Annotated in this window: 52 protein-coding genes and 1 tRNA gene (1 of these 53 running past the window's edge); 37 read left to right on the forward strand and 16 right to left on the reverse strand. The window is 29.2% G+C overall.

Annotation, left to right across the window (positions count from 1 at the left end):
• Positions 1-290 precede the first annotated feature (290 nt).
• Positions 291-377 (reverse strand) — tRNA-Leu (locus tag L8V85_RS02980).
• 158 nt (positions 378-535) lie between these two features.
• Between L8V85_RS02980 and flgL the strand changes: the two genes are divergently transcribed.
• Complete coding sequence (gene flgL / locus L8V85_RS02985) at positions 536-2,758, forward strand: flagellar hook-associated protein FlgL (protein ID WP_263737449.1); 2,223 nt, start codon at positions 536-538, stop codon at positions 2,756-2,758.
• Between the two features lie 353 nt (positions 2,759-3,111).
• A complete protein-coding gene (locus L8V85_RS02990; protein WP_412175242.1) occupies positions 3,112-5,640 on the forward strand; it encodes a DNA translocase FtsK in 2,529 nt (842 codons plus the stop codon).
• Here the strand turns inward: L8V85_RS02990 and mltG are convergent, their stop codons facing one another.
• A complete protein-coding gene (gene mltG / locus L8V85_RS02995; RefSeq protein WP_133318850.1) occupies positions 5,641-6,594 on the reverse strand; it encodes an endolytic transglycosylase MltG in 954 nt (317 codons plus the stop codon).
• Between mltG and L8V85_RS03000 the strand changes: the two genes are divergently transcribed.
• From L8V85_RS03000 to L8V85_RS03045, 10 genes are all read left to right on the forward strand, one after another.
• Positions 6,581-9,082, forward strand: a complete 2,502-nt coding sequence (locus L8V85_RS03000; protein ID WP_263737450.1) for an AsmA-like C-terminal domain-containing protein — start codon at positions 6,581-6,583, stop codon at positions 9,080-9,082. The genes mltG and L8V85_RS03000 overlap by 14 nt on opposite strands.
• 18 nt (positions 9,083-9,100) lie before the next feature.
• Positions 9,101-9,997, forward strand: a complete 897-nt coding sequence (locus tag L8V85_RS03005; RefSeq protein WP_263737451.1) for a malate dehydrogenase — start codon at positions 9,101-9,103, stop codon at positions 9,995-9,997.
• A gap of 173 nt (positions 9,998-10,170) precedes the next feature.
• Positions 10,171-10,485, forward strand: coding sequence for a 4Fe-4S binding protein (locus L8V85_RS03010; protein ID WP_133318853.1), 315 nt, complete (start codon positions 10,171-10,173; stop codon positions 10,483-10,485).
• Between the two features lie 9 nt (positions 10,486-10,494).
• Positions 10,495-11,619, forward strand: coding sequence for a 2-oxoglutarate synthase subunit alpha (locus tag L8V85_RS03015; RefSeq protein ID WP_257928731.1), 1,125 nt, complete (start codon positions 10,495-10,497; stop codon positions 11,617-11,619).
• Between the two features lies 1 nt (position 11,620).
• Positions 11,621-12,466 (forward strand): 2-oxoglutarate ferredoxin oxidoreductase subunit beta, encoded by an 846-nt coding sequence (locus tag L8V85_RS03020; RefSeq protein ID WP_220566397.1) that lies wholly within the window; start codon positions 11,621-11,623, stop codon positions 12,464-12,466.
• Complete coding sequence (locus tag L8V85_RS03025; protein ID WP_214118920.1) at positions 12,463-13,020, forward strand: 2-oxoacid:acceptor oxidoreductase family protein; 558 nt, start codon at positions 12,463-12,465, stop codon at positions 13,018-13,020. Before L8V85_RS03020 ends, L8V85_RS03025 begins: the two co-directional genes overlap by 4 nt.
• A gap of 83 nt (positions 13,021-13,103) precedes the next feature.
• A complete protein-coding gene (locus tag L8V85_RS03030) occupies positions 13,104-14,813 on the forward strand; it encodes an acetolactate synthase large subunit (protein WP_263737452.1) in 1,710 nt (569 codons plus the stop codon).
• Complete coding sequence (ilvN, locus tag L8V85_RS03035; protein ID WP_263737453.1) at positions 14,810-15,277, forward strand: acetolactate synthase small subunit; 468 nt, start codon at positions 14,810-14,812, stop codon at positions 15,275-15,277. Before L8V85_RS03030 ends, ilvN begins: the two co-directional genes overlap by 4 nt.
• Complete coding sequence (lpxD, locus tag L8V85_RS03040) at positions 15,274-16,233, forward strand: UDP-3-O-(3-hydroxymyristoyl)glucosamine N-acyltransferase (protein ID WP_263661691.1); 960 nt, start codon at positions 15,274-15,276, stop codon at positions 16,231-16,233. Before ilvN ends, lpxD begins: the two co-directional genes overlap by 4 nt.
• Entirely contained in the window at positions 16,226-16,450 is a 225-nt protein-coding gene (locus tag L8V85_RS03045; RefSeq protein WP_133318859.1) for a hypothetical protein, read from the forward strand. The genes lpxD and L8V85_RS03045 overlap by 8 nt, the downstream gene beginning before the upstream one ends.
• 1 nt (position 16,451) lies before the next feature.
• On the opposite strand, the gene ccsA is transcribed toward L8V85_RS03045, so the two are convergent.
• The 7 genes from ccsA to L8V85_RS03080 all read right to left on the reverse strand — a co-directional run bounded on the left by ccsA (position 16,452) and on the right by L8V85_RS03080 (position 26,379).
• Entirely contained in the window at positions 16,452-19,151 is a 2,700-nt protein-coding gene (gene ccsA, locus L8V85_RS03050) for a cytochrome c biogenesis protein (RefSeq protein ID WP_263737454.1), read from the reverse strand.
• A gap of 9 nt (positions 19,152-19,160) precedes the next feature.
• Complete coding sequence (locus L8V85_RS03055; protein ID WP_263737455.1) at positions 19,161-19,760, reverse strand: SoxW family protein; 600 nt, start codon at positions 19,758-19,760, stop codon at positions 19,161-19,163.
• A 56-nt stretch (positions 19,761-19,816) separates the two neighbouring features.
• Entirely contained in the window at positions 19,817-21,835 is a 2,019-nt protein-coding gene (locus L8V85_RS03060) for a rhodanese-like domain-containing protein (protein WP_412175243.1), read from the reverse strand.
• Positions 21,836-21,930: 95 nt separating this feature from the next.
• Positions 21,931-23,868 carry a multiheme c-type cytochrome gene (locus L8V85_RS03065; protein WP_133318862.1) on the reverse strand — a complete coding sequence of 646 codons (1,938 nt, stop codon included), beginning with the start codon at positions 23,866-23,868 and terminating at the stop codon, positions 21,931-21,933.
• A 182-nt stretch (positions 23,869-24,050) separates the two neighbouring features.
• Positions 24,051-24,686: a helix-turn-helix transcriptional regulator gene (locus tag L8V85_RS03070; protein WP_039668429.1), complete on the reverse strand. Its 636-nt coding sequence runs from the start codon at positions 24,684-24,686 to the stop codon at positions 24,051-24,053.
• Positions 24,687-24,791: 105 nt separating this feature from the next.
• On the reverse strand, positions 24,792-25,286 hold the full coding sequence (gene ftnA / locus L8V85_RS03075; protein ID WP_220566403.1) for a non-heme ferritin: 495 nt from the start codon (positions 25,284-25,286) through the stop codon (positions 24,792-24,794).
• A gap of 67 nt (positions 25,287-25,353) precedes the next feature.
• A complete protein-coding gene (locus L8V85_RS03080) occupies positions 25,354-26,379 on the reverse strand; it encodes an SIR2 family protein (RefSeq protein ID WP_263662006.1) in 1,026 nt (341 codons plus the stop codon).
• A gap of 130 nt (positions 26,380-26,509) precedes the next feature.
• On the opposite strand from L8V85_RS03080, the gene L8V85_RS03085 reads away from it, so the two are divergent.
• Positions 26,510-28,951, forward strand: coding sequence for a hypothetical protein (locus tag L8V85_RS03085; protein ID WP_263662007.1), 2,442 nt, complete (start codon positions 26,510-26,512; stop codon positions 28,949-28,951).
• Here L8V85_RS03085 and L8V85_RS03090 read toward each other — a convergent pair whose 3' ends face one another.
• Both L8V85_RS03090 and L8V85_RS03095 read right to left on the reverse strand, forming a co-directional pair.
• A complete protein-coding gene (locus L8V85_RS03090; RefSeq protein WP_263662008.1) occupies positions 28,952-30,106 on the reverse strand; it encodes a sensor histidine kinase in 1,155 nt (384 codons plus the stop codon).
• Between the two features lie 128 nt (positions 30,107-30,234).
• On the reverse strand, positions 30,235-30,894 hold the full coding sequence (locus L8V85_RS03095) for a response regulator transcription factor (RefSeq protein ID WP_220566406.1): 660 nt from the start codon (positions 30,892-30,894) through the stop codon (positions 30,235-30,237).
• Positions 30,895-30,981: 87 nt separating this feature from the next.
• On the opposite strand from L8V85_RS03095, the gene L8V85_RS03100 reads away from it, so the two are divergent.
• The 15 genes from L8V85_RS03100 (at position 30,982) to msrA (ending at position 45,811) form a co-directional block, all read left to right on the forward strand.
• A complete protein-coding gene (locus L8V85_RS03100; RefSeq protein WP_257928718.1) occupies positions 30,982-31,965 on the forward strand; it encodes a substrate-binding domain-containing protein in 984 nt (327 codons plus the stop codon).
• Positions 31,966-31,981: 16 nt separating this feature from the next.
• Complete coding sequence (gene pstC, locus L8V85_RS03105) at positions 31,982-32,896, forward strand: phosphate ABC transporter permease subunit PstC (protein ID WP_047208303.1); 915 nt, start codon at positions 31,982-31,984, stop codon at positions 32,894-32,896.
• Complete coding sequence (pstA, locus tag L8V85_RS03110; RefSeq protein ID WP_133318866.1) at positions 32,893-33,981, forward strand: phosphate ABC transporter permease PstA; 1,089 nt, start codon at positions 32,893-32,895, stop codon at positions 33,979-33,981. The genes pstC and pstA overlap by 4 nt, the downstream gene beginning before the upstream one ends.
• Entirely contained in the window at positions 33,978-34,718 is a 741-nt protein-coding gene (gene pstB / locus L8V85_RS03115) for a phosphate ABC transporter ATP-binding protein PstB (protein WP_133318867.1), read from the forward strand. Before pstA ends, pstB begins: the two co-directional genes overlap by 4 nt.
• A 59-nt stretch (positions 34,719-34,777) precedes the next feature.
• Entirely contained in the window at positions 34,778-36,019 is a 1,242-nt protein-coding gene (locus tag L8V85_RS03120; RefSeq protein ID WP_263737457.1) for a DUF2920 family protein, read from the forward strand.
• 79 nt (positions 36,020-36,098) lie between these two features.
• The gene (locus L8V85_RS03125; protein WP_263670251.1) at positions 36,099-37,415 is read left to right on the forward strand and encodes an MATE family efflux transporter; all 1,317 of its coding nucleotides are present in this window, start codon (positions 36,099-36,101) and stop codon (positions 37,413-37,415) included.
• The gene (locus L8V85_RS03130) at positions 37,391-38,056 is read left to right on the forward strand and encodes a M48 family metallopeptidase (RefSeq protein WP_263737458.1); all 666 of its coding nucleotides are present in this window, start codon (positions 37,391-37,393) and stop codon (positions 38,054-38,056) included. The genes L8V85_RS03125 and L8V85_RS03130 overlap by 25 nt, the downstream gene beginning before the upstream one ends.
• A 76-nt stretch (positions 38,057-38,132) precedes the next feature.
• Positions 38,133-39,647, forward strand: a complete 1,515-nt coding sequence (locus L8V85_RS03135) for a hypothetical protein (RefSeq protein ID WP_263664666.1) — start codon at positions 38,133-38,135, stop codon at positions 39,645-39,647.
• Positions 39,628-41,826, forward strand: a complete 2,199-nt coding sequence (hypF, locus tag L8V85_RS03140) for a carbamoyltransferase HypF (RefSeq protein WP_263737459.1) — start codon at positions 39,628-39,630, stop codon at positions 41,824-41,826. Before L8V85_RS03135 ends, hypF begins: the two co-directional genes overlap by 20 nt.
• A gap of 63 nt (positions 41,827-41,889) precedes the next feature.
• Positions 41,890-42,624, forward strand: a complete 735-nt coding sequence (hypB, locus tag L8V85_RS03145) for a hydrogenase nickel incorporation protein HypB (RefSeq protein WP_263737460.1) — start codon at positions 41,890-41,892, stop codon at positions 42,622-42,624.
• Positions 42,624-42,905 carry a HypC/HybG/HupF family hydrogenase formation chaperone gene (locus tag L8V85_RS03150; protein ID WP_012661500.1) on the forward strand — a complete coding sequence of 94 codons (282 nt, stop codon included), beginning with the start codon at positions 42,624-42,626 and terminating at the stop codon, positions 42,903-42,905. Before hypB ends, L8V85_RS03150 begins: the two co-directional genes overlap by 1 nt.
• The gene (hypD, locus tag L8V85_RS03155) at positions 42,892-43,983 is read left to right on the forward strand and encodes a hydrogenase formation protein HypD (RefSeq protein WP_220567192.1); all 1,092 of its coding nucleotides are present in this window, start codon (positions 42,892-42,894) and stop codon (positions 43,981-43,983) included. Before L8V85_RS03150 ends, hypD begins: the two co-directional genes overlap by 14 nt.
• Position 43,984: 1 nt before the next feature.
• Positions 43,985-44,956, forward strand: a complete 972-nt coding sequence (gene hypE / locus L8V85_RS03160; protein WP_220567193.1) for a hydrogenase expression/formation protein HypE — start codon at positions 43,985-43,987, stop codon at positions 44,954-44,956.
• Positions 44,956-45,321: a hydrogenase maturation nickel metallochaperone HypA gene (locus L8V85_RS03165; RefSeq protein ID WP_133318875.1), complete on the forward strand. Its 366-nt coding sequence runs from the start codon at positions 44,956-44,958 to the stop codon at positions 45,319-45,321. The genes hypE and L8V85_RS03165 overlap by 1 nt, the downstream gene beginning before the upstream one ends.
• Positions 45,311-45,811 (forward strand): peptide-methionine (S)-S-oxide reductase MsrA, encoded by a 501-nt coding sequence (gene msrA, locus L8V85_RS03170; RefSeq protein ID WP_263709684.1) that lies wholly within the window; start codon positions 45,311-45,313, stop codon positions 45,809-45,811. The genes L8V85_RS03165 and msrA overlap by 11 nt, the downstream gene beginning before the upstream one ends.
• 58 nt (positions 45,812-45,869) lie before the next feature.
• Here msrA and tpx read toward each other — a convergent pair whose 3' ends face one another.
• From tpx to L8V85_RS03195, 5 genes are read right to left on the reverse strand one after another with little or no spacing between them, the layout of a single operon-like run.
• Entirely contained in the window at positions 45,870-46,394 is a 525-nt protein-coding gene (tpx, locus tag L8V85_RS03175; protein ID WP_263659853.1) for a thiol peroxidase, read from the reverse strand.
• A 60-nt stretch (positions 46,395-46,454) separates the two neighbouring features.
• Positions 46,455-48,476 carry an ATP-dependent helicase gene (locus tag L8V85_RS03180; RefSeq protein ID WP_263665711.1) on the reverse strand — a complete coding sequence of 674 codons (2,022 nt, stop codon included), beginning with the start codon at positions 48,474-48,476 and terminating at the stop codon, positions 46,455-46,457.
• 7 nt (positions 48,477-48,483) lie between these two features.
• Positions 48,484-49,725: an ArsS family sensor histidine kinase gene (locus L8V85_RS03185; RefSeq protein WP_133318879.1), complete on the reverse strand. Its 1,242-nt coding sequence runs from the start codon at positions 49,723-49,725 to the stop codon at positions 48,484-48,486.
• Positions 49,722-50,396 carry a response regulator transcription factor gene (locus L8V85_RS03190; RefSeq protein WP_039626094.1) on the reverse strand — a complete coding sequence of 225 codons (675 nt, stop codon included), beginning with the start codon at positions 50,394-50,396 and terminating at the stop codon, positions 49,722-49,724. Before L8V85_RS03190 ends, L8V85_RS03185 begins: the two co-directional genes overlap by 4 nt.
• A 12-nt stretch (positions 50,397-50,408) precedes the next feature.
• Entirely contained in the window at positions 50,409-51,824 is a 1,416-nt protein-coding gene (locus L8V85_RS03195; protein WP_133318880.1) for a DegQ family serine endoprotease, read from the reverse strand.
• Positions 51,825-51,976: 152 nt separating this feature from the next.
• Between L8V85_RS03195 and L8V85_RS03200 the strand changes: the two genes are divergently transcribed.
• The 9 genes in view from L8V85_RS03200 to hemA are tightly spaced (at most 47 nt apart) and all read left to right on the forward strand, a layout consistent with a single transcriptional unit that may run on beyond the window.
• Positions 51,977-52,849 (forward strand): J domain-containing protein, encoded by an 873-nt coding sequence (locus L8V85_RS03200; protein ID WP_263737461.1) that lies wholly within the window; start codon positions 51,977-51,979, stop codon positions 52,847-52,849.
• A 12-nt stretch (positions 52,850-52,861) separates the two neighbouring features.
• Positions 52,862-53,236, forward strand: coding sequence for a heat shock protein transcriptional repressor HspR (locus L8V85_RS03205; RefSeq protein ID WP_039668403.1), 375 nt, complete (start codon positions 52,862-52,864; stop codon positions 53,234-53,236).
• 25 nt (positions 53,237-53,261) lie between these two features.
• Entirely contained in the window at positions 53,262-54,887 is a 1,626-nt protein-coding gene (locus L8V85_RS03210) for a cation:proton antiporter (RefSeq protein ID WP_263737462.1), read from the forward strand.
• Complete coding sequence (locus L8V85_RS03215; RefSeq protein WP_258107332.1) at positions 54,884-55,216, forward strand: hypothetical protein; 333 nt, start codon at positions 54,884-54,886, stop codon at positions 55,214-55,216. The genes L8V85_RS03210 and L8V85_RS03215 overlap by 4 nt, the downstream gene beginning before the upstream one ends.
• Entirely contained in the window at positions 55,213-55,839 is a 627-nt protein-coding gene (locus L8V85_RS03220) for an HAD family hydrolase (RefSeq protein ID WP_133318884.1), read from the forward strand. The genes L8V85_RS03215 and L8V85_RS03220 overlap by 4 nt, the downstream gene beginning before the upstream one ends.
• Positions 55,840-55,841: 2 nt before the next feature.
• The gene (locus L8V85_RS03225; protein ID WP_258107334.1) at positions 55,842-56,105 is read left to right on the forward strand and encodes a DUF2018 family protein; all 264 of its coding nucleotides are present in this window, start codon (positions 55,842-55,844) and stop codon (positions 56,103-56,105) included.
• Positions 56,106-56,134: 29 nt separating this feature from the next.
• A complete protein-coding gene (locus tag L8V85_RS03230; protein WP_133318977.1) occupies positions 56,135-56,542 on the forward strand; it encodes an exporting protein in 408 nt (135 codons plus the stop codon).
• A gap of 47 nt (positions 56,543-56,589) precedes the next feature.
• On the forward strand, positions 56,590-57,483 hold the full coding sequence (locus L8V85_RS03235) for a polyprenyl synthetase family protein (protein ID WP_258107335.1): 894 nt from the start codon (positions 56,590-56,592) through the stop codon (positions 57,481-57,483).
• Positions 57,483-57,671: the 5' end (the start) of a glutamyl-tRNA reductase gene (hemA, locus tag L8V85_RS03240; protein ID WP_263670241.1), read on the forward strand. Its footprint extends 1,119 nt past the window's final position; only the first 189 of its 1,308 coding nucleotides appear in the window; the start codon lies at positions 57,483-57,485; the stop codon falls past the right edge of the window. The genes L8V85_RS03235 and hemA overlap by 1 nt, the downstream gene beginning before the upstream one ends.

The raw sequence follows: 57,671 nt of genomic DNA on the forward strand, positions 1-57,671 counted from the left end.
TAAGTCTTATGAATAAAACAAATAAATTAATGTATTTAGTTTTATACTGTCTTCTTTTAATAAAAAAAGAAATAGAAAATGAATTAGCAATTGAATATAAAAAAGTAAAATGTATTTTTATTTTATTCTTTTTTAAATATTTTTATAAAAGTCAATTTCTTTTTTAGATTATAATGATAAATTATATTATTTTAATATGGAGTATTAAAAATTAATTTTTGAGAAAAAAACCGCTACCAAAACCGCTCCCTGAGTTTTTTAAAAATTTTAGAAAACACTTTGAAAAGTAATGGTGCCCGAGGTCGGACTCGAACCGACACAAGGTTGCCCTTACCAGATTTTGAGTCTGGCGCGTCTACCAGTTTCACCACTCGGGCTTTTTGAAAGTTTTAAAATAATTAAATAGAGTATGAGATTATACTAAAAAAAAATTAAAACAATATAAAATATTTTATATAAAAAATTTAAATATCATTAAAATTTGGAACTTTTTTTGCTTGTAAATAATTAAAAAATTTATTTGCGGAGCAAAATAATGAGAATTAGCAATCAGTATAATTACTACACTTCTATACAAAACTACACAGATGGTCAGTCTTTGCTTAATAAATATAATTTGCAACTACAAACAGGTCAGCTTATTCAGCATTCTTGGGAAAATGCAAATGTTTATATTAATGGCTCAAGATTAGAATATGAGATGGCAAACATAGGTCAAATAGTTCAAGGAACTCAATCTGCTATGGAGCTAGCAAAAAACACAGATACTGCCTTGAAAAATATCACAGAACTTTTAGAAAAATTTAAAACATTACTCACAAAAGCTGCAAGTGATGGTAATTCTCAAGAATCAAGAGAGGCTATAGCAAAAGAACTCAAACTTGTAAGAGATTCTATTGTAAATATTGCTAATACTAGTATCAATGGGCAATATCTCTTTGCAGGATCAAATAGTGCAAATAAACCTTTTGATAATTATGGAAATTATACTGGGAATAAAGATAATATTTTTGTAGTAAGTGGTGCTGGCACCCAAATTCCTTATAATATACCTGGATGGGATTTATTTTTTAAGCCTGATTCAAATATCAATAAAATTATTTCAACAAATGTTTCTTTTACTGATGCTCGTTATCCGGACAAAAAAGAATTTTTAACTGGAGAATCTAAATTTTCACATTTAATAGGCCAAAACTATGTTCAAAATGGAGAACTTAAGCCCGATGAGCATTTTGGTGATAGCTATGATGAAAAACTCTCTTTCCCACATTCGACTATGTATATTCAAGGTGTTAGACCTGATGGAACAAGTTTTAAAGCTACTTTAGATATAGATCCTGATGCAAAAATTGAAGATGTATTAAAAAATATTGGAAGATTATATGGAAATACAGAGGGAAATGAGGTTGTTAAAGTAGCATTAAATGATAGCGGGCAGATAGAAATAAAGAGCTTAAAAGAAGGAAGTAGTTCTTTAGATTTTCATGCGGTTGCTTTAACTCCACAGCTTCAAGATGAGCAACTTATTAAAGATTTAAAACAGGCTGCGGATGCTGAAGGTATTTCTATGGCAGAAGTAACCAATCGTATTATGCAAGCAGCGCATGGTGGAAATCTGAATGATACTAAAAGTCCCGTTACGATTGAATTAGATGGTAAACAATTTACTGTAGACTTGCACAAAACAGATTTTATTAAAAGTAACATCAATGGTGATAAAACTAATGGGGCTAGTTATGATGTGCCTTTTGAAAAAGATGGAAATACTGTTTTTGGCAATGTTTCTCAAGTGATTAAAGGTACAAGTGAATATGCTACTGATAGTACAAAGTTAAGTGAAGTTGTAGCAAATGCCAATGGAAGTATGCAAGGTCAACAACTCCAAATGGAAATTGTTTCCAAAAGTGGACGAACTTATAAGGTAACTATTGATTTGGAGAACTCAAGAGTAAGCTATCCTGATCCAAACGATCCTACTCAAACTATAAGTTTTCCTATTGCTCACTCTCAATATAATGAAAACACAGGTAATGCAGTGGGTATGCAAACAAGACCTGAAGATATTACTTATGGCCAGTTAAATGATATTATCGGTATGTTTGCAAGTGATAATGTTCCTACAGCAACTATAAATGCAAATGCAAATGGTACTATCAACAATGGAGATTTTCAAACCATTCAACAAAATATAAATGATTCTAAAGGTTTTGTTGAAGTTGGTATGGACTATAAAGGTCGTATAAGTATTACTGATAAATTTTCAAGTAACACTAATATAGGTCTTACTATTAAAGATTCAAATTCAAATAGCGGTTTTCCTCCAGCAGGTACTTCTGTAAATGGATCAGGTTTTGTATTTAGTGCAAACAATTCTTTAACTATTGATGATCCAAATGTTGATTTGATTAAAGACTTAGATGAGATGATAGATGCTGTTTTAAATGGCAGTATGAGGGCTGATTCAGAAGGAAGTGATCCTAGAAATACAGGTTTACAAGGGGCTTTAGAAAGAATAGATCATTTGCAAGATCATGTTAGAAAAATGCAAACAACCATAGGAGCTTACACTAATAATATAGAAGAGACAAATAAAAGAATGACTTTTTTAAATATCAATGTAGCTTCTATTAAAAGCGGTGTAACTGATGCTGATTATGGGCAAACTTATATGCAGTTTATGCAAACTATGGTATCTTATCAAGCTATGCTTTCGGCTACTTCTAAAATTTCTCAAATTAGTTTATTAAACTACTTATAATTTTTTGATATAATAGCTTTTTTCTTTATAAAGGATATATTATAAAAAAAGAAGCTATTTTTGTTATTTCTAATATTTTTATTTTTTATTTTTGCTTAAGTGCTTTGATACCCGATCAAGCTTTAGTAAGTATTATAGGGTATTCCTTGGCAAAACTTAGTTATTTTTTATTTGGATCATTGACTAAATTTTACCCTTTTGTCTTTTTTTGGTTTAATTATCTTTTGTATAAAAATAACTATAATTTTGAACTTATAGAGCGTAGATTTAGTGTGGCTGTTTTTGCTTGTATTTTTGCCTCACTTATTTTTGCTTCAGCGTTCTTGCAAGATAAAGGCTATATAGCCTCTGCTATGTTTGTAATCTTAGATGGACTTTTTGGAAAAATAGGAAGTTTAATCTTGGTGATTTTGCTTTTAGCTTTTGCTTTTAGTATTTCTTTTCCGCAAATTATCAAAGAGGTATTTAAAATAGAGCTTGATTTTGATTTTTATTTAAAACTTGAAACTTTAATTAAAAATAAAATTTTTGGCTTTTTTGGTGGCGATAAATATGAAAATGAAACCAAAGAAGAACAAGAAAAGCTCAAACAAGAGCTTTTAATAAAAGATAAAACAGAAGAGCTTATCAAGGAAAAAGAGCTACCAAAAAAAGAAATCCAAGAGAATAAAAAATTTAATCTTGAAGATTTAAAAAATCAAGAATTAGAAGAGGTTGTGATTAGTGAAGAGGATAAAAAGCTAGGTTCAAGTTATATTCATGAGCTTTCAGAGCCTATTGCAAGTTTTGCTCAAAAAGCTAGTCAAATAAATATAAAGGAAGATGAAATGACCCCTGAAGAGTATTTATTAAAATACAAAAATAAAAGTGAAGATATTTATACTCAAACTTTAAAAAGTAAAAATTTAGATGAACCAAGCTATAAAAGACGCAATATGGATTTAAACGAAAACAAAGAAGAGGTGATAGAAGAAAATTCTTTGTTTGCCAAAGAGCTTAAAGAGCGTGAGCAAATGCTACAAAAAGCTAAATTGCTAGAAGAATATAAAGCCTTGCAAAAAGAAAAAATCTTAGAAGAGCTTAATGAGGATTTTAAAAAAATTGAAGAATTAAATGCTATAGAAGCACAAAAAGAAGCTGAGTTTAAAAAAATTCAAAATAAAACTAGCTTTTTAGGGGTAAAAGAATTTAAAGATGAAGATTTTATTCCGCAAAATGAAGTAAAAGAACTTGATTTTAGTGAAGATGATTTTGCTAAGCCTATTAGTATAGAAGAGCTAAGAAGTAAAAGAAACTATGAAAATCCTTTTGTAGTAGAAGAAGCACAAAATGAAGTTAAAGAAGAAAAAATTCCATTTGAGATTACCCAAGAGCCTATAATAGAAGTAATAGAAAATAAAACACACCATTCTATCACTAATGAAGTGAGTGAAAATAAAGCTTTATTAAAAGATCTTGACTTTGGGAATTTTGAAAAACCAAAAGATTTTTCTTTACCACCCTTAGATTTTTTAACTATGCCAAAAGAAGGCAAAAGCGAGATAAATGAAGAAGAAATAGATAGAAAAATTTATGATTTATTGGAAAAATTAAGACGCTTTAAAATAGGTGGAGATGTAGTTAGAACTTACACAGGTCCTGTTGTAACTACTTTTGAATTTCGCCCAGCAGCAGATGTTAAAGTAAGTAAAATTTTATCATTACAAGATGATTTAGCTATGGCTTTAAAAGCTCAAACTATAAGAATTCAAGCTCCAATTCCAGGTAAAGATGTAGTGGGAATTGAAGTTCCAAATGAAAAAATCGATACGATTTACTTAAGAGAAATTTTAGAAAGTGAGGTATTTAAAAATTCTAGCTCACCTTTAACTATAGCTTTAGGTAAAGATATAGTAGGCGATCCTTTCATCACAGATCTTAAAAAGCTTCCTCATCTTTTAATAGCAGGAACTACAGGAAGTGGTAAAAGTGTGGGTATAAATTCTATGCTTTTATCTTTGCTTTATAGAAATTCGCCAAAAACCTTAAGACTTATGATGATAGATCCTAAAATGCTGGAATTTAGTATTTATAATGATATTCCACATTTACTTACACCGGTAATTACTGATCCTAAAAAGGCGGTAAATGCTTTATCAAATATGGTGGCTGAAATGGAACGCAGATATCGTTTGATGGCTGAAGCAAAAACTAAAAATATAGAAAATTACAACGAAAAGATCAAAGAACAAGGTGGAGAAATTTTACCATTTATTGTAGTGATTATTGATGAGTTGGCTGATTTAATGATGACAGCAGGTAAGGATGTAGAGTTTTATATAGGTCGTTTAGCACAAATGGCAAGAGCAAGTGGAATTCACTTGATCGTAGCCACGCAACGCCCTTCAGTAGATGTTGTTACTGGTGTTGTAAAAGCAAATTTACCAAGTAGAATTTCTTATAAAGTAGGGCAAAAGATAGATTCTAAGGTTATTTTAGATTCTATGGGGGCTGAAAGTTTATTAGGGCGTGGAGATTGTTTATTTACTCCTCCTGGTATGAGTGGTTTAGTGCGTTTGCACGCACCTTTTGCAAGTGAAAATGAAATCGAAAATATTGTAGAGTTTTTAAAAGCTCAACAAGTAGTAGAATATGATGAGAGCTTTTTAAAAGATGATAGTCAAGATGGAGCTTATAAAAGAAGTGAATTTGATGATGGAGATTTAGATGAGCTTTATGAAGAAGCAAAGGCTGTAATCTTAGAAGATAGAAAAACTAGTATTTCTTATTTGCAAAGACGCTTAAAAATAGGCTATAACCGCGCAGCAAATATCATAGAACAACTTTCACAAACAGGTGTTTTAAGCGAACCTGATGCAAAAGGCCAAAGAGAAATTTTATAATCAATTTCTTATTGCCTTGTTATGATCTTTTAAAGTAGAGGTGAAAATATGCTTATTGGTTTTTTTATCTCTTACAAAGTATAAATATTCTGTTTTAGCAGGAAAAATAGCTGCCTTAATAGCTTCAAATGAAACATTACATACAGCTTCTTTTGGTATGCCATTAAATTTATAAGTATTGTAAGAACTATTATCTGATCTTATTCTTTGTGGAGTGATTTTTTCATGAGAGTATTTTCCATAATTTAATGTCCCATCCATTTGAAGCTTCATGCCTTTTCTTAAGCGATTTCTAATCACAGATGAAACTATAGGCATTTCTTCATTACTCGCTGCTTCTTTTTGTATAATGGAAGCAATGATGATATATTCATGCCATTTTTTTTCATTGTATTCTCTAAAAATTTTATAAGAAAGTTTTTTAAATTCACTTGCAGAGTAAGCCAAAAGATATTTTACTAAAAGCTCTTCTGTAATGCCTTTTGGAATTTTATAAGTTTCGGGAAAAAGCATACCTTCTTTAAAAGGGCTTTGTTTGTAAAATTCTTGCATTAAGGTTTTGGCATTTAAATTTAACTTTGGTGCTAATTCTTCAAAGAAAATTTCAGTCGTTTCCCCAGGAATTAAAGTAATAGTTTCAAGTGCTGCTTTAGCGACGGTAAGCTTATGTAAAAATTCAGCTCTATTTAGTTCTTTTGTGCCTATATTTATCCAGCCAGATTGTGGATGGCCTAAAAAATATAAAGTATATTTATCAATATTGCTCATTTTATAGTTATTTTTATCTAATTGCGTTATAATCTTACTAACAGAACCTTGTGGTATAAAAACTACAGAGTTTGTTTTTATAGGTAAAAGTAGATAATAAAAAATGGATAAAAGAAAAATTAAAATCAAATCACAACATATTAAAAAAATTCTTAAATTTTTAGCATTACCTATGATACTTTTCATTGTTTTGTTTGTTTACCTCAAAAATGGAATTTACATAGAAAAATTAGAAATTTCTTCTATTAATTTGGAGAAATTATATATTAAATTAGATAAAAAACTCATTTTAAATGCAAAAAAAGTTATAGTAAATTCTCAAAATCAAAACACTCAAAATGAAACTAGTGCGAGTAAAGCTGTACAGCTTATCAAAGATGTAAAATATATTTATTGGTTTTTTCAAGAAATCAATATAGATGAAATTTTTGTTAATAACTATCCCGTGGAATTAATTTATAAAAATAATCTATTTTTTGTAAACAGTAAAAATCTTTTAGTAAAAGTCAATTTAAAAATTAGTGATAAAAATATACAAGCTAATATTGATAATTTTCTTTTAAAAGATCATAACCTTAGTGTAGTTGGCTCTTTAGTTATCAATCCTAAGACAAAATTTTATACTTTTAAAGGAGAAATTGATAGTGATTTTTTAAAAAGTGATGTCAAATTCTCACTTAAAAGAGAAGAAATTGCTTATGAATTAGAAAATACAAGCTCAAATAATATTTCAAAAATTTTTGATATTTTAGTGGAAAATGGAGTGCATTTGCCTTCTAATCTTGCTCTTTGGGTGGGCGGTAAGGTAAAGGCTGATTTTTATTTTATAGAGAAATTAAATGGCTTTGCAGATTTTGGAAAACATAGATATTATTTGAATGATATTAGTGCTAAAGGTTATGTAAATAATTTGAAGGTGGTTTTAGATAAAGGTATAGATCCTATCATTAGTCCTTTTGTAAGGCTTGAATTTAATAAACAAAAATTAGAATTTATCTATGATAAATTATATTTTAACAATTATAATCTCAATCAAAGTCAAATTTATATAGACAATATGCTAAATGAAAAAGCAGGAATTTATATACGCATAAAAAGTGACAATGCTAGAGCTGATTATAGAGTGAATAAAATTTTGCGTTTATATGGTATAAAATTACCATTTTTACAAAACAATGGTATTACAAAGACTGATTTAGTTTTGAAAATTCCTTTTGAACACCCTGAAAGAGTTTCATATAAAGGAAATTTTGATATTGTAAATTCTAATATAAATATAAGTGACTTTAAAATCATACAAGCAAATATTGATTTACAAAAAGATAAATTAGAGATTAAAAATGCAAGTGTACAAAGTGAATTAATCAGCGGTGATTTTAATGCAAGTATTGATTTAAAGCAAAAAAAAGGTGATTTTAAGACCTTTATAACAAATTTAAAATTACCACAAGATAGCTTAAAAATGGAAAATAAATTTCTTGATTTAGATCTTAACTATGATAAAAATATCAGTTTATATAATAAAGAGCTTACTACGACTCTAAATTTTGATCAAGGTATGTCTGTTTATGTTGCTAAGCTTGCAAAGTATAAGACTTATTCTAAATTAATGCAAAAAAATAATGTGCATGATGGAGAGTTGTCATTAGACACTTTAAATTTTAAAGATTTTGATGTAGATATAAATAATACTACTTTTGAATCATTTTTACTTTATAAGGATAATAATCCTTATGAGTATGATAGTTTTAGTATAAAAATAAAAGGAGAAGATTTTAATTTAACTAGCGCAAGTGGTAGTGTTTTTGCACAAAAAGACAATGATGATATTAACATTACTTTAAATAATGTTAATTTATTATTTTCAGAACAAGATACAGAAAACACACTAGATAATCTTGAAAATTCAAATTACAATATCAGTGCTAAAAATATAGATTTGATCTTAAAAGATTTTAACAAAACTTTAGATTTTGATCAATTTAATGCTAAAATCAAAAAAGACTATATAAAAGCTTGGGCTAATAGAAATGAGTCTAAATTTGAGCTTTTGCTTAAAGAAAATCAAATGCAAATTAGAGCTTTAAAAATGGATGATGATTTTCTAAATACTTTTATGCGTCAAAATGTTTTTGAAAAAGGCGAGTTTAATCTTTATGTAGATGGTAATAGTACTGATTTTTTTAAAGGCAAATTTTTATTTAAAGATACTTATTTAAAAGATTTAAAATTTCATCAGCAACTCTTAAGTTTTATTGATACCATACCTAGTTTGATTTTATTTAAAGCCCCAACTTTTAATGAAAAAGGTTTTAGTGTAGAAAATGCTGGTATAAGTTTTAATCGCAAAAAAGATCTTTTTGAAATAGATGCGCTAAATTTTAATGGTGATAGTGCAGATATTTTAGGTCAAGCTAAAATCAATTTAAGAAGTAGTCAAGTGGATGGTTTATTAGAGCTTAGAACGCTAAAATCAGCTAGTTCGGTTATTTCTAAAGTTCCAATTATCAATCAAATTATATTAGGCAAAGACAGGCAAATTAGCACACAAATTAAACTAGGTGGAACAATTGATAATCCCGAGTTTAAAACTCAACTTATCGCACAGAGTTTGCAACTTCCTTATCATTTGATAAAAAATATTTTTGAATTACCGACAAATTTAGTTAAATAATACCACAAAGGAGCTAAGATGAAAATTACCATCATAGGAGCAGGAAATGTCGGTGCAAGCATTGCTTATGCTTTAATTTTAAGAGAATTAATAGATGAGATTATATTGATTGATATTAATAAAGACTTGCTTTTTGCTAGAGAATTAGAACTAAGTCAAAGCATAGCCGCTTTTAATTTTGATATTAAAATAACTTGTACGGATGATTATACATACTCAAAAGATTCTCAAGTGGTTATTTTTAGTGCAGGTGTAGCTAGAAAAGAAGGTCAGAGTAGAGATGAGCTTTTTGCTATTAATTCTAAAATTATGCTTGAGTGTGCAAAAAATATTAAAAAATTTAACAACGATCCTTTGTTTATCATAGTAAGCAATCCTGTAGATTTTTTACTCAACGCTCTTTATGAAAGTAAATTATTTTCATTAAAAAAAATCATTGCTATGGCAGGTGTTTTAGATAATGCTAGATTTAAATACGAAGTGAGCAAAAAATTAGATATAAAAACTTCTTATATAGATACTAAGCTTATAGGTTTTCACAATGATAGTATGGTTTTGGTAAAATCTCAAAGTAAAGTGCAAAATAAAGCTTTAAGTGAAGTCTTAAATAAGCAAGATATTGTTCAAATTGAACAAGAGGTTAAAACCGGTGGTGCTAAAATTATAAAATATTTAAAAACTTCAGCCTATTTAGCTCCTGCTAGTGCTTGCGTGAGAATGATAGAGGCTTTAAAAAGTGGAGAATTTTTACCAGTATGTGTGATTTTAGATGGAGAATATGGCATAAGAAAAAAAGCTTTTGGAGTTATGGCAAGGATTAGCCTTGATGGGGTGCTTGAAACTTTAGAATTAAAATTAGACAATCAAGAACAAATTACATTAGAAAATTCTTTTGTTCAGTATAATTATAAATAATTTTTTAGGAGTTTTTTACTCCTAATGTTACTTTGTGTTATAAAATCTTATTAGTTTTATTTTATCTTTTAAATAATATTTAATCATGCTATAAATTCGCTATAATAAAAAGTTTGTTTTAAAAATAATTTTTAATAAAAAATCATTAGAAAATTACAAAAAACTAGAAAGGAATATTAATGATTGCTCCAGAGAATACACCAGTTTGGGTTGATGAAGCAAGATGTAAGGCTTGTAATATCTGTGTTAGCTATTGTCCAGCCGGAGTTTTAGCAATGAGAGATGAAATCAGTGCAGTTTTAGGACAGATGATAGAAGTGGTTCATCCTGATTCTTGTATAGGCTGTAGTGAATGTGAAAGTCACTGTCCTGATTTTGCGATCTTTGTTGCCAAAAGAGATGAATTTAAATTTGCAAAGCTTACACCAGAAGCTAAAGAAAGAGCACAAGCTGTTAAAGAAAATAAATACAAAAAACTAAATGCATAGGAAAATAAAATGAGAGAAGTTATATCAACAGGTAATGTTTTAGTAGCCAAAGCTGCGATTGATTGTGGCTGTAAATTTTTTGGTGGTTATCCAATTACCCCAAGTTCTGAAATAGCACATGAACTAAGCCATATGTTACCAAAAAATGATGGTACTTTTATACAGATGGAAGATGAAATTTCGGGTATTAGCGTGGCCTTAGGTGCTTCTATGAGTGGAGTAAAATCCATGACAGCAAGCAGCGGGCCGGGAATTTCTTTAAAAGCTGAACAAATTGGTTTGGGTTTTATAGCTGAAATTCCACTAGTAATTGTAAATGTTATGAGAGGTGGTCCTTCAACTGGTCTTCCAACAAGGGTTGCGCAAGGTGATTTATTTCAAGCAAAAGCTCCAACGCATGGAGATTATGCAAGTATAGCTTTAGCTCCTGCTTCATTAGAGGAAGCTTACACTGAAACTATTAGAGCTTTTAATTTAGCTGAAAAATACATGACTCCAGTATTTTTGCTTTTAGATGAAACCATAGGACACATGAATGGTAAGGCAAAATTACCTGATTTAGAAGAATTAGAAATTATCAACCGAAAAAAATTTACGGGTGATAAAAAAGATTACAAACCTTATGCAGCAGGTAAAAATGAAGCTGCCATACTAAATCCTTTCTTTGAAGGTTATCGTTATCATATCACAGGACTTCATCATGGAGACATAGGCTTTCCAACAGAAGATGGAGCAATAGTAGATAAAAATATCAAAAGATTATTTGGTAAGATTAAAAATAATACCGATGAAATTTGTACTTATGAAGAGTTTATGTGTGATGATGCGCAGTTTTTAATCATCGCCTATGGTAGCGTTGCAAGATCTGCCAAAGAAGCTATTTTAAGACTTAGAGAAGAGGGTTTAAAAGTAGGGCTTTTTAGACCTATTACCCTTTATCCAGTAGCTGAGAAAAAAATAGCTCAAGTAGTATCTAAATTTGAAAAAGTTATGGTAAGTGAGCTTAATATGGGGCAATATTTAGAAGAAATTCAAAGAGTAAGCAAAAGAGATGATTTTATTAGCTTGCACCGTGCAAATGGTCGCCCTATAACCCCAAGTGAAATTATTGCTAAAGTAAAGGAGAATATGTAAAATGGCTTTTAATTATGATGAATATTTAAGAGTAGATAAACTTCCAACACAATGGTGCTGGGGTTGTGGGGATGGTGTTGTTTTAAAAGCTATTATTAGAGCTATTCAAAAACTTGGCTGGAATATGGATGATGTTTGTTTAGTTTCTGGTATAGGTTGTAGTGGTAGAATGAGTTCTTATGTAAATTGCAATACAGTCCATACTACTCATGGTCGAGCTATTGCTTATGCAACAGGGATTAAACTGGCAAACCCTAAAAAACATGTAATCGTAGTAAGTGGAGATGGCGATACTTTAGCAATTGGTGGAAATCATACCATCCATGGATGTAGAAGAAATATAGATTTAACTCATATTTTAATCAATAATTTTATTTATGGTCTTACAAATTCACAAACTTCACCAACTACCCCACAAGGCTTTTACACTGTTACAGCTCAAGCAGGTAATATAGACCCAAATTTTGATGCTTGTGAGCTTACTAAAGCCGCTGGGGCTTCTTTTGTAGCAAGAACAAATGTTATAGAGGCAAATAAGCTTGAAAATATCATTTTTAAAGCTTTATCTCACAAAGGTTATAGTTTTGTAGATGTATTTTCAAACTGCCATATTAATCTAGGTAGAAAAAACAAAATGGGCGAAGCTGTAAGCATGCTTGATTGGATTAAAAATCGTTGTATTGAAAAGTCTAAATTTGAACAATTAGACTATGAACAAAGAGCGGATAAATTCCCTACAGGAATTTTACACCAAGATGAAAGTAAAACAGAATATTGTGAAGCTTATGAGGAAGTTAGAAGAGCCTTGAAAGAAAAAAGAATGGTTGATTTGGGAGTATTAAAATGAAATATCAATTAAGATTTTGTGGTGAAGGTGGACAAGGGGTTATCACTGCAGGTGAAATTCTAGCTAAAGCCGCCATTAAAGAAGGGCGTAATGCTTTTAAAGCTTCTACTTATACTTCTCAAGTTAGAGGTGGGCCAACTAAGGTTGATATTATCATTGATGAAAATGAAATCTTTTTTCCTTATGCAGTAGAAGGTGAAGTTAGTTTTATGCTTTCAACTGCTGATAAAGGTTATCATAGTTTCAAAGATGGTGTTTGTGATGGTGGTGTTATAGTTATAGAGCCAAATTTAGTTCATCCAAGTAAAGAAGATTATGCAAGATGGAAAATTTTTGAAATTCCTATTATTACTATAGCTAAAGAAGAAGTAGGGAATGTAGCTACTCAATCAGTCGTTGCTTTAGCTATAGCTGCTTATATGAGTAAATGTATTGATATTGATGCATTAAAACAAACTATGCTTGATATGGTACCTGCAAAAACTAAAGAGGCAAATGCAAAAGCTTTTGATTTAGGTATAGAATACGCTAAAAAAGCACAAGTAGTTTCTTGATTTACAAGAAACTCTTTCTTGTAAAATAATATTTATTAAATTATCGTTATAATATTTTCCATTTTAAGCAAAAAGGTAAAATAATGAAAGAGCTAAATGGCTCGCAAATGATTTGTGAAGCATTAAAAGAAGAAAATGTTAAAGTAGTTTTTGGTTATCCTGGTGGTGCGGCTTTAAATATTTATGATGAAATTTATAAGCAAACTCATTTTAAACACATTTTAGTCAGACACGAGCAAGCGGCCTTACATAGTGCTGATGCTTATGCTAGAATGAGTGGTAAAGTTGGTGTGGCAGTAGTTACAAGTGGACCTGGTTTTACTAATACAGTTACAGGTTTAGCTACTGCTTATAGTGATTCTATACCTTTGGTTTTAATTTCAGCTCAAGTTGCAAATTCTTTAATAGGAACAGATGCTTTTCAAGAAATCGATGCTATAGGTATTTCAAGACCTTGTGTAAAGCATAATTATTTAGTAAAAAATATCGAAGAATTACCTAAAATTTTAAAAGAAGCTTTTTATATTGCTACAACAGGTAGAAAAGGGCCTGTGCATATTGATATACCTAAAGATGTTACTGCTGCTATGGGTGTATGGCATTATCCTAAAGAAATTTCTATGAAAACTTACAAGCCAACCTATAAAGGAAATATCAAGCAAATTAAAAAATTAGTAAGTTTGATTAAAAATGCCCAAAAACCTTTATTTTACCTAGGTGGAGGTTGTATAGCTTCTAATGCTAGTGACGAATTAAGAGATTTGATTCATTTTTGCCAAATTCCTGCAGTTGAAACTTTGATGGCTCTAGGGATTTTAAGAAGTGATGATGAGCTTAATTTAAAAATGGCAGGTATGCATGGAAGTTATTGTGCAAATATCGCTTTAAGTGAGTGTGATTTGCTCATTGCTGTGGGTGCTAGGTTTGATGATAGGATTACTGGTAAAACAAGTGAGTTTGCTAAGGGTGCAAAAATCGTTCATATTGATATAGATCCAAGCTCTATTTCTAAAATCATCGAAGCGCATTTTCCTATAGTTGGGGATATTAAAAGTGTTATTTTAGATACCTTAGAAGAATTAAAAAAAGAAAGTTTTGACAACACAAAATACCAAGAATGGTTTAAAACTTTACAAAACTATCAACAATTATATCCTTTAATCTATGAAGATAGCGATGAAGTTTTAAAACCTCAATGGGTTATAGAAGAATGTGCTAGATTAGCTCCTGATGCAAGGATAATTACTGATGTAGGACAACATCAAATGTGGGTAGCGCAATTTTATCCTTTTAATTATGCAAGACAACTTGCAACAAGCGGTGGGCAAGGAACTATGGGGTATTCTTTACCGGCTGCACTTGGGGCTAAATTAGCTGTGGGTGAAGAAGTTGTAATAAATTTTGTAGGCGATGGTTCTTTTTTAATGAATATACAAGAGCTAATGACAGCAAGTGCTTATGGAATTAAAGTGATTAATATCATTTTAAATAATTCTTTTTTAGGTATGGTAAGACAATGGCAAAGTATGTTTTATAAAGAAAGATTTTCTAATACAGATCTAACAAGTCAACCTAATTTTGTTACTATTGCTAAAGGTTTTCATTGTGAGGGTTATAATGTTTTTAATAAAGAAGAATTTCAAAAAGCTTTTAAAGCAGCCTTAGAATCTAAAAAAACTTGTGTTTTAAATGTAGCTATAGATCGTTATGAAGATGTATTACCTATGGTACCTGCGGGCGGAGCTATTTATAATATGATTTTACCTAGCTATAAAAACAAGGATAAAAAATGAAAAGAAGAGTAATTTCTGTCATTGTATTAAATGAGCATGGGGTATTATCACGCGTTGTCGGGCTTTTTTCGGGGCGTGGTTATAATATAGAATCTCTTACGGTTGCTCCACTTGATGATAAAGAATTCTCAAGGATAAATATCGTTACTTTAGGCGATGAAAAAGTTTTTGAGCAAATCATAAAACAACTTCATAAACTCATACCTACTTATAAGGTAATTGATTCTAGTGATTTTATAGAAAAAGAAACAGCTTTGGTAAAGATTGCTTTAAATGAAAATTTTGCAGGCTTAGATGCTATATTAAAAGCTTATAATGGCAGTGTAACTTATAGTGATGGTGAGTTTATTATAGTAATAGCAAGTGATGATGCAAAAAATATTGATAACTTTTTAAAAACTATGAAAAAGTATAATCCTATTAGTGTAGTTAGAAGTGGTTCTATTTTAATGGAGGTAAAATGAAAATTAGTGAAATTGCTAAATTTTTAGGCATAGAATATTGCGGAGATGATATAGAAATTACAGCTTTAAATTCATTAAATAATGCAAGTTTTACTGAACTTAGTTATTGCGATGGAGAAAAAAACTCTAAAAAAATTGCAAGTAGTGGAGCTGGGGCTATATTAGTCTCCAAAGAATTTGAAAATTTAGTTTCAAAAGATTGTGTTAAATTAGTTGTTGATAATCCACATTTATCTTTTGCGCTTTTAAGTAAGCTTTTTGCTAAACCTTTAATTTCTAGTGAAAAGAAAAATTCTAAAATCGCTAAAAGTGCCAAGATTATGCCAAATGTTTATATTGGAGAAAATGTCCAAATAGCTGATCATGTAGTGATAATGGCAGGAGCTTATATAGGCGATAATGTAAGTATAGGTGAATATACTACAATCCATCCAAATGTTGTGATTTATAATGACACTAAAATAGGTAAAAAATGCCATTTGCTAGCAAATTGTGTAATAGGTAGTGATGGCTTTGGTTATGCGCATACAAAAAATGGCGAGCATTATAAGATTTATCACAATGGGAATGTTATTTTAGAAGATTTTGTGGAAGTTGGAGCTTGCACGACTATTGATAGAGCGGTTTTTGAAAGCACTATCATAAAGCAAGGTACAAAGATTGATAATCTTGTTCAAGTAGGGCATAATTGTGAAGTAGGGGAGAATTGTCTTATAGTAGCTCAAAGTGGAATTTCAGGTTCAAGTATTTTGGGTAAAAATGTTACTATGGGTGGACAAAGTGCTACAAGTGGGCATTTAGAAATAGGAGATTTTGCTACCATAGCCGCAAGAGGTGGAGTCACTAAAAATTTAGAAGGTGCTAGGGTTTATGGTGGTTTTCCTATCATGCTTCAAAAAGATTGGTTAAAATTTCAAGCAAAAATTATCACAGCTTTTAGGGATAAACATGAGTAAAAAAATATTTAAAACTATAGAATTACATGGTAGTAAAAGTGGAGAAATAAGCCTTTGTAATCTTTCTAATCCTTATGGTATAGGAAGCAATGATGTCTTAAGTATAGGTGTGGCTTTGAAAAAAGAAAATGGAATAGATTGGAAAGTTCATATTCCTTATGAAAATTTAAAAGATCTTATCCATGCACTTCAAGAAATAGAAAAAAGCAAAGCCTAGTTTAAAAACTAGGCGTATTTAAATCCCTTTTTCTTCCTGCGCTAATAATTAAAATAAAATTAAGCACAATCAAAACATACACAAAAGTTGGTATAGGAAAAGCGTCACCATTTGCATAAGAATGGAGCCCAGAAAGATAAAAATTCACTCCAAAATAAGTCATTAATATGCTATAAAAGGCTAAAACACTAGCACTTGCAAAAACAAAAATAAAATAAGTTTTAAAAATAAATCTTAAGTGCAATACTATAGTATAAACTACAATAGAAATCAAAGCCCAAGTTTCTTTTGGATCCCAACCCCAATATCTTCCCCAGCTTTCATTGGCCCAAACTCCGCCTAAAAAATTTCCTATTGTAAGCATTGCAAGTCCTATTATCATAGACATTTCATTAACACAGTGTAATTTAATGATGTTTAAATCTATATTTTTATTTTTACCCCTTAAAGCAAAAAGAATTAAACTCAAAATCCCTATAATAAAACAAAGTGCTAAAAATCCATAACTTGCTGTTATAATAGAAACATGAATATTAAGCCAATATGATTTTAAAACAGGTACTAAATTTCCAATTTGAGGATCCATAAAGCCAAGATGAGCTACAAAAAGCGAAATGCCTGCTAAAAAACTCGCACCACATAAAGCTAAGAGTGATTTTTTAAAAAATATCACAGCACTTATCGCACAAGCAAAAGCTATGTAAATCATGCTTTCATAAGCATTACTCCAAGGAGCATGCCCACCTACATACCAACGAATGCTTAAAGCTAGTGCATGTATGATTACACATATACTTAAAATGATGTAAAAAAATCTATATACAAAGGCAGATAAAGAAATATTTTTTAATATAGTATAAAAACTTAAAAAGAAAAACACTAATGCAAAGCTAATATAAACAAAAGTTAGATTATCAAAGATATTATAATGATTAAGCAGTATTTCAAGATTTAATCTTTCTTTTGGTGGTAAAACACTGCTTCCATAATGATTTTGAAAGTCTTTTAAGGATTGCAAAATTTCATTTGCATCTTGCCATTGATTATTTTCAACACCATTGCGAACTTGTAAAAAATAGCTAACTAAAAGCATTTGTAAACGCTCTACATCTTCTTTTGCAAAAGGTAAAATTTGCACCGGAGAATACCACTTTAAACTTTGCTCATTAATATCAGGAAAAATAGTTAAAGCTTGACCACTATAAATATAATATGCATGATTTATTTTTTCATCTAAGGCTAGCAAATCTTTATCAAAGCTAGTTCTTAATGAAGGCTTTTTGCGGTTAGCTTCCTCAACATAATTACTCAGTTTATATATCCCATTATCAAACACATCATCAAATGCTATGTATTTTTCATTTATATCTGTGCCTATTAATTCTCTTAGCTTGCTTGTTTTTGTAGCTATCATTTTGATTTTTCTAAATTCTTTAGGATAAATCATCATTGCTAGAAAAATTTGATCATAGTGAAGATTTAAAAATTTTTCTTTTTGAGTGATTTTATAAACAAACTCCATTGCCAAAGTATCTAAAGGCTTGATTCTACCATTATGATCTTGCACAAGTAATCTTGCAAAATTTAAAGAATGTTCATAGGAATTTTTTTGTAAATTTGAGATTAAATTTAAAATTTCATTTTTATCTTCTTGTGCAAAAAGTGGAGTTTGTAAATTTGCAAAAAGCAAAATAAACAATACAAAACTTTGACCTTTTTTTAAATAAATGCTTAAATGATGAAATCTTGAGTTTTTATCAAATAAAACCCATAAAAATCCTAAAATCAATAAAGTATAACCTATATAAGTAGGGATTTTACCAGGATCTTTATTGACTGAAAGTATAGCGCCTTGCTCATCTTGATCATAAGAACTTTGAAAAAATCTATATCCACCATAATCAAGAACATTATTCATAAAAATATCATAATCTAGATTAATATTATTTTGCTTATCTATGATTTGAATTTTTGAAGTATAAGAAGATGGACTCATAGAGCCTAAATAACGCTCTAGTATAAAATCTTTTAAGTGTAATGCAAAAGGAAGCTTAATTTCTCTTGGTCCCCAATTGATAGTAAAATTTTTTCCCTGTAAGTTAAAATGCACTGCTTGTTTGTTTGTAAAATTTGGATTTAAGATTATTTGCGTATTTGCTTTTTGATAATTAATATTTAATTTTAAGCTAGCAGGTGTGATAGAGTCTTTTTGTGGAGTGTATTTGATAGAGCTTATGATTAATTTTTCACCATTTAAGTCAATAGTTTTTTCAAAATGCTTTTGAGTTAGCGTGGTAAAGCTAATAGGAAATTCAAAACTAGCATTAGCATCAAAATCAGTAATTTTTATAAATTCTTCCCTAGTAACTATGGTGTTAGAGCTTTGATTTTCTCTTATATGCATTCCACCTTCTAAGCCAAAATATCTAGTAAGTCCAGCACCGATTAAAATCACTATAAAAGATAAATGCAAAAGCAAGATAGAGTATTTTTTCTTTTGAAAAAGCTTGTTGTAAAATATCACTCCGATTAAATTTAAACCTAGCAATAAATGCAACATATCAAACCAAGCATTATTATAAATTAAAGCTTTAGCCGCACTAATACCAAAATCATTTTCTATAAAGGTTGCCACAGCACAAGCTATGGCATATATGCTCATTAGTAAAAAACTCATCGCAAAAGAAAAAAAATACTGCATTTTTAACCTTTAAATATTATTTTCTTTATAAAAATGTATGAGTTTTTGTGCTATGGCTGCTTCGTCTAAATTTTGATTTTCTTTTTGATTTAAAAACTCCATTGTAGCACTTAGTCTTTTTGCGCTAATAAAACCAGGATAATTTAGCAAAGTTTGGCTGCTTTTGTTTAAAATTACAATAGTAGGGGTGGCTACTATATCATAAATACTAGAAAGTTCAGCTGTGCTTAAGTCACTTTTATGGTTTTTATAAAATGTATGAATTTTTTTATAGCTTATATTTATATAATATGAGCTGTATTTGTCTTTTATAAGTTCTTGTATTTTTTTATCATTTTTAATTTCTTCTTTTAATTTATCACAATAAAGACAATGATTTGCGCTAAAAATAATTAAAATGTTTTTATCATCACTTTTTATATTTGTATTATCTTTAAATAAATAGGCTATTTCTTCATAAGATTTTTTATCTAAATCATTTGCTTTTTGTAAATTTTCTTTAGAAAATTGTGTACCGCTTGAGATTAAATTAGAATCAAGTTTTTCTTCATTAGAACAAGCTATAAAAAAAATACTTAAAAAACTAAGTGAGAGTATTGTTTTAAACATTTAAAATCCTTGAAAAAATTAGAAAAAGTCCTTATTCGCTATTATAGCGAATAAGGTTATAAGATAGTGTTAAAGAAAGTATAAAGCATTAAAAATAAAAATACCAAGCCAGTTATTAGCATTGCAAATCCTGCAAGTTTAGCTAGCCATTGATATGCCTTGAAATTACTTTTATTTTCATATAAAGTGCTTAATTTTCCACTTTCTTTTAAGCGTTTATACCATACATTTCTTTCTTGTTTAATCTCTTCTTCACTAATACTTCCTGAAAAAATCACCATATCCATAGGGAAGCGATCTGCTCTAAAATGCGTATTAAAGAAGTGAATTGCAAAAATAAATCCTGTAGCAAGTAAAGCTTCATCAGAGTGAAGTAGGGTTGCTAAGTTGATTGCTTCACCTGGTAAAAATTTACCAAAGAAAGCAGGAAACCATAAAATAAGCCCTGAAATACCAATGATAAACATACCCCAAAATACTGCTAGATAGTCAAATTTTTCCCAATAAGTCCAGCGGTCAAATTGCGGTCTTGGTCCAAAACCAAAGAACCATTTAAAATGATCTTTCATATCTTTAAAATCTTGCCAATTTGGCATTAAAGAATCAGGTCCAAAAGTAGCTTTTAAAACTTTCATAAAGCTTATTTTGCCAGTTATTGGATCCCTTGCTACATCACGGCGTTTCCAATTTACGATGATGATTTCTCCAATGTGAGAGAAAAATACTGCAAACATTACTATGGCTGAAATATGATGTATAGTTGCAGCGTTAATGATATCTCCACCCATTAAATCAATCATAGGTTTAGCCCATGCTGAATCATAGAATTTTTGCGGTAAGCCTGAGAATGCAATACCCAAAAAGCTAACTGCCATAAAAAAATGCTGAATTCTATGAAAAGTGCTAAATCTTCTTACTCTTACTTTATCTTCATGTGCTGCTTTTCTTGCTTCTTTCCATTCTTTAGGATATTTTATACGCATAGCAATTAAACGCAAGCACCAAAGTATAGTATGGGCTCCAAAGAAAACAAATACAGAAATGACCAAAATAGTCATGAATATATAAGCACCATGTAATCCAGGATATTTTTCGCCATCACTATGATCAGCATGTGCCATCCAATTTGCGAAATTTTCATTTGCATTTGGGTGGCATGATTTGCAAGTTTGAACACGGTTAATTGGCGAGAGAGTTGAGCTTCTTTCGCTTGATTTTAAAATATTATGTTTTCCATGACAATCAGAACAAGTAGCAACACTTGGAGTTTCACCTGGAGTGCTTAAAAACATACCTTTACCATGAAAAGTCATATGAAAAGTTGCACTTTTTTGTTTATGACATTGTGTGCATTTTTGATCAACTAATTGTTTTTGTGAATAAATTCCTGAATGTTTTGGGGTAATATGAATAGAGTGACAAGTTGCACAAGATGGTTTTTCTTTTTTCTTTTGCATATCTTGAGCGGGTAAGAACTCTTGCACCCCATGAGCGCTTTTTGCTAAAGCATTGCTTGCTTTTTCATGACAAGTTGCACATTTTTGATTGATTAGGTTTTTATTTGCTGCAATATCAGCTCTAATGCCTTTACCTTTTTGAGCATGACAATCACGACAAGATGGGGTGTTGCTAAATTTAAATCTTGAGTGGATAGTGTCTTTAAATTCGATAATTTCTTTAGCTTTTTCCCATTTAACTGTGTCTATTTTTTCAACTTTTCTACCTGAAGTTACCCATGATTCTATACCATCAAGCATTACAACAGAGTTTTTATAGCCAAGTTCTATAGCAACTGCAGCTGCTTGAGAAGCTTCAAATCTAAAACGATTTAAACCATAAAATACTAAATTTGCATTTTTATCATTAGGTAATAAATTTTGCCAATTTTCCACATAGGTTGATATGGAATTAGGTATATAACCATTAGCTTGTCTATCTTGCTCTGAATTGACATCAAAAAAATAAGTATTGTTTTGATCTAGCATTTCTTGAGCTTGTGCTAAGCTAATGCTTTTTACACCTTCTATTGAGCCTATTTCTCCATTAGCCTCAGCAAAAATAAATCCTGATGGCATAAAAAGAGTAAAAAGCACAATAAAAAGTCGAGTAATTAAATTTTTCAAGACTAGCTCCTTATTTTAAGGAAGAATTTTTCATTCTTCCTTTGTTTTTATTTACCATTTAGGATATTTTGTGCTTCTTGGATATAAATTAAAGCTTCTTCTATGATTTTCTTAGAATAAGCAGGTCCATGAACACCCCAAGAACCATCTTTTTCTAGTCTATCAGCTATGGCTTGAGCTTGATTAGTTAGGCTTAATACTTTTGATTTTTGCTCTATTGAAAGTTTATTTTTTTCAGCAAAAGTTTTATCAATATTTGCTATGCCTTTTCTAATTTTCTCATATCCTTCTTTAACAGGGTTTTGCCACTGCATTACTTTATCATAAATCATTTCTTGATTGCTAAAGTGAAGTTTTTCAGGTAAGGTTGATTGTACAGGACTATGACAACCACTTGCACCAGGACCCATTAGGTTAATATCACTAAAACTAGTTCTACCACAACTCCACATTAAATCAAGGAAAAATCTACCTTCATCATCTCTAGCTATAGTCCAACCACCAACTTTAGGCGATCTTTCTTTACCTTCTGGTGGATTAAGTGTTTTTGCGGTTTTATCTACTTTGATATTCCAAATATGTGAAGCTCTAACATTATCAAATCCACCTTTATCAGGGTTTTGAACTGCTCCAAAGTTTTCACAACTCATCATATTTGGCATGTGACAAGCTGTACAGTTATCTTTTGCGTGAATTCCACCTTTTTTGAAAAAGCTTGCTTGAGTTTCATGACAATCTTTGCAAGTTTTTTTAAGTTTTGTTTTAGTATAACCGCTTTTCCAATCATTAAAAGTTACTTCATGTGGATCATGACAAGTATTACATCTCATACCCTTATCGTAGTGTGCTGAAGAATACATTTGAGCACCTTCTGTTCCACACGCAGGACAACTTGATTTAAAATATGCGTTGAAAGGTTTTCTAGGATTGATTTTAGCATCGGTTTCATTATATGAAAATCTTTGATGACATCTTTCACAATTTGATGGCATGCCTGCACCTCTTGCTCCATAAAGATGTGCTCCAGCCCCATGGCATTCCTCGCAAGTAATACCTTTTGAGATGGTATGTTTTTGAAGTTCTTTTGGATTACCTAGTGCTTTGTAAAATTCTTCCTTACTCTTAAAATCAAATTTAAAAGTATGACAGGTTTCACAATACGCAGTAGCAGGTTGGAAAACCGCTTTTTCTTTATAAGTTGCAGCATAAGAGTTTGTTCCCCATACTTGAGAGCCATTTCCTCCAAAATCTTCCATTTTAGTAGGAAAACCAGGTGCAAATGCAGCTATTTTTTGTGCCATTTCAGGGGTTAAAAACTCACTCCAAAGTCTTGAAAATTGATTGCCTCCAGCGGTTAATTTACCACTTAAATCACTCAAATTTCCATCTTCAACATGGTAAGTTCCACGCACAAGCCATCTATCTATAAAACCATATTTTGTTCTTGGTGTTCCAATGAGAGCATAAACATCATTTGGATAAATTCCATCGGGTAAAATAGTAGCTTGAGAGTTATACATAGGTTTTTTCAAACCTTCAGCTCCACCAACTTCTTCCATTTCATGTGGAAAACGCACGGTTTTTGCATGACGAGAGCGCTCCCAAGAAGCATATTGAGCAGGATGGCATTCGCCACATTTTTTTGGACCCACAAATTTGTTTGGAAAATCCAAAAAAGATTCATAAGGCAAACGATAGGTAATAGAGGCTTGCTTTAAATCATGCTCGGCAGCAAATTTAGCTCCATTTTGATTTACAACCCAATTTTCAGTTCTATCACTATGGGTAAATTTACCCACTAAACGCCCTTCTTTTTCATATTTAAAAATAGGGTGATTTTTATAAAGATAATCAAAAAATGCATCTTCTTGAGCCACATAACCATCAAGGGTTCTAGGCTCTGAAGAAGCAAAAGCTTGTGTAGTCAAACTAATGCCCAATGCTAAACAAGCATAAGTGGCGACTTTAGCTAGTTTATGTTTCATAACTTCCCTTTCATGTAGTTTTGTTAAAAGATAAAAACACTCTTATTTATTATCTATTAACTTTTAAAACATAATTTTGACTATTTTTTAATAAAAATTAACTTAAAAATATAATTTATTAACTTTTTATTAATTTAAATAATAAAAATTATCATATAGAAAAAGAAGTTATTTGCTAAATATTAAATTCTACTAATAGTCCCTACTACCTTACCTACAATTAAAAAGTCTCCATTTTGATAATGAACATCCGCATAACTTAGGTTAAAAGAGTGTAAATAAACTCCGCCTTTATTGCTTTTAAAAATTTGTTTGATAAATAAACCATCTCTGGTATTTACTGCAAAAACTCCACCTTCTTTAAAGCTTTTGCTTTTATCTACTAAACACAAAGAATCATCTTTGATTTCAGGCTCCATGCTATCGCCTATACAAGGGATGATATCACAATCTTTTGAGCCAAAAAAATCACTTAGTTTTTCATCTATAATCACTTCTGAAAAACTCACATTATCATTTAAAGCTCCACCTCCCATAGAAGCATTAACATCATAATATTTTAAGACATTATAGTTTAGATCAAGTGTTGGAGTATTGCTCTCAAGGGAATCTTCATAAAAAAATGCATTGATGTTGATATTTCTTTCATTTAAAAAATGAAGTATTTGTTTATAAGGTATGGAATTTCTAAATTTCATACTATAAAAGGTATCAGGATTGATATTTAGCATTTTGGCTACATCAGAATCTTTGGCATTTTTTATGCCTTCTTTTTGGAGTATAAATTTAAGTTTATCAGTAATTTCATTCATTTGCATAAAAATCCTTTTAAATAAAAAGTATTTTAGCAAATTTACTTTTATTTTGCAAGAATTCTTTTAAATTAAAAGATATTTAGCTTCCAAATTTATGGAAGCTAAAAATTATTTATTAGTCAGACTTTTGATGTATTGATCTACCATATATAAGCCATTGCCATTATCGCTTATGAGTTTGATTTTATCTACTATACCTCTAAAAAGCGCTTCCTCTTCGTGTTGTTCGCTTACATACCATTGTAGAAAATTAAATGTAGAATAATCTTTACTTGAAAGCATAAAATCTACAAGATTATTAATAGAAGCAGTGATACTTTGCTCATGCTCAAAAGTTTTTTCAAATACATCAAGTAATGATTTAAAATCACTATCAGGTTTTTTAACTTCTTTTAATTCTACTTTAGAATCAGTTTCATTTAAATAAGTGATGAGTTTTCTAGCATGATCACTTTCTTCTCTTGCATGCTCGAACAAAAACGCCCCTGCACCATCAAAACTATGCTCATAGCACCATGAACTCATACTCAAATACAAATTTGCTGCATACATTTCTTTATTAATTTGCTCATTTAATAAAGCTACTACTTCTTTTGAAAGCATTTTCTCTCCTTTTTTTAATAATGGATTTTATAATGATATATTTTAAAGTTTAAAATATCATTTAATTTTAACTTTTTAATAATTTTTCTATCTCATCATCTGGATCTTCTTTTATATAACAAGATAAATATTTCATAAATTTTTTAAAATTATTTTCACAACAAAATTCAAAATTACATTTATTTTCTCCAAATATGTCAATATATCTTTTCTTTTTACTACTTAAGTTTCTATTTGTATTTATTACATATATTGTGTAATTATTTTTATTTAATTGTAATGCTTTTTGAAAAAGATAAACTATGGACAAGTCACTTAAAGGAAAAGAAAAACCATAAATATAAATATTCTTTGCTTTGATTATCGCATTAAATGCTTTCATCCAAAGAGCTTGCATAATTGTATGGTTATAGTTGCTTGTTTTATCAAGTATAGGTGGAATAATTAATGGATGCATATCTATTTTTAACATATCTAAATAATATTCTGGTGCATGTTGATTATCATAAATATATATTTGACTGTTTGAAATAGAACGATTGTGATACCAATTAATAGAACCATGTAACTTTATAATTTCTGGTGTATGTTGTTTAAACAGATCATCCTTTAACGGAGTAAATACTCTATGATGGAGTTCTCTTCCTCTTGATGATAAACTATTAATTGGAAATTTATAAAAACATTCATAAAGAGTGTTTTTAGATAATATTTGTTCGAGTAATAAATCATAATTTAGCGTTATACAGGTACTTTTATTTTGATTGATAAATTTTGATAATATTTTAATGTCTTCATTATTTATATCTATACTTTTAACATTGTGTAAATTAATAAAAAAAGAATTAATTATATTTATCTTTTCAAGATAAGAAGCTTCATCTCTTAAAATTTCTTCCTTTGTTTTAAAGGGTAATGGTGCTATAAGATAAGTCAATAGTTGCTCTATATTTTCTTGATAAATTTTCTCATTATTATAAATATGTCCTTGCTCTATGAAATATTTTGATAATTCAGCAAGAGTAGGATAAGAATTATTTAGTGATTTTGAAAAACCTGCGCCGAAAAAGAAAACATCATTTTTGTTTTGCATAAAAAACCTTTAAATTTTATATTAATGATTTATAAAATAAGATATTTTAATCTATGATAATAAAAAAATAATTGAAAAATAATATTCTTTTGCTTAAAATTGTAAGTTTATTTATTATCAAAGGTTAAAAATGCAAGAATGGTTAAAGCTAAATGAAGAAATTTTAAAAAACAAAGTGCGTGAAGCGTATTTTTCAAAATTTTCTATAGTTGGTTCTAGTATTGATTTTATTGTCACGCAAAAGCACAAAGACTTAGGCGAGATTAATTTATTTTGGGCTGAAGCTAAGCAAGGCATAAGTGATATTAAAAAATCATTTGTTCAACTCATTATGACTATAAAAAATGGAAGTTTTCATACCATGCAAACACCTGCTTTAATAGGTGCATTTGATGCTGAAAAAATCGCATTTTTACCTTATTATAAAATTCAAGAAATTTTTTATCAAAATGATAGGGTTTGGGGTGTAGCAGCTAGCAAACACACAAGTGAGCAGTTTTTAAAACTTTTAAAAGAATTAGATGAAATTTTAAACGAAGCTTTGATTTTTTACTATGAAAAAAATGATGAGGAATTAAAAAATTTCATAAAAGAAAATTTAACAAACGAAAACATAAGCAAATTTAAAATCAACAAAAACAACTTTGTAAGCATATATCACAAATGGAGCAAAAGCGTAAAAGAAAGCATAAGTATAGATTGGGATTTAGCAAAGAAAAACGGCATTATCGATGCGGACTTTTACCTAGCTGATTTACTCTCAAATGAAAATCAAACCATAGTAGAAAAGCTTTTTGCTATCTTGAATAAAGATCATTATGAATTTAATGCCAAAAAGACAGATCTAGGCTCTATCGCTACGGAAAAAACGGGCTTTAAAGACAATCAAAAAGCACATAAAGATTTTTGGGCTATTTATGAGCGTCCGCCTTTGGAGGAATTTTGGGATTATATGATAGAGCGTAGGGATTTGCTTGTAGATCAAGACATTAGAGAAAGAAAGGGAGCGTTTTTTACTCCAAGAATTTGGGTGGATAAGGCTTGTGAGTATTTATCAAAGGCTTTAGGCAAAGACTATGAAGAGAAATACTATATATGGGACTGTGCTGGTGGGACAGGAAATTTGCTAGCAAATTTTACAAATGCAAAAAATGTTTTTTGCTCTACCATAGATAAAGCAGATGTTGATGTGATACATGAGCGTATAAAAAATGGTGCAAATTTATTTGAAAATCATGTTTTTCAATTTGACTTTTTAAATGATGAATTTTTTGATAAAGTAGATGATAAAGGCAATGTCATTTATAAATCAAAACTACCTTCAAATTTACAAGAAATTTTAAAAGATGAAAACAAACGCAAAAAACTCATCATCTTTATAAATCCGCCTTATGCAGAAGCAGGCGCCACATCAACTATGTCAGGAAGTGGAAAGCATAAAAAAGGTGTTAGTCTTGATAATTATGTTTATGAAAAATATAAAGATATTTTAAGCAGTGCTAGAAACGAACTTTTTGCACAATTTTATATAAGAATATATTGTGAGATTGATGGAACTGTGCTAGCCACTTTTTCTAAACTTAAATATGTAAATAGTTCTAATTTTTCTAAATTTAGAGAAACTTTTAAGGCTAAATTTTTGAAAGGCTTCCTAGCGCCTTCTTATACTTTTGATAATGTAAAAGGAAATTTTCCTATAGGATTTTTGATATGGGATATGAGCCAAAAAGATGAGCTTAAAAAGGTAAGACTTGATGTTTTTAATGAAAATGGAAATTTTTTAGGTAGGAAAAATTTTTATAACGATAAAAAAGAAAGCATAAACAAATGGCTTAGAAAATTTAATATAAAAGATAAAATTGAAAATATAGGGATATTAATGGCTGATGCACCTGATTTTCAAACACAAAATTTAGTAGCATTGCTAAATCAAAAAACAAATAGACATGGAATTTTTCAAAATATAAATCAATTAAATATTATCAATACGGGCTTATATTTTTCAGTGCGTCATGCTATAAAAGCTACTTGGCTAAATGATAGAGATCAGTTTTTATCCCCAAATGATTTATACAAAAATGATGATGAATTTAAAAACAATTGTCTTGCTTTTATGCTTTTTCATGGACAAAATCGTATAAGCGCAAAAGAAGGTATAAATCACTTCATACCTTTTAGCGAGAAAGAATTAGGCATCATTCAAGAAGCATTTAAGAGTGATTTTATGTATAAATTTATAAATGGCAAGATAAAAAATGAAGATGTTTTATTTGATGATACATTAGACAAGGTGGAATTTTCTAATGAAGCAAAAGAGCTTTTAAAAGCAGGCAAAGAGCTTTTTAAGTATTATCACACGCATAAAGAAAAGGCAGGGTATTTGGTAAATGCTTCTTTGTATGATATAAAAGAATTTTTTCAAGGTAGAGATGAAAAAGGCAAGATGAATATGCCTAGCAAGGCAAAAGATGAGCATTATAAAATTTTACTTAGTGATTTGAATTTAGCTTTAGATATTTTGGCTAAAAAAATCGAACCAAAAATTTATGAATATGGCTTTTTGAGAGAGTGATTAGCCAATACTAAAAGAAAATATGCTACCTTTTTGTGGGCTAGATTGAATTTTTAAAGAACTTTTGTGTAAAGTGAGTATTTTTTTAACTAAAAACAATCCTAGTCCAAAAGAATTGTTTTGGCTAGTATTGATTTTATAAAATTTTTTTGTGATTAATTTTAAGTATTTTTCCTCTATGCCTATGCCTTGATCTTGTATAGTAAATTCTTGGTTTTTAACTTCAATAAAAATATCTTTTTGACTATATTTTAGTGCATTGCTAATGAGATTAATAATAACTTGCTCAATGAGAAAAGAATCTGCTTTTATGAAAGTTTGCTCTCCTTGAATTTTAATCCTGCTTTCATTAAAATTTTCAACAATATTTTTACTTAAAGCATATAAATCAAAATTTTCTTTATTTAAAGATGTGATATTTAAATTAAAAACAAAATTTAGTTTGTGTGTTAGTTGGTTGATTTTTATGCTTTGCTTGTGAATTTTTTCAAGCATAAATTTTTTCATAGTTTCATCATTATGTTCTTTTTCTAAAGATTGCAAACTTAAATTTATAACACTTAAAGGATTTTTTAACTCATGTGAAATAGCACTGATTAAATTTGAAAGTTGAGTGTTTTTCATTTTAATTTTTTTGGCTTGTTTTTTATTTTGTAATTCTTTCTCATAAAATAATTTTTTTATTTTTAATAATCTTAAATTTAAAGAATTTAAATCATAAAAAAAGTTCTTTGTAAAATGAAATTCTGATTGATTCTTTATATTTTTAATAAACAAAAGTAATTCTTGAAAGTATTTTTTAAAAAAGTTAAATATAAAAATATATATTGCAGTTAATACTGCTAAAAAAAGCAAAAAAATCAAAATATTTTTTATCCAAAAATCTTGTATTTTTGCATTTATTTTTGGATAAACAATGATGATGTATTTATATCCTTCATATTGATAAGCTTTATAATAAATTTCTTTATTATTAAAAAATTCATGTGTAAAATCTGCGTTAAATTGATTTTTAAAAAAATCAAAATCATCTAAAGATGAGATGGTTTTTCCATCTTTTTTGATGATAAAATCTGCTCTTGTTTGTTGAGAAAATTCTTGAATGTTGTTTGTATTGAGTGTTTTTATAATGCTAAATTTTAATGTATCATTCAAGGTTTTTAATTTTTGCTCATAAGTGCTTTTTATAGTGTTGTTTATATATTGCTCATTAACAAAATAAAACAATCCTATAAAAAATATACAAAAACATATAAAAAATAAAGCAAAAAAATTTCTGATTTTTAACACAATTTATAACCCACCGAGCGCACTGAAATGATATTTTCTTTAATTTGTGGAATTTTTTGTTTTAATCTTAAAATAGCCGTATTGATTGTCTTATCGCTTGTTGTGTCATTTTTCCATACTTGCTCACTTAAAAATTGACGGCTTAGAAGTTGATTTTTGTGATTAAAAAAACACTTGAGTAATTCTACATCTAGGGTTGATAAATTTTCAAATGTATTTGTTTGATGAATTAATTTTCTCTCTTCTATATATAAAGTAAAATCTTGATAAGAAATTTGTTCTTTTGGAGTTTTATTTCTTTTAGTTACGGCTTTGATTCTAAATAAAAGTTCATTAAAATCAAAAGGTTTGCATATATAATCATCGCAGCCTTGCTCAAAACCTTCCAAAATATCTTTTTGTAAAGTCTTTGCACTAAGAAAAATCACAGGCTCCATATAACCTTTTTTTCTTAATTGTTTTATCATCTCTACACTATCGCCACTTGGTAAATTTCTATCCATGATGATTAAGTCTATTTCATTTGTATCTAGAAAGGTTTCTAAGTCAAAAAAATCAAAATAATTATAAATTTTTATATTTTCTTGACTAAGTCTTAAACTAATTAACTCATTTAAATCTTTATCATCTTCTATCAAAATAACATTTAGCATATAAAATTATATCAAAAAATACATGTATCCAAAATGTTTCCAAGTTTTTTTAAATTTTCATTACTTTTTTTAAAACAAGGAGAAAAAATGAAAAAACTTTTGGCTTTAAGTGTGGCTACCTTTGTTAGTTTAAACGCAGCAGAATTAAAAATAGCAGGTTCATCTACTGTCTATCCTTTTACTTCTTTTGTTGCTGAAGAGTATGCTTCTATAAAAAATACAAAAACACCTATAGTTGAAAGTCTTGGCACAGGCGGTGGTTTTAAAGTGTTTTGCGAGGGAATTACTGATATTTCTAATGCTTCAAGAGCAATCAAGCCAAGTGAATTTGAAACTTGTAAAAAATCAGGTGTGAGTGATATAGTCGGGATTATGATAGGCTATGATGGCATAGTTTTAGCTCAAAATAAAATCAATGCTCCATTAAATATAAGCTTACATGAGTTATTTTTAGCTTTGGCCAAAGAAATTCCACAAGATGGAAAATTAGTCCCAAATCCTTATACAAATTGGCAACAAATCAATAAAAATCTACCAAATAGAAAAATTACAATCTATGGTCCTCCATCAAGTTCAGGAACAAGAGATAGTATAGAAGAGCTTGTAATGGTAGATATTTCTAAAAAAATTCCTGAATATAAAGGTGCATATAAAACTATACGCCAAGATGGAGCATTTATACCAAGCGGAGAAAACGATAATTTAATTGTTTCAAAACTTTCTGTTGATAAAGAAGCTTTTGGGCTTTTTGGATACGGATTTTTAGCTAGCAATGATGATAAGATTAATGCAGTTGATATTGATGGTGTAAAAGCTGATGAGAAGAATATTTCCGAAGGAAAATATAAACTAGCTCGTTCTTTGTTTATATATATGAATGCTAAGAAAAATCCAGAAGTATTTGAATTTGCAAAAATTTATATGAGTGATGATTTAGCTAAAAGCGGAGCAGAATTAGAAAAAATAGGATTAGTTCCTTTGGATGAAAAAACATTAAAACAAACCCAAAAACATATAGAAGAAAAAGGTTTATTAACTGATGAGCTTGTTAAAGCAGGGAAAGTTTTTTAATTTTTAGGATGAAAAATTGATAAAAGAAAAAATAATAAAATTAACGCTTTTTCTTTGTGCTTTTGTTAGCGTAGTAGTAAGCTTTGCTATTATGCTAACTATTTTAATAGAGGCATTAAAATTTTTTCAAAAAGAAAGCGTATTTACTTTTTTATTCTCAAGTCAGTGGGCAGCAGATGCTGCATTTGTAGGTGCTGATGGAAGTAGCAAGCATGGGGTTTTTGGTGCCTTGAGTTTATTTTGGGGAACTTTTTATATTTCATTAATAGCAATGCTAACAGCCTTACCTTTAGGTGTAATGTGTGCTATTTATCTTGGAGTATTTGCAGGTAAAAAATCTAAAAACTATTTAAAACCTATTTTAGAAATCATAGCAGGAATTCCTACTGTAGTTTTTGGATTTTTCGCAGCCATAGTGGTAGCTCCTTTTATAGTGTGGTTTTTTTCTCTTTTTGGTATAGAAGCTAGTTTTCAAAGTGCCCTAGGTGCAGGTTTTATCATGGGTATTATGATAGTTCCTATAGTGGCTTCACTCTCACAAGATTGCATTGAAGCTGTAAGTTTAAAAAGGATAAATGGAGCTTATGCTTTAGGTATGACTAAAAAAGAAGTCGTTTTTGCAGTAATTTTACCAGAAGCAATGCCAGGTATAGTTGCAGCTTGTCTTTTAGGACTTTCAAGAGCTTTAGGTGAAACAATGATTGTTGTTATGGCTGCTTCATTGCGTCCAAATTTAACAATGAATTTTTTAGAAGATATGACAACAGTGACTGTAAAAATAGTAGAAGCATTAAGCGGTGATCAAGCTTTTGATAGTTCTTTAGCTTTAAGTGCATTTTCTTTAGGGCTTGTGCTTTTTATTATTACATTAATCATTAATATTTTTAGCGTTTATTTGATAAATCGCTTCCATAAAAGGAAAAATTTATGAAAAAACTTTTTAAACAAAGAAAAAAAGCTTCAAAAAATTTCAAAAGATTCTGTAAAATGGGGCTTTATATAAACCTTATTTTTCTTTGTATTTTTTTATCAAGCGTAGGGTATCTTGGGATAGGAGCTTTTAAGCAAACTTACATTTATGCCCAGGCTGATAGAAATAGCCCTTCATATGAGCTTTTATCGCGTGCTGAACAAAGGAAAATAAGAACAGGTCAAATCAAAGAAAAATCTTGGCTTTTAGCAAATTCTGAAGTTGATCAATATATGAAAAAAAACTACAATAAACTAAGCGATGAACAAAAAACTTTAGTTGATGAATTAGTTCAAAAGCAAGAAATCAAACTAAGTTTTAACACAAATTTTTTCCTTAATGGAGATTCTAAATCACCTGAAAATTCAGGAATCTTTGCTTCTGTGGTTGGAACTTTACTTGTGATGATAGTATGTATGGTTGTAAGTATCCCAATAGGAGTTGGGGCAGCTATTTATTTAGAAGAATTTGCTCCGCAAAATGTATTTACGCATTTTATAGAAGTGTGTATTAATAACCTTGCAAGTATTCCTAGTATTTTATTTGGACTTTTAGGACTTGGGGTGTTTATTAATCTTTTTGGGATGCCTCGTTCTAGTGCTTTAGTTGGAGGATTAACTTTGGCTATTATGAGCTTACCTATTATTATTGTTTCAACTAAAGCTGCCTTAAAAAGTGTGGATATTAATATGAAAAATGCAGCATATGCTTTAGGCATGACTAAAATTCAAATGATAAAAGGCATTATGCTACCTTTGGCAATGCCTATGATTTTAACAGGTTCTATTTTAACTTTAGCTCAAGCTATTGGTGAAACCGCACCTTTGATGATTATAGGTATGATAGCTTTTATACCTGATGTGGCAAATAGTGTTTTTGCGCCAACAAGTGTTTTACCTGCTCAAATTTTTTCATGGTCAGCTATGCCAGAGCGTGCATTTTTAGAAAGAACAGCAGCAGGGATTATAGTGCTTTTATCTCTTTTGGTAATTTTAAATTTAGCAGCAATACTTTTAAGAAGATATTTTCAAGGAAAATTAAAATGATAGCAAAAACAACAAATCTAAATTTATTTTATGGTAAAAAACAAGCTTTATTTGATATTAATATGGAAATTCAAAAAAATAAAATCACAGCTTTAATAGGTGCTTCAGGCTGTGGAAAATCCACATTTTTGCGTTGTTTTAATAGGATGAATGACAAAATAGCAAAAATCGATGGTCTTGTTGAGATTGATGGAAAAGATGTTAAAAATCAAGATTTAGTCGTGCTTAGAAAAAAAGTTGGAATGGTATTTCAACAACCTAATGTTTTTGTAAAAAGCATTTATGATAATATTTCTTATGCTCCAAAACTCCATGGGATGATTAAAAACAAAGATGAAGAAGATGCTTTGGTGGAAGATTGTCTTAAAAAAGTAGGGCTTTTTGAGGAGGTTAAAGATAAACTAAAACAAAATGCTCTAGCACTTTCAGGTGGTCAGCAACAACGCCTTTGTATAGCAAGAGCTTTAGCTATAAAGCCAAAATTATTACTTTTAGATGAACCAACTTCTGCACTTGATCCTATATCTTCAAGCGTTATAGAAGAGCTTATTAAAGAATTAAGTCATAATCTTTCTATGATCATGGTAACGCATAACATGCAACAAGGTAAGCGCGTGGCTGATTATACTGCGTTTTTTCATCTAGGCGAACTTGTAGAATTTGGAGAGAGCAAGGAATTTTTTGAAAATCCAAAACAAGAAAAAACAAAAGCATACTTAAATGGAGCTTTTGGATAATTTTTATTTATTTAGAAATTTTGATGATATAATTAATCAAAATTTCTAAAAGGCTTAATATGCTCATAAATCAAACTTATTTCATAGACTCTTGTGATGATGTAGAATTAAATATAAAAAGAGAAAGTAAATTAGAATTTAAATTAACTTATGATGATAGCAAAGAAATAGAGGCGATTGTTTGTGTTATAAATGGTATTGGCGGAGATATAAAAGATGATTTATATATAAGTGATTATTGTGCTAGAAATTATAATGTAGCAGTTTTAAATGTAAATTATCATTGCATAGGAAATAGAACTCAAACTGGAGCAAAATTTTTTCTTGATAATATCGATAAGCTTATTTTTGATACGAGCTTAAAAGCTATTAATATGGAAATTCCTTACAATATATCAAAACTCAATACTTTTGAAGAATTTGATCCTGCTATGGAATATCTTAATAAAGAAATTCAAAGAAAGAAAGATAATTGGGAATTTGACAAAGATTATTGTTTGGATTTAAGTGTAAGTTTGCAACCTACCAAAAATGAATATCAAAATTTTGGTATTATGCAAGCAATAGATATACTAAATGCTCTTTTATATATTAGAAAAAGTTCTCCTTTTAAAGCTATGGGGCGGGGTATAAAGCATATTTTAATTGGATCCTCGCATGGAGGATATTTAGCAAATTTATGTGTAAAAATAGCTCCTTGGCTTGTTGATGTTGTGATTGATAATTCTTCTCATGTTAGTCTTACTAATTTATGGAGGGTTATAGGTTTTGGAAAAGAAATCGATTATACTAAATACTATTGCTTTGCATTTCTTAATTTTTATAGTAATATGAAGTTATATTTTTTTGATAAAACACTATGGACTACAAACAAACAATCACCTTATTATTTTTCACCCGCTAGAAAACTCATTAGAGAAACATTAAACAAAGATCATCTAAATATACAAGCAAAATATCCAAATCCAAAATATATTGCTTATCATTCTAAATTTGATAAATGGATAACTTTAGAAGAAAAAGAAGAATATATTAATATCTTAAAAGAACATGGACTTGATGTTGAATTTATAAAAGTTATAGATGAAAAACAAATAGATGGTAAGTTTATTAAAAATCTAACTCATGGTATGGGTATACCTATGAAACTACTTATTAAAAAACACTTACCACAAATTTTACAAGAACCTTTAAAAGATAAAACTTGTAAAAAAGAAATCTCATATAAGTGTGATGATTTAATATATACTTTTAAAGAGGAAAATAAACAGATTGTTTTAAGTATAGTAAATTCGAATTAATATTATTTATTTTATAAAAAGTAATTTTTAAGTAAAATTACTTTTTACTTTCAAAAGATTATTATCAAAAAGAGTATTTATGGCAAGCAAACAACTTTCACTCAAACATCTTAGTATGCCTATATTGCTTGAAATGTTTTTAAGATATTTTTCTTTGATTATCAACACCGTTATGGTTTCGCAGTATTCTAACTTTTTAGTTGGAGCCATGGGTGCGGGTAATCAAGTAGCAGATTTATTTATCATTATTTTTAGTTTTTTAAGTGTGGGTTGTAGTGTAGTGATCGCTCAAGCTTTAGGGGCTAAAGATTACACTCTAGCAAGAAAGGCAATTCATCAAAGTTTATTTTTAAATGCTTTGCTTGGTTTTGTGTGCGGAAGTTTGATTTTATGGCATGGAGAGTTTTTGCTTTATCTTTTACAAATTCCAAATGAGCTTTTAAAAGATAGTGCGATTTACTTGCACATGCTTGGAATTTGTTTGTTTTTTGACGCTATGGGTATAGTTTTAGCTGCTATTATTAGGGTATATAATATGGCTTATTGGGTTATGTTTACTACCTTATTGATGAATGTTGTGATATTTATAGGAAATTTTTATGTATTACATTTTACCAAACTAGAGCTTTTTGGAGTAGGGCTTAGTAATATACTTGGGCGTTTGGTCGCCTTTGGTATGCTTGTAGCAATACTTAGTTTTAAACTCAAAATTCATCTTAAAATTAAAGAGATGATAAGCCTTGAAAAAGTGGTACTTAAAAAGATTTTTAACATCGGTGGTTTTGCAGCAGGAGAGCATTTGATATGGTTTATACAATACACCATAGCTTTTGCTTTTGTAGCAAGTTTGGGTAAAGAAAATTTAAGCGTTCAAACGATTTATTTTCAAATTTCTTTGCTCATCATGCTAGTAGGGCAAGCTATAAGCGTAGCCAATGAAATTATCATAGGTAAATTAGTCGGCGCAAAATACTTAAATGTGGCCTATAAACATACATGGATAGCTTTATATTTTAGCGTGGTAGCAAGTGCTTTTGTAGCTTTACTTAATTATGTTTTGCAAGATTTTACCATGGGTGTGGTAAAGCTTGAAGAAAGTTTAAAAGAACTTATGATACCACTTTTTACTCTTTCAATTTTCTTAGAAATCTCAAGAACTTTTAATATAGTCATGGTGAATTCGCTAAGAGCAAGTGGTGATGCGAGATTTCCATTTTTAAGTGGAGTGGTGTTTATGCTTGGGGTTTCTTTACCAGTTGGTTATGTGCTTTGTTTTTATGCTGGACTTGGAATTTTGGGAGTTTGGATAGGTTTTTGTGCAGATGAGTTTTTACGCGGTATAGTAAATTCATATAGATGGAAAAGTAAAAAATGGCAAGGCAAAGCACTAGTATAAAAGGAATTTTAGAATTTAAAGAATTTCGTTTTGTTTTTGAAAAGAAAAAACTTAAATACTTAAGACTTAAGATAGATAGGGATTTAACTTTCAAGCTTAGCATACCGCTATATTATGAGCAAAGAGATGTTTTAAGATTTTTAGAAAAAAATGAAAGTTGGATTAGAGCTAAAGAAAAAGAACTTTCTTTAAAAAGAGTAGTTTTAGCAAGTGATGAATTGTATTTTTTAGGTAAAAAATACAAGCTAGTTTTTAACGAAAATCATAAAAAAGTTCTTATAAAAAAAGATAAAATTTTTGCAAAAAATCAAAAGTCCTTAGATCTTTTCTTAAGGCGTAGTGCTAGAGTGATTTTTGAGTATTTTATAAAAAAATGGCAATTTGTCCACAAGAGAAAAGTGCAAAGAATTTGCATTAAAGAAATGATTTCAAGATGGGGTTCTTGTAATCATCAAAAAGCATACATAAACTTAAATTTAAAACTTATGCAAAAACCTATAAAAGCTATAGAATATGTGATTTTACATGAACTTACACATTTAATCTACCCACATCATCAAAAAGAATTTTATGATTTTTTATATAAATTTATGCCTGATTATAAAGCAAGGGAAATTTTTCTAAAAAGTCTTATTTTTTAAGTATATTTTTAAGCTTTCCTTAGAATTAAAATTGTTATATTTATATTTTTAAAAATTTAATTTTAAGGTTTTAAACTTGCTTTTAGAAATTACTTTTGATTATAAATCTAAAAATGATATTTTTGAGTATTTGTTAGCTTATTATGCTAAAGATTATGTGTATGATTATGAGCAAAAAGATGAAAAAATTATCATTAAGATTAAAGGCGAAAAAGATGAAATTCAAGCCTTTTGTTCTAATTTAGAAAATATCAGCCATAGTGTTTTTTTAAACAAATTTGACTTAAAAGTTATAGAAGAAGATTTTACACCTATAAAAAAAGAAAAAGCTTTTACTCAAAGAAGTTTTTTAACAAGACTTAATGCAAATGCTTATACTAATGGCGAGCTTTTAGAAAATGAATGGGGTATTTTTGTAGAAGAAGAATTTAAAATAGAAGAAGATTTTATAAAAATCACTAAAGAAAATTTCTACGATAATTTAAAAAAAGCCTTGGAAAAATTAAAAAACAAAGAAAAAATGCATTTTAAAAGTCCAAAAGGAATATATGCTTTTGAAATTTTTAATGAAGCATTGGATGATTTTTTAATACCTTGTGACCCAAAACATATCAATGCATTTTTTTCTTGCAATAACGAGCAATTTAAAATCTTAGCAGGGGTTGAAAAGCCTCTAATGAAGCTTAAATTTAATGCTATTTTTAGACAAAATCATCAATTAAATCATGAATATTTTAAAATCAAAATATATGATAATCTTTTCTTGTTTGCTTTATGTTTTGAACTTGAAAAAGAAGGAATTAAGTTTTTAAATTTTAAAAAGCTAGAACATTTTGAAGATGATTTTGAAGTAGCTTTAATCGAAAATGAACTAGTAGTTTGTAGGGGTTATGATTATATTTTACCCGAGTTTAAAAATTTGATTTTTCAAAAAGAGGATAAAAATTTCGCAAGAATTTCTTGTATATTGTCTGATTTTAAAGACAAAAAGCCTTTGCTTTTAGAACTTAGCAAAAGAAATGATGATATTATCTTACTTGATAAAGAACTAAATCTTTTAAAACTTTGCTTACCAAAAAGCTTTGATGAGTTTTATGAAACTATAAGTCAAGATGATGTTGCTAAGAGATTATTAGCTAATTACGAAAAAGAATTTATTCTTGTGCGAAAAGAACTAAATATGGCTAATAATTTTTTTAATCTTTTTGGCATGGTAGGGATGATTTTAGAGCTTAGTGAAGACGAGAAAAAAGCAGCATTAGCACTTTTGGCCTTAGCTGATGAGAGTAAAATGGCAAAAGGTGTTAGGATAGACTTTAAGCTTAATGAGCAAAAAGAATTTGATTACACTAAGACCTTAAGAAGTGTGATGAGTTTTAAGCTTGCTGGAGTAGAAAATCAAATCATAGCCTTAGGTGTTGTTGAGAGTTTGGTGTATTTTTTAAGAGATTTATTTGATGATTTAAAGGCTAAAGAGCAAGTTGATTGTGCCGTGCTTAGTGGGAGTTTGTTTGAGCATAAAAGCCTTAGCAAAAATGTATTTAAACACATACCATTTTTTAAGTTAAGTGATGTCCCACTTTGGATATGAAATTCATATTAAAGGGCTAGTGCAAGGCGTTGGCTTTCGTCCTTTTGTTTTTAACATAGCTAAAGAGCTTAATTTAAAAGGTGAAGTTTATAATAATAGCTTAGGTGTTGTTATAATCCTTGAGTGTGGCAATGATGATTTAAAAATTTTTAAAGAAAAACTTTTTGTTAATTTACCACCTTTAGCTAGGATAGATGATTTTAGCTTTTCTTATAAAAAACTTCAAAAAACTTATAATGAATTTATCATAAGTACTTCACAAGATAGTGAAAAATTTAGCCCGATTTTAAGCGATTTTGCTCTTTGTGAGGATTGCTATAATGAATTTTACGATGAGAAAAATCCGCGTTTTAAATATCCATTCATCACTTGCACAAATTGCGGGCCAAGATTTTCTATTATAAAAAAACTCCCATATGATAGAGTTAATACGACTATGGATGAGTTTAAAATGTGTTCTTTTTGTCAAAGCGAGTATGAAGATCCTGCTAATCGTCGTTTTCATGCCCAACCACTCTCATGCCCAAAATGTAAAATTACTATTTTTTTAAAAGATAAAAATCAAAATATTTTAGCCAAAGATGAAAAAGCTTTTATCTTGCTTGCAAAGCTTTTAGAAGAAGGTAAAATCATAGCTTTTAAAGGTATGGGTGGGTTTCATTTAATTTGTGATAGCACAAATAAAAATGCTATAAATGAACTTAGAATACGCAAAAATCGCCCTAAAAAGCCTTTTGCTATCATGGTAAAAGATCTTAAAATGGCTCAAGAATTAGCTTTTATTAATGAAGCTGAAGCAAAACTTTTAACTTCAAATTTAAAACCCATAGTTATTTTAAATAGCAAAAATATCCATAAAAGCTTAGCACCAGATACCAATAAAATAGGTATTATGTTAGCTTATATGGGAACGCATTTAATGCTTTTTGAACATTTTAAAAAACCTATCATTGCAACAAGTGCTAATTTAAGTTCACAAAGCATTATTTATGAAGAAACAAAACTTTTAGAGCAACTTAGTGATGTATTTGATTTTTATCTTGATTATGATAGAACAATACACAACTCAAGCGATGATAGCATTGCTCAAGTTATTAGCGAAAAAACTATGTTTTTAAGGACTTCAAGAGGCCTTAACCCACTTTATATCAATACAGCAAGTATTTTTAATACAAAAGAAAATATTCTAGCTCTAGGAAGTGAGTTAAAAAACGAATTTGCTTGTTTTTTTAAAAATCAAATTTTCATTTCTCCTTATATAGGCGATATGAAAAGTTTAGACATACAAGAGAGATTTTTTAAAATTTTAACTTTCTTTCAAAACTCTTATAAACTAAATTTTGATCATATTTTAAGCGATAAGCACCCACAATTTAACTATGTAAAAGAATTTAGAGATTATAAAAATTTTCGCGTGCAACATCACTATGCACATTTGTGTGCTTGTTTATTTGAACACAAAATTTACAAAAATAATGTTTTAGCCTTTGTTTTTGATGGAACAGGTTATGGAGATGATGGAAAAATTTGGGGTGGGGAGATTTTTAGAGCGAGTTTAAAAAGCTATGAAAGGCTAAATCATTTTAAAAATTTCAAACTAATTAATGCAGATATTAAAAATATCGCAAATTTAGCTTTAGCTTTAATTTTTGATTTTAATTTAGAAAGCAAAGCTAGCGAGTTTTTAGCTAAATTTTCTCAAGTAAAATTAAATAATCTTAAAAAAATTCACACTCAAAGCTCTTTATATACGAGTTCTCTTGGTAGGATTATTGATGCTTTTGGCGCTTTTGCTTTTGATATACAAAAGCTTGATTATGAAGCACAAATTGGGCTTTTGATGGAAAAATATTATGATAAAAATCTTGATTATAGTTACAAATTTGACATCAAAGAAAAAGAAATTTGCTTTAAAAATGCTTTTTTGCAAGCTTTAGAAGATAAAGATAAAGTTAAAATTAGCACAGGTTTGCTAAATGGTATTGCAAATTTAATTATAGAATATTCAAAAAAATTTAAAGAAGAAGTGCTTTTATGTGGCGGGGTATTTCAAAATAAAACCTTGCTTGAAATTTTAGATCGAAAAAATTTTGCTTATAAAACTTCTTTGCAATTTCCTTGCAATGATAGTTCTATTGCACTTGGGCAACTTGTGCATTATTTATCTTCAAAAACTTAATAAAACTCATATTTTTTTAATACTTTTTTATATACAATAAAATAAAAATATAAAGGAAAGATTATGTGTAAAGATTGCGGTTGTTCTATTAATGGACATGAACATCATCATGATCACCATCATGAAAATCCAGTTTTAAAAGATGAAAAAACTATTAATGTTATTAGTAAAATTTTATCAAAAAATGATCATCAAGCAGCTCATAATAGAGAGCATTTTAATGAGTATAATACTCTTTGTATTAATTTAATGAGTTCCCCAGGAAGCGGTAAAACAACGCTTTTAGAAGAAACTATAAAAACTTTAAAAGATGATTTAAAAATAGCTGTGGTTGAAGGAGATTTAGAAACTAATAATGATGCAAATCGCATTATCAAAGCAGGAGGCTTAGCTCATCAAATTACTACAGGACAAACTTGTCATTTAGATGCTTTTATGGTGCATGAAGCTTTACATCATTTTAAACTTAGCGAACTTGATATAGTTTTTGTTGAAAATGTGGGAAATTTGGTATGTCCTGCAAGTTATGATTTGGGTGAACATTTAAATGTAGTTTTACTTTCAGTAACAGAAGGTAGCGATAAGGTGGAAAAATATCCAGTGATGTTTAGAAAGGCTGATTTATTAGTCATTACTAAAGCCGATTTGGCTCAACATTTTGACTTTGATTTCAAAGCAGCTTCTATGGCAGCTAAAAGATTAAATCCTAAAATAGATATTATGATTTTAGATAGTAAAACAAAAACAGGATTTAATCTTTGGATAAATTATCTGAAAATGAAAAAGGAGCTTAACTAATGTGTCTTTCTATACCTTCTAAAATTTTAGAAATTGATGAGCTAAATTCAGCCATAGTAGAAACTTTAGGGGTTAAAAGAAGAGTAAGTTTGGATTTAATAAGCGAGCCTTTAAAAGTAGGCGATTATGTGCTTATACATGTGGGTTTTGCTATGGAAAAAATCGACACTCAAGCTGCACAAGAGAGTTTAAAAATTTATGCTGATATAGCAGAGAAAATGCAAAATGGACAAATCGATGAAAATGAAGGCGATATGGGGCTAAAAAATGGATTTAATTAATGATTTTAGAGATAAAGAAAGAATTTTAGCCCTAAAAGAACTTATTGCTTCTAAAATTACTAAGCCTATTAATATCATGGAAATTTGCGGTGGACATACGCATAGTATTATGAAATTTGGTTTGCCTGATTTATTGCCAAAAGAAATTAATTTTGTTCATGGCCCAGGCTGTCCTGTGTGTGTTATGCCAAGAGAGCGTATTGATGTGGCTTTAAAGCTTGCAAGTATGCCAAATACTATCTTTTGCGTATTAGGCGATATGCTTAAAGTACCAGGAAGTTATGAAAGCTTAATTGATCTTAGAGCTAAAGGGGCTGATATTAGAGCACTTTATACACCTTTGGATGTGATAGATATAGCTTTAAAAAACCCTGAAAAAAATATAATCTTTTTTACCATAGGTTTTGAGACAACTACACCTATGAGTGGGGTGATTATAGAAAAAGGTATAGCTTTAAATTTAAAAAATTTATTTTTTCATATTAATCATGTGTTGGTTCCACCCGCGGTAGAAGCTATCATGCAAGATGAAAATGTAAAAATTGACGCATTTTTAGGGCCTTCCCATGTAAGCGTTATCACAGGATCAAACATTTATGAACCTATTGCTAAAAAATACAAAACTCCTATAGCAGTGAGTGGTTTTGAGCCAGTTGATATAATGCTTAGTGTATTAAATATAGTAGAGCAAATGAATGCAAATACTTTTGAAGTTTATAATGAATATCACAGAGTAGTTAGCAAAGAAGGAAATTTAAAAGCTAAGGCTTTAGTGGAAAAATACTTTAAACCTTGTGATTTTGAATTTAGAGGTCTTGGAGTGATTGTAAATGGCGGGCTTTGTCTAAAAGATGAATTTGCACACTTAGATGCTAGCAAAGTATTTGATTGTAAAGTACAAAGTAAAAACGAAAGCAAGGCTTGTATTTGTGGTCAAATTTTAAGAGGCTTAGCTAAGCCTTACGATTGTAAGGTGTTTGCAAAAGCTTGCACTCCAAAAAATCCCATAGGTAGCTGTATGGTTTCTAGTGAAGGAGCTTGCGCAGCTTATTATAAATACTATCAAGATAAGGCATAAAATGAAGCAAATTACTTTAGCCCATGGTGGCGGTGGCGAAGAAATGAATGCTTTGATAAGTGAAATTTTTTCTATTTTTGAAAATGATGTTTTAAAAGAGGCAAATGATGCTGCAATTTTAGATGATTTGGCTTTTAGTACTGATTCTTTTGTATTAAATCCTATCTTTTTAAAAGATATAAATATAGGAAAATTAGCAGTTTGTGGTAGTGTAAATGATGTATTAATGGTGGGAGCAAAACCGCTATATTTATCATTAGCTTTAATTTTAGAAGAGGGTTTTGAGCTAGAAAAGTTAAAAATTATACTAAAATCTATAAAAGAAGAATGCGATAAAGCGGGAGTAAAGCTAGTTTGCGGGGATACTAAAGTTGTTCCTAAAAATAAAGGCGATGAAATATACATTAATACTTCATGTATAGGTAAAAATATACAAAAAATCAATACCAAAAACTTAAAAAGTGGTTGTAGTATCTTAGTTTCAAGGGATATTGGAGCTCATGGTTGTGCGGTTTTGGTTGAAAGAAATAATTTAGAGGCAAATATCCAAAGTGATTGTAAAAGCTTAAAAGATGAAGTTTTAACACTTTTAAATGCAAATATTTCCATAAAAGCAATGCGTGATGCTACGCGTGGTGGGCTTAGTGCAGTTTTAAATGAATGGACTAAATTAAGTAATTTAGAGCTTTTAATATTTGAAGAAAAAATCCCAGTTTGTGATGAAGTTTTAGGGGTTTGTGAGCTTTTTGGGTATGAGCCTTATGAGCTTGCAAATGAAGGAACTTTTATTATTTGTGTAGATAAAAAAGATGAACAAAAAGCATTAGAAATTTTAAAACAATTTAATACTAATGCAGCTATTATAGGTGAAATCACAGCTAATAAAAAAGCAAGAGTGGTTTTAGAAAATGCTTATGGAGCAAAACGCATTTTAGAAGCTCCAAAAGGCGAACTTTTACCAAGAATTTGCTAATGCATGAGTTAAGTATTACAGAATCTTTGCTAGAACTTTGTGAAGAATATGCTCAAGGAAAAGTTATTGAAGAAGTGCATGTTAAAATAGGGCGTTTAAGTGGGGTTGAACCTCCACTTTTGCAAAGAAGCTTTGAAACTTTTAAAGAAAATAGCCCCTTATGTAAAAATGCTAAATTTATTATGCATATTCAAGAAGTAGTAGTTGAGTGTCAAAAATGCCATTTTAGTGGAGTACTTAAAAATAATATCTTTTGGTGCCCAAAATGCGAAGATAAAGATTTAAAAATCATAGATGGGGAAGAGCTTTATCTTATGCAACTTGTTTTAAAAGAAAATGAGGATTTGGAAAATAATGACAAATAAGGAAATTATCTTAGGTGCGGGTTGTTTTTGGTGTACTCAAGCTGTGTTTGATGAAATCAAAGGCGTAGTTTATACAGAAGTAGGTTATAGCGGTGGTAAGCCAAATCCAAGTTATGAAAGCGTGGTAAATGGTGATGGGAATATAGAAGTAGCTAAGATAATTTATGATGAAAAACAAATTTCATTAGAAAAAATCTTAGAAATTTTTCTCAAAATGCACGATCCAACAAGCTTAGATAAACAAGGAGCTGATGAGGGGATACAATATAGATCAGTTATTTTTTATCAAACTAATGAGGAGTTAAAAATTATTAGCAATTTTTTACAAAAAGCACAAAAATATTACACTAAAGACATAGTTACACAAGTTTTAAAACTAGAAAAATTTTATAAGGCTGAAAACTATCATCAAAAATATTTTAAAAATAATCCTAGCCAAGCTTATTGTAGATTTGTTATTGCTCCAAAATTAGAAAAGCTTAATTGCTAATATTGTTTTTAAGTATTTTTGCAGTTAGATTTAAAAGCCTTTTGCAGGCTTTTAAAATTTAGTGGCAACCACAACCACCACATCCACAACTTTGACTAAAGAAATTTTCTAAAGCTTGCATATTAGGAAGTTCTGTTACTTCATTTACTAATTCTTTATAAGCAACTACGCCATCTTTAATTACAAACACTGCTCTAGCTAAAATTCCCTCAAGTGGACCATCAGCCATTAAAACACCATATTTTTCACCAAATTCTTTAGAAACAAAATCACTCGCAACAGTTAAATTATCTATACCTTCAGTTGAGCAAAAACGACCCATAGCAAATGGTAAGTCCATACTAACTACGATTACTTCTACACCACTTGCTGCTGCTTTTTTATTAAATTCTCTAGCTTCAGTTGCACATACTGGAGTATCAAGGCTTGGTACGCTGATAATAATTTGAGTTTTACCTTTTGGAGCAATTTCAACACCTGAAAGATCTTTGGCTTTTAAAGTGATATTTGGAGCCATGTCGCCAATTTGGATGTTGTTTCCTTTTAAATTTACTTTATTTCCTTTGAATAATACACTATTCATTTTTTCTCCTTGAATGATTTTTATTAATCATAATATAAAAAGATTAATAAAGTCTTATTTTTATTCTTCTTTGCACATACCTGCTTCGATTAGAAAACACGAGGGTTGATAATTGCTTTTTTTAATCTTATCATATTTTGCATAGCTTAAGTATAAAGTATCTTTAGCTCTAGTTACAGCTACATAAAAAAGCCTTCTTTCTTCTTCTAAACTTCCGCCCATGCTCATGAGTTTTTGGTTGGGAAATCTTCCTTGTGCAAGATCAATTACAAATACAAGTTCAAACTCAAGCCCCTTACTTGCATGTATACTTAAAAGATTAACCCCACTACCACTACTCATTTCACTAGCACCAAGAGTAAGAAAGTTATAGTATTTATAATTATCGCTATAATTTTTAGCAAGTTCTTTTAATACAAACATTTTCGCGTTGATTTTTTCTAAAATTTCATTTTTTTTATTTAAATCAACATTGGAATTTTTATTAGTCGCTCTTTTAGTTGCCAAAATATCACAAATTTCTTTAAAATAATCATTTTCTAAAATCAAATCTACAAGTTGGGTCGAGATTTTACACTCACTTGCTTTTTTAATAAAAAGATAAATTTTTTCAAGATTTTTTGCACAAAACTCGTTGATTTTGGGTAAGCTTAAAATAGGGTGGGTGTTAAATTCACTTTCTAAGTTAAATCTTGAAGGCGAGGCTAGCTCCTCAATATCATCAAAAAGTCCTAGTTGGTAACTTTGTTTTTTGTATTTTTTTAAATTCACACTACTATCAGGATTTAAAAAGCCTTTAATTAAACTAGAATGTCCTAATTTTAATAAAGCATCAAAAATATCTTTTGCCAAAACCCCACCAACTCCTTTGGTGTATTCAAGTAAATGTATAAAAGCCATGATATCTTTTGGATTAAGCACGATTGCAAGCATAGAGCAAAAGTTTTTAACTTCCAAGCTTTCAAAAAAACTTCCTCCACCTTTTCTTTTGCTTGCTATGCCAAGTTCTCTTAAGGCTACTTCTACTCCATCTGCACTAGAATTGTTTCTAAAAATCACAGCAATTTCATCAAGATTAACCCCGCTTTGTAAGATTATTTTTGCTATGGTAGAGTATTGATCAAATAATTCATTAAAAGTTAGCAAACTTGGCGCTTTAAAATCTCCTTCTCTAGTTACAATTAATTCTTTAGGATATAATCTTTCATTGTTTAAAATAACCTTATTAGCTAACGCAAGTATATTTTTACTAGAACGATAGTTTTTATTTAAAGTAAAAATATTTGCATCGACAAATCTATCTTTAAAACTTCCTATAATAGAAATATCAGCCCCATTAAAAGCATAAATACTTTGATCATAATCACCCACACAAAACAAACTTTTACTTTTAAAAGCATCAATTAACGAGCCTTGCAAGGTGTTAGTATCTTGGTATTCATCTACTAAAATCTCATCAAATTCAAAATGATGTGAAGCTAAAACATGTTTTAATTTGATCAATAAATCATTAAAATCTACATAGTTAAAACGCATTTTTTCTTCTTCGTATTCTTTTAAAATATCTTCATAAATTTCAGCATAAACAGCTTGTTCATCATAATTTTGACAAAACCAATTATAAAATTCATCTAAGTTTGCATTAGTATTTTGAAATAAAGAATACACATCATACAAATAGCTTGGCATATAAGGTTTAGTATCGCTTAAATGATGAAAAGTACGTTTTTCAAAAATAGAACGCAAAAGAATTTTAAGCTCACTCGCAGGTTTTAAAATAATATCGTGATTTAACTCTTTAAGTAGAGAATAAGCAGTACTATGAAAGGTTCCAGCTGTGATTTTTGAAGTAATGCTTTTATCAAAATACCTACTAAGTCTTTCTATCATCTCTTTACTAGCTTTGTTTGTAAAGGTTAGAAGCATAATTTTTTCAGGCTTTATACCATTTTGAAGTAAAAAAGCTATTCTTGCAACTATAGTTGAAGTTTTACCCGTGCCTGCACTTGCTATAATTAGATTATGTCCAAAAGGAGCGCTAGCGGCTTTATATTGTTCTTCATTTAAACGCGATAAGGGCATGAATTTCCTAGTTTAAAATTATATTTTGTATATCATTAAAATAAAAATGATTAACACCATCTTTATATTCATAATAAAGCGTGAGTTTATGAGAATCTAAAATAGTCTTAACAATGTATAATCCAAGTCCAAAACTATCTTTATTTTTCTTGCCTTGCGTAAAGGCTTGAGTATAATATTTTAAGTCTTTATCTAAGGCTTTTCCTTTGTTTTTAAAGCAAAGATAATCTTTAGTTATTTCTATAGTAACGCAATTTTCATCAGAATATTTTGTCGCATTATCTATCATGTTTTTCATTGCAGTGGTAAAAAGTTTAAAATCTACATTGACACTAAAACTTTCTTTTATACTAATTTTTACCTTTTCATCATCACTCATAGCTATATCTTTAGCTTCATCTAAAAGATCTAAGATATTGTATTTTTTTAAATTAATCAAACCAGCACCCGAAGTAATTTGCTCAATGGCTGCAAATTCATTAATCAAAATCTCTAAACGATTAAAAGCACCCACTAATCTTTCTTTATATTTGCTATCTTCAAGCATTTCTAAAGTAATTAAACCTTTAGTAATGGGGGTTTTTAGCTCATGCATAATATTTCTTAAGAAAAACTGCCTTGAAGTGTTTAGTTTTTGAATTCTTAAAATAGACTCATAAAAGGCTGTTGCTACTTGAGAAATTTCATCATTTCCCTTGCTAACATTTTGAATTTCATTGAGTTTATTTTCGCCAAATTTATCAATTTGTCTTTTTAAAGCTCTAAGTGGTTTTAATTTTTTAATGATAAAAATATATAAAATCAATAAAACCATTACTACTATACTAGCAATAAGCTTGATCACAAAATAACGATAACCTTGATATTCTAAATCTTTATATAAATAAAGCTTACCATCAAAGATGATTTTTAAATACACATTATCTTCTAAAGTAATGATTTCAACTACACCTGTGCTAGTTTGAGCCCGTGCTATAGTTTCAGCTTTATAGATGATTTGTCTTATGGCTGATGGAGTTGTTAATTCTATCATTTTGTAATTTTTTGTTTGCTCATAAAATTCTCTTTCACTAATCACATGATTAAAATATAATAATCTTGCATTAGCTATAAAAGAATATTTTGCATTAAGCTCATTAGTGTAATTTTGTTGATCATATTTTATAAGCCATAAAAAAGCTAAAATTACACTAACGCTTGCAAGCAAAAAAACAAAGGTTATAGTATAAAAAATTGATGATTTATTCATTGAGTTAATTTATATCCTATACCTCTGATTGAATGAATGTATTTTGGAGTTTTAGGATCATCTCCGATTTTTTGTCTGATTCTACTAATGATTACATCTATACTTTTATTACTAGAATCTTCACTAATAGAGCTACAATTATACACAAGCTCTTCGCGGCTTACCACTCCACCTTCTTTTTTAATTAAATAACTCAAAATATCAAATTCAGCATTAGTAAAGCTAATTTCTTGATCTTTCATAGTGATAGTATGTTTATATTTATCATATACAAGATCTTTTTTAACTTGAGCTTGAGCAGTTTTTGTGTTTGAAATTCTTCTTAAATGACTTTTAATTCTTGCTTGAAGTTCTTGAGGATTATATGGTTTTGGTAAATAATCATCTGCACCCAAATCAAGTGCTGCAACCTTATCGCTAATATCATGCCTTGCACTTGAAATGATAATAGGTGTATCATATTTTTTACGAATTTCCTCGCATACTTCAAGTCCATCAAGTCCAGGTAAGCTTAAATCCAAAATGATTAAATCATAAGGATTTAAAGCAAGTCTTGAAAGACCTATATAAGGCTCATGAGCAATATCTACTTTCATATCAAATTGCTCTAAATATTCAGCTATAATCTCTGCTAATTCTAAATCATCTTCTATCATTAAAATATTTGTCATTTTTTTCCTTTCTTAAAAAAGTAAAGCTCTTACAAATCCGCCTCTATTAATCCAAATTTTAACATACTCTTTACCTTTATTTAATTCTAAAGCCTTAGATAATTCTTTAAAATTTGAAATTTCATACTGATCAACACCTATAATAATATCACCTTGCTCAAAACCTATTTTTTCAGCTTTTGATTTTGGAGTAACTTCGGTAATTAAAATACCACTAATACTTTCAGGTATGCGGTATTGCTGTCTATTCTTAGAGTCAAGTTCCACTAATTTTAGACCATCAATATAACCTTTTTCATATTGTAGCGACTTTTCATCTGTTTTTAACATAAATTTAGCTGTTTTGACTTTATTATCTCTTTCATAAGTTACTTCTACTGCTTGTTTTGGATCAATACTTCCTATGTAGTTTTTTAAATCCATAGGGCTTTTAATCACAGTTTTATCTACTTTTATAATCAAATCTCCTCTTTTTAACCCTGCATTATAAGCTGCTGAATCTTTTTGTACTTCAGTGATTAAAGCACCTTCTTGATTAGTATAGGCTTTTTTAATATCTTGAGTTAAAGCTCCTATGACTACGCCTAAATATCCTCTTTCAATTTTTCCATGCTCAATAAGTTTTTGTGCAATAGATTTTGCCATATTAGAAGGGATTGCAAAACCTATGCCATTATTTCCACCACTTCTTGAAAGTATGGCTGAATTTATCCCAACTAAAGCTCCTCTACTATCTACCAAAGCTCCGCCTGAATTTCCAGGATTAATAGAAGCATCAGTTTGGATGAAATTTTCATATTGATTTAGACCTATATTGTTTTTATTTAAGGCCGAAATAATCCCACTTGTAACACTACTTCCAACACCAAAAGGATTACCCAAAGCAAACACTACATCACCTTCTAGTAATTTATCTGAATCAGCAAAAACTACTGCGGGTAAGTTTTTTGCTTCTATTTTTATCACTGCTAAATCTGTTTTAGGATCAGCTCCGATTAATTTAGCTTTATATTCAGTGCTAGAATCAGGTAAATTTACAGTGATTTTTTCAGCATCTTCTATAACATGATTATTTGTTATAATATAACCATCGCTTGAAATAATTACACCAGAACCCAATGAACTTACAACTTCTTTATTTTTTTTATTTTTTGGAGCTTGTGGGAAATCAAAACCAAAAAATTGTCTAAAATAAGGGTCATTGAAAAAATCATCAATTCCAAATGAACTACTTTGAACAGTTTTAGAAGTTGAGATATTTACAACTGAATTTTTAACTTTTTGTATGGAATCATGATAAGAAAGTATAGTATTTTGATTATCAGTTGGTAAAGTTCTTTTTACATTATCATCTGCTTGTTTAAAATCAATACTAGCACTAAAAAGACTAGTTGCCAATGCCAAAGAAAGAATCATAGTTTTTTTCATGTTTTATCCTTTGTAAAATCATTTAATGCAAGTATAAAATTTTATTTTTACACAATTGTAAATAAAACCTTTAGTTTTAAAACTTATAAAAGTTGATTGACTAAGACTAAAGTTTTTGATATAATCTTATAAAAAATTAAGGAATAATAAAAATGAGCAATAGTTTATATGAAACACTAGGAGTTTCGCAAAACGCTAGTGCAGATGAGATAAAAAAAGCTTATAGAAAATTAGCAAGACAATATCATCCCGATATTAACAAAGAAAATGGTGCTGAGGAAAAATTTAAAGAAATTAACGCCGCTTATGAAATTTTAAGTGATGAGAAAAAAAGAGCTCAGTATGATAGATATGGCGATTCTATGTTTGGTGGGCAAAGTTTTCATGATTTTTCAAGAAATGCAGGTGGAGCTGACATCAATGATATTTTAAAAAATATTTTTGGTGGAGGCTTTGGAGGATTTAGTGGCGGTTTTAGTTCTAGTAATAATTTTAGAAGTGGCTTTGGGGGATTTGGAGGATTTGAAGAAGATTTAGACTTGCAAGCAAGTGTTAAAATTCCTTTTGAAAAAGGAATTTTAGGTGGTGAGCATTTGGTAAATATAAATAACGAGCAAGTTAAAATCAAAATTCCACATGGCATAAAAGATGGCGAAAAGCTACGCATACGAGGTAAAGGAAAAAGCTTTCAAGGGCAAAGAGGGGATTTGATTTTAAAAGTTGAACTTGAAAAAAGCGATGAATATGAAAGAGAAGATGATGATTTGTACAAAAAGGTTGAAATTAGCTTGAAAACAGCGCTTTTTGGAGATAAAATCAGTGTGCATACCCCAAGAAAAGAAGTTAAAATTACCATACCGCCAAATTCTAAAAACAATCAAAAAATTAGACTTAAAGGCTATGGAGTGCAAAATAGAAAAACAGATCTTTATGGGGATATGTATTTAATTTTAAATGTAAAAATACCTGATATTAATAGCCTTGATCTTGAATTTGTAAAAATTTTAGAAGAAAAATTACCTTGAAAGGAGTAAGTAATGGAGCATAGTTATGATGAACCGGTGTATCTTATAAGTGTTGTTGCAAAAGTTTTAAGTATACATCCACAAACTCTAAGACAATATGAAAAAGAAGGTTTAGTTGAGCCAAGTAGAACCGATGGTAAAATGAGGCTTTATTCTCAAAAAGATATAGATAGAATCAAAATGATTTTACGCTTAACAAGAGATCTTGGGGTTAATTTGGCTGGTGTTGATGTGATTTTAAAACTAAAAACAAAAATTGATGAGTTTGAAAACACTATTGAAGAGTTAAGATTAGAACTTGATAGAAGAGATAATCCTTCAAAATCAAGAGCAGTAGTTAAACATAGAAGTAATTTTGATTTAATTTTTTTAGAAAAAATAAAATAATAAAAACATTACAAAAGGTTGGTGAGTGGATGCTTTTATAACTTTATTTTTAACTGCAGTAGCAGTTGCTGTCGTACTTAATGTTATACTTAAAAAATTTGGTATTCCAACTATTATAGGTTATATAGCTACAGGTTTATTTGTGCGTGAATTTTATGGTTTTAGCACTAATGAATTTGTTATACATGTAGCTGAATTTGGCATAGTTTTTTTAATGTTTACCATAGGGCTTGAATTTTCATTTAAACATCTTTTGGCAATGAAAAAAGAAGTATTTTTAAATGGAAGTTTGCAAATGCTAACTTGTGGTTTGGTTTGTACTTTACTTGTAACTTATATTTTAGGTATAGCAAGCCATATCGCAATGATAGCAGGTTTTGCTCTAGCCTTATCTTCCACTGCTATAGTTTTAAAAATACTTAATGATAATGGCGATATCAACGAAGAATATGGCCGAAAAGCTTTAGGAATTTTACTTTTTCAAGATATTGCTGTGATACCACTGCTATTAATGATTGATATATTTAGTTCTCAAAATGCTGATATTTCAAAACTTTTACTTACAACTTTAGTCAGTGCTGTGATTTTACTTGTTTTGCTTTATTTTATAGGCAAATACCTTTTTACTTATGTTTTAAAATTCATCATTAAAACTAACGCAAATGAAATTTTCATCGCTACCATACTTTTTACTGTAATAGGAGCAAGTTTTTTGGCTCATTCTTTTGGTTTTTCATACTCACTTGGAGCATTCATAGCTGGAGCTTTGATAGCTGAAACTAAATATAAACATAAAATAGAAGCAGATTTGGTTCCTTTTAGAGATTTGCTTTTAGGATTTTTCTTTATCAGTGTTGGTTTGCAAATTGATTTTCATATAGTTTTTGAAAATTGGTTTTTGATTTTTGTTTTTGTAAGCTTGGTTTTATTGATAAAATTTGTAGTAATCTATGGTCTTTTAATTCTTTACACAAGAAAAAGAGTAGCGTTAAAAACTGCTTTGAGTATTTCTCAAATTGGAGAATTTGCGCTAGCAGTATTTTCGCTAATGCAAGTAAATTCACTTATAGATGAAAAAACAGCACAAATTTTTATTATAGTTTCTATCGTCACTATGGTTGCAACGCCTTTTATTTTAAATAATCTTAGAAAAATAGCCAACGCAGCCGAAGGTGAGCAAAATGATATGGCTAAATTTTATTTATGTGATCAAAAAATGAAAGATCATTTTATCATTTTTGGTTATACAAGATTAGGTCAAGAAGTGGTACAAAAGATCAAAAAAACAGGTATTCCATATTTGGTTTTAGAAAGTGATTTAAATTTAGTTGAACTTGGCCGCAGTAGAAATGAAAATATCTTTTTTGCAAATGTAGCCCAAGTAGAAACATTAAAAGTAGCAAATATAGAAGAATGCTCAGTTGCTATTATAACTATAAGTAATGAAGCTAAGCTTGATATGCTCTATCAAGTGCTTTCTAGCTTTAACAAACCCATACAAACGGTTTTAAAAACAAGTGGTACAGGTGCTAAGATCATTTTCCCACATACTGATAAACATTTACACATTGTAGATGCTGAAGCTTCAATAGCAAGAAATTTAGTACAAGAAGCATTACAATGTAGAATCAATACAAGTGCAGCAGAATGAAAAATGATGAAAAAGCTTTAAGGGTAAAATATGTAAGAGCTTTAGAAAAATTTACTAATTCTGCTGTGAGTGCTTTAAAAAGAGAAGATTTTGATTTAACTCTTTTTAGGGAAAGAATGCAAAAAAATGCTAAAATCTTTGAGAAAATTCAAGCGGTGTTTTTAGATTCTACTTATACTAAGGCTTTGGAGATTTTTGTAAATGAGTGTTTAGATGAAAGTTTAGACCAAAAAACCTTAGCTTCAAAAGCCAATGCCTTATATAAGCTAAAAAATAATCAAAGTTATAAAAAAGACAAACATAAAATTAAATTTAAGGATGAATATTGATAAATGTAATTTTTGATATGGATGGCACGCTTATAGATAGTGCTAATGCTATAATATGTGCGGTAAATGAAATAAGAGCGGATTTAAATTTAGAACCTTTAAAAAGAGAGTTTATTTTAGATACTATCAATACTCCTGGACAAAATTATGCTAAGATTTTTTACGGGGTTGATACTTACTCACATACTAGCTTTAAAGAAGGTTATGAGAAGTATTTTATTAAGCATTATGATCAAAGCGTGGTGCTTTTTGATGGTGTGCTTGAGGTTTTGGAATTTTGTAAAAAAAATGATTGCTATTTAGCTATAGCCACAAATGCACCTCAAGAAAGCTTGGTACCTATTTTAAAAAAACAAAACATTCTTTTATATTTTGATAAAATATTAGGTGTTAGTTATGGTATAGAAGCTAAGCCTGATCCTATGATGCTAAGATTAATCGCAGATGAAGCAAAATATGAAAAAAGTATTTTCATAGGCGATAGCTTAAAAGATAGACTTTGTGCTAAAAATGCTAAGATGGATTATATACATATTTCTTGGCAAAAAGAAATTAAAGACTTAGATGAAGCTAACGATAAAACTACTTTAATAGAAAAAATTCAAACTTACATAAAAGGTTAAAAATGGATATTTTTGATGAAATGTTTGCAAAAAGCCCTAAAGAAAAATTTATCGAAACAATAAAATATGCAAATTTAGGTGCATTAGAAAATGTTTTAGAAAAATTATTAGCCGATCATATCGCTATGATAGAGCTTTTAGAAAAAAATAATTTAAATGAAAATGATGTAGCGCAATTTCAAATGGAAAATTCACTCTTAATAGATGAGAGAAAAAATGATTTTTATATAGGCTTAAGTGCTGAAATTTTAGGGCATGAGGGTTGATTTTGCGTTTATTTTTGTCTTTATTTTTGATGTTTAATTTTTTAAAAGCTGAAGTATTTTTTGATTATACTTATAAATTTACCTTAAGTAAAGATGAAAAAGCAAGTGTAAAAATAAAAGAAATTGATTATCCTGATGAGATTTATTATTTTGACTTTTCATGGACTTTATTTGATCAAACTAATATCATCGTTCATTCAAGGTATAAAAAATACCCTAGGCAATTTGTGATGTCTTTAAGAAGAAATTTAAATTGGGTAGATCAAACTTTAGTGCCTGATTATAAAAATCCACACATAGATAGAGCAAGATTAATACTTGAATTTAGTGATTTTAAAAAAGGTGAGGCTATTTTCACTATCTACATAGAAGATAGAGATAAAAGATTAGAAGTGGAATTTTTAGATCCTAGAAAAGTCACTCTTAATCAAAACTAAAGTAAAATTTAATAAAATATAATTATAAGAAAATTAAGGAAAGCATGGTGCAAAAGATAGATCAATATATGCATGAATTTTTATCTGAATTAAATTACAAGCCTATTTTAACAATGAGTTCAAAACTTCAAGGCGGTAAAAAATTACGCTCAAAATTACTTTTAAAAATAGCTAGCGAAAACGATATTAGTTATAAAATTTGTGCCATTATAGAATTAATCCATGCTGCAAGCTTATTGCATGATGATGTGATTGATGAAGCAAAATTAAGAAGAGGTGTAAAATCTATCAATGAACAATTTGGAGCCAAAAATGCTATCATGCTTGGAGATATTTTATACTCAAAAGCCTTCTATGAACTTTCTTTAATAGATTTAAAATTAGCAAAAATCATCTCCAATGCTGTTGTAAAGCTTTCCATTGGTGAATTAATGGATGTAAATTTAAGCGAAACTTTCAATACCGATAAAAACGCTTATTTACAAATGATATATAACAAAACAGCTGTTTTAATCGAAGCTAGTGCAAGATGTGGGGCTATACTTGCTAATTTAAATGAAGATGATTTTGCAGAATATGGTAAAAACTTGGGCTTGGCTTTTCAAATTGTAGATGATATTTTAGATATCAAAGGCGATGAACAAACCTTAGGCAAACCCGCCATGAATGATTTTAAAGAAGGTAAAACCACCCTTGCTTATATGTATTTATATGAAAAATTAAATCCACAAGATCAAGAAATACTTAAGTCTTATTACAAGAAAGATTTAAATATAGATGAACTTACTTGGATTAAAAATAAAATGCAAGAGCATGAAATTTTTAATCAAATTGGTCAAGAATTAAACACCTATGCAAATAATGCCTTAAAAGCCATAGAAAAATACAATATAAAAGATTTAGAAGATATTATTAAAAGTATGATAGAAAGGGAATTTTAATGCATTATTATTGTATCAGTTTTACGCACAAAAATACAGATATTGCTACTAGAGAAAAACTTTCCTTTTCCAATGAAGATAAAAAAAGAGAACTATTAAGATTAATCCATACTAATAATAAAATTCTAGAAAGTTTAGTGCTTAGCACTTGCAATAGAGTTGAAATTTTTCTTTTTATCGGAGAAATT

It is taken from the genome of Campylobacter sp. IFREMER_LSEM_CL2090, from assembly GCF_025771865.1.
Taxonomy (GTDB): domain Bacteria; phylum Campylobacterota; class Campylobacteria; order Campylobacterales; family Campylobacteraceae; genus Campylobacter_D; species Campylobacter_D lari_D.

Coding starts and splice junctions, on each gene's coding strand:
- pstB (WP_133318867.1), top strand. CDS start 33,978: ATGATAGCAAAAACAACAAATCTAAATTTATTTTATGGTAAAAAACAA.
- flgL (WP_263737449.1), top strand. CDS start 536: ATGAGAATTAGCAATCAGTATAATTACTACACTTCTATACAAAACTAC.
- L8V85_RS03120 (WP_263737457.1), top strand. CDS start 34,778: ATGCTCATAAATCAAACTTATTTCATAGACTCTTGTGATGATGTAGAA.
- L8V85_RS03225 (WP_258107334.1), top strand. CDS start 55,842: ATGGATATTTTTGATGAAATGTTTGCAAAAAGCCCTAAAGAAAAATTT.
- L8V85_RS03065 (WP_133318862.1), bottom strand. CDS start 23,868: ATGAAACATAAACTAGCTAAAGTCGCCACTTATGCTTGTTTAGCATTG.
- L8V85_RS03000 (WP_263737450.1), top strand. CDS start 6,581: ATGATACTTTTCATTGTTTTGTTTGTTTACCTCAAAAATGGAATTTAC.
- hypB (WP_263737460.1), top strand. CDS start 41,890: ATGTGTAAAGATTGCGGTTGTTCTATTAATGGACATGAACATCATCAT.
- L8V85_RS03195 (WP_133318880.1), bottom strand. CDS start 51,824: ATGAAAAAAACTATGATTCTTTCTTTGGCATTGGCAACTAGTCTTTTT.
- L8V85_RS02990 (WP_412175242.1), top strand. CDS start 3,112: ATGTTTGTAATCTTAGATGGACTTTTTGGAAAAATAGGAAGTTTAATC.
- lpxD (WP_263661691.1), top strand. CDS start 15,274: ATGAAAATTAGTGAAATTGCTAAATTTTTAGGCATAGAATATTGCGGA.
- L8V85_RS03030 (WP_263737452.1), top strand. CDS start 13,104: ATGAAAGAGCTAAATGGCTCGCAAATGATTTGTGAAGCATTAAAAGAA.
- L8V85_RS03205 (WP_039668403.1), top strand. CDS start 52,862: ATGGAGCATAGTTATGATGAACCGGTGTATCTTATAAGTGTTGTTGCA.
- L8V85_RS03185 (WP_133318879.1), bottom strand. CDS start 49,725: ATGAATAAATCATCAATTTTTTATACTATAACCTTTGTTTTTTTGCTT.
- L8V85_RS03020 (WP_220566397.1), top strand. CDS start 11,621: ATGGCTTTTAATTATGATGAATATTTAAGAGTAGATAAACTTCCAACA.
- tpx (WP_263659853.1), bottom strand. CDS start 46,394: ATGAATAGTGTATTATTCAAAGGAAATAAAGTAAATTTAAAAGGAAAC.
- L8V85_RS03150 (WP_012661500.1), top strand. CDS start 42,624: ATGTGTCTTTCTATACCTTCTAAAATTTTAGAAATTGATGAGCTAAAT.
- L8V85_RS03100 (WP_257928718.1), top strand. CDS start 30,982: ATGAAAAAACTTTTGGCTTTAAGTGTGGCTACCTTTGTTAGTTTAAAC.
- L8V85_RS03070 (WP_039668429.1), bottom strand. CDS start 24,686: ATGCAAATGAATGAAATTACTGATAAACTTAAATTTATACTCCAAAAA.
- L8V85_RS03005 (WP_263737451.1), top strand. CDS start 9,101: ATGAAAATTACCATCATAGGAGCAGGAAATGTCGGTGCAAGCATTGCT.
- L8V85_RS03095 (WP_220566406.1), bottom strand. CDS start 30,894: ATGCTAAATGTTATTTTGATAGAAGATGATAAAGATTTAAATGAGTTA.
- L8V85_RS03060 (WP_412175243.1), bottom strand. CDS start 21,835: ATGCCATCAGGATTTATTTTTGCTGAGGCTAATGGAGAAATAGGCTCA.
- L8V85_RS03125 (WP_263670251.1), top strand. CDS start 36,099: ATGGCAAGCAAACAACTTTCACTCAAACATCTTAGTATGCCTATATTG.
- L8V85_RS03200 (WP_263737461.1), top strand. CDS start 51,977: ATGAGCAATAGTTTATATGAAACACTAGGAGTTTCGCAAAACGCTAGT.
- ccsA (WP_263737454.1), bottom strand. CDS start 19,151: ATGCAGTATTTTTTTTCTTTTGCGATGAGTTTTTTACTAATGAGCATA.
- mltG (WP_133318850.1), bottom strand. CDS start 6,594: ATGAAAAGTATCATAGGTAATGCTAAAAATTTAAGAATTTTTTTAATA.
- L8V85_RS03015 (WP_257928731.1), top strand. CDS start 10,495: ATGAGAGAAGTTATATCAACAGGTAATGTTTTAGTAGCCAAAGCTGCG.
- L8V85_RS03085 (WP_263662007.1), top strand. CDS start 26,510: ATGCAAGAATGGTTAAAGCTAAATGAAGAAATTTTAAAAAACAAAGTG.
- L8V85_RS03080 (WP_263662006.1), bottom strand. CDS start 26,379: ATGCAAAACAAAAATGATGTTTTCTTTTTCGGCGCAGGTTTTTCAAAA.
- ftnA (WP_220566403.1), bottom strand. CDS start 25,286: ATGCTTTCAAAAGAAGTAGTAGCTTTATTAAATGAGCAAATTAATAAA.
- L8V85_RS03045 (WP_133318859.1), top strand. CDS start 16,226: ATGAGTAAAAAAATATTTAAAACTATAGAATTACATGGTAGTAAAAGT.
- hypF (WP_263737459.1), top strand. CDS start 39,628: ATGTCCCACTTTGGATATGAAATTCATATTAAAGGGCTAGTGCAAGGC.
- L8V85_RS03180 (WP_263665711.1), bottom strand. CDS start 48,476: ATGCCCTTATCGCGTTTAAATGAAGAACAATATAAAGCCGCTAGCGCT.
- L8V85_RS03055 (WP_263737455.1), bottom strand. CDS start 19,760: ATGTTTAAAACAATACTCTCACTTAGTTTTTTAAGTATTTTTTTTATA.
- L8V85_RS03190 (WP_039626094.1), bottom strand. CDS start 50,396: ATGACAAATATTTTAATGATAGAAGATGATTTAGAATTAGCAGAGATT.
- msrA (WP_263709684.1), top strand. CDS start 45,311: ATGACAAATAAGGAAATTATCTTAGGTGCGGGTTGTTTTTGGTGTACT.
- L8V85_RS03165 (WP_133318875.1), top strand. CDS start 44,956: ATGCATGAGTTAAGTATTACAGAATCTTTGCTAGAACTTTGTGAAGAA.
- hypE (WP_220567193.1), top strand. CDS start 43,985: ATGAAGCAAATTACTTTAGCCCATGGTGGCGGTGGCGAAGAAATGAAT.
- L8V85_RS03230 (WP_133318977.1), top strand. CDS start 56,135: ATGTTTAATTTTTTAAAAGCTGAAGTATTTTTTGATTATACTTATAAA.
- L8V85_RS03215 (WP_258107332.1), top strand. CDS start 54,884: ATGAAAAATGATGAAAAAGCTTTAAGGGTAAAATATGTAAGAGCTTTA.
- ilvN (WP_263737453.1), top strand. CDS start 14,810: ATGAAAAGAAGAGTAATTTCTGTCATTGTATTAAATGAGCATGGGGTA.
- hypD (WP_220567192.1), top strand. CDS start 42,892: ATGGATTTAATTAATGATTTTAGAGATAAAGAAAGAATTTTAGCCCTA.
- L8V85_RS03025 (WP_214118920.1), top strand. CDS start 12,463: ATGAAATATCAATTAAGATTTTGTGGTGAAGGTGGACAAGGGGTTATC.
- L8V85_RS03130 (WP_263737458.1), top strand. CDS start 37,391: ATGGCAAGGCAAAGCACTAGTATAAAAGGAATTTTAGAATTTAAAGAA.
- pstA (WP_133318866.1), top strand. CDS start 32,893: ATGAAAAAACTTTTTAAACAAAGAAAAAAAGCTTCAAAAAATTTCAAA.